The sequence below is a fragment of the Luteimonas qiangzhengi genome (assembly GCF_039548515.1).
In the GTDB taxonomy this organism is placed as follows: Bacteria; Pseudomonadota; Gammaproteobacteria; order Xanthomonadales; family Xanthomonadaceae; genus Luteimonas.
In genome coordinates this window covers 396,842-454,331 of the sequence record NZ_JBCLVE010000002.1, presented here as the reverse complement: position 1 = coordinate 454,331, position 57,490 = coordinate 396,842, and the positions used below count along the sequence as shown (strand labels likewise).

The following is a 57,490-nucleotide window of genomic DNA, read 5'->3' as shown; positions in this document are numbered from 1 at the left end:
CGCCTTCGACCGGGTCGTGGACCTGCTGGTGGTGGAGGATTTCTACCGCCGCGACCATCGGCTGATCTACCGGGCAATCCGTGAGCTGGCTGAGCGCGACCGGCCATTCGATGCCGTCACCCTTGGCGAGTGGTTCGATTCCCAGGGCCTGGCAGGGGAGGTGGCCGGCGGCGCCTATCTGGTGGAGCTGGCCAACACCACGGCCTCGGCCGCCAACATCAAGGCCTATGCGGAAATCGTCCGCGACAAGGCGGTGCTGCGGCAGCTGATCGAGGTGGGGACGGGGATCGTCAATGACGGCTTCCAGCCCGAAGGGCGGGAGAGTGATGAGATCCTGGCCAAGGCCGAGCAGCAGGTTTTCGCCATCGCCGAAGCCGGTGCGCGGGGCCGCGCGGACTTCACTCCGGTCAACCAGGCCATGGCCGAAGCCTTCGATATCCTGCAGACCCGTTTCGCCAGCGGCGAAGGAATCACCGGGCTGCCCACCGGCTACGATGAATTCGACGAGATGACCGCCGGTCTCCAGAACACCGACCTGCTGATCCTCGCGGCTCGCCCGGCCATGGGCAAGACCACCCTCGCGCTCAACATCGCCGAGTACGCGGCGCTGAAGACCAAGAAGGCGGTGGCGGTGTTCTCGATGGAGATGTCCGCCAGCCAGCTCGCCCTGCGTTTGATTTCATCCAACGGGCGGGTCAACGCGACGCGACTGCGGACCGGCCAGCTCGAGGACGAGGACTGGAGCCGGGTGACCAGCGCGATCCGCATGCTCAAGGAGTCGAAGATCTTCATCGACGACACCCCGGCGCTGTCGCCCGACGTGCTGCGTGCCAAGGCCCGCCGGCTCAAGCGCGAACACGACCTGGGCCTGATCGTGATCGACTACCTGCAGCTGATGGCGGTGCCCGGCAACAACGAGAATCGGGCCACCGAAATCTCCGAGATCTCGCGCTCGCTCAAAGCCCTGGCCAAGGAGCTGAACCTGCCGGTGATTGCCTTGTCCCAGCTCAACCGCGGACTGGAGTCGCGCACCGACAAGCGCCCGATCATGGCCGACCTGCGTGAGTCGGGCGCCATCGAGCAGGACGCGGACATCATCATCTTCATTTACCGCGATGAGTACTACAACAAGGAAAACTCGCCGGACAAGGGACTGGCCGAGATCATCATCGGCAAACAGCGAAACGGGCCCACCGGGTCATTCAAGCTCAAATTTTTCGGTGAATACACGCGCTTCGACAATCTGGCCCACGATTCGGTCGGCAGTTTCGAATCCTGAACGGGCGCGTACAGCAAGCTGAATGGGAGTGGACTGCGGCCGGGCCTGTCACCCGAAGAGCACGGGCGACTGGGTAGGATTCGCGCATCGGGTTGTACGTGTACCTGCGCCACGTGGGGTCACCGCATCCCGAGAACCACTTTCCCAAGGAGCAAAATAATGAGCAAACTCGCAACTGCAGGCCTGAGCGCGGCGCTGGCGGGAGCCCTGATGCTGGGCGGCTGTGCCACCTATACCGGCCAGACGACAGATCCCAACGATCCCAACCGTACCCGCACCGGCGCTCTCGTAGGCGCGGGCATTGGTGCAGTGGCCGGTCTGCTCAGCGGCTCTGATGCCACCGAGCGCCGCCAGCACGCCATGATCGGCGCCGGCGCAGGCGCGCTGGCCGGTGGTGCGGTAGGCGTCTACCAGGACCGCCAGGAAGCCGAGCTGCGCCGCCAGATGGCCGGTACCGGCGTGGATGTGCACCGCGATGGCGACAACATCACCCTGAACATGCCGGGCGCGATCACCTTCGGTTTCGACCGCGACGACGTGCAGGCGCAGTTCTATCCGGTGCTGAACAACCTGGCCGGCACGCTGCGCGAATATGACCAGACCATCATCGAAGTGGCCGGTCATACCGACAACGTCGGCGCCGCCGCCTACAACCAGCAGCTGTCCGAGCGTCGTGCCCAGTCAGTGGCCAACTACATGGCCGGGCAGGGCGTGAACCAGCAGCGGATGATCACTGTTGGTGCGGGCCTGACCCGACCGATCGCCGACAACAGCACCGAAGCCGGCCGCGCGCAGAACCGCCGCGTGGAAATCACCCTGGTTCCGATCCAGGGCTGATTCCCTGCTGTCACGCTGGTAAAACGACAAGGCTGCTGCGATGCAGCCCTGTCCATTTGTGGCGGACGCCGGGTCAATCCCCGGCGCTGAAACGAAAAAGGCCACCTTGAAGAAGGTGGCCTTTTCGCTGATTGCTCAGATGATTGGTGGGGTGGCGTCCCTACACATAGCGCCATAACCCATTGAATATGCGAGAGATAACGCAATTCGATTATCTCTGTTACCGCCAAACCTACCGTTCGTAGGTGCCGAAGCCCGCAAAAGACAGCGCCCCGCCAGGGGGAGCGGGGCGCTGGTGCAGTCACGCGGAGGACCCGACGCCTGCACTGCCGGTGTTTTTGTCGACACCGCCGGCTGGTCGAGGTGGCGAAGCGGAGCCACCACACGTGAGGTGCCTGCCCCACGCTCCGGCCGCCATCAGGCAGCCGGATGTTTCGGGAGATGTCACCTCCACAAAGTGGAAGTGACGACCGGTCAGGCTTCGACCGGAACCTTCACGATGCCGCGCCAATCGGTGAAGGCTGCGGTGACCACGTGGCGCACCTTCCAGGCTTTCACGTCGCGGTCGAATTCGTTCTGCTCTTCCACCTGCGGCACGCCGTTATCCGCCTGCAGGCCGGCCACCTCCAGTGTGTCGATCTGGTTCGGCGATGCGGCCACGTAGAAGGCGTCCGGCTCCAGCCGAGGCTCGACCACCAGCTGCAGGCCGCCAACCCAGCCGGCGGTCATGGCGGCATCGGCGCCGGTCGCCAGGCCGCGCGTGCTGGCCAGCAGCAGCTGCTCTGCCGCCATCTCCAGCTCCGCCGGCACGATGAGGAAGCGCGGCTGCAGGTTCAGCACGCCGCCGCCTTTGGCCTTCTGCCTGCGCAGCAGAGTGCGGGCCAGTGACAGCGATACCGCGTCGAGGCCGTCGACCTGCGCCGTCAGGTTCGCGTGGTCGGCATGGAACAGCGCCGCGCCGTCCTGCATGGTCGGGCCATCGCCATCATTGGCGGCAAACAGGCCATAGACCAGGTCCGCCTCCTTGCGCCGTGCCGCCGCCCCCATCGCCTGCGGGATGCGGACGAACGCGCCGAGGTCATCGTTTACCAGGGCTTCCCAGGTGAGTCGGATCTGTACCCCGTACTTGGCGACTGCAAACTGCGCGGCGTCTTCGTCGAGCGCGCCGTGCTTGTACTCGCCGCCCTCCGGGATGAACAGCAGGTCGGGTGCGGAACTCAGCAGGGCGCGCGTCTGGGACTTGAAGTCTTCGACCAGGCTGCGCCGGGTCCACAGCGAATGGCTCTGCGGATCCTCTTCGAAGCCCTGCCGCAGCGACTTGCCGAGCGCATTGCCGAGGATGGTCGGGAAGTCCGAGGTCGTCATTGCGGCGCGGATGGCGCCCACGCGGTCGAGCTGGCGGTAATCCTTGCCGGAACGGCGCAGGCATGCGCGCGCCAGCTCGCCGGTGTCCATGGTCATGAAGTCGCGCATCGCCGCGTGCGGCTTGGCGATCTGGACGCCGGCACGCGCCACCAGGGCGTCGGCAGCGGCGCCGATGAAGTCCGCGCCGCTCTGCGTGGGGTTGGCCAGCGCGCCAGCCGGAGCATTGAGGGGTTCGCGTCCGGCGGCGAGCACTTCCAGCGCCCGCTGTCCGAAGACCTCGAAGGAGGTGCCTTCATCGATGCACTGTTCGGCCAGGCGGGCCATCACCTGGTCACTGGGATTTGAGCGCACCGTGGCGCGGATCTGTTGCACGCGGTGGCGCTCGGCGGCGATGACTTCGGCACGCTGCGCGGCGGAGACTTGCGAAGCGGCGGACGGGGAAGGCGCGTTGTCAGGCATGAAAGTTTCTCCGGAAGCGAGCGCGCGCAGGCTTGCCGCGATGCGGGCTGGCGCGCGGTTGATGAAACGGGGGAGGGCGTCGCGAAGCGAGGCCGCAATCGGGAACTCGGCCGGCTCGTTGGCAGCGGTTTCGACCAGGTCTGCAAATCCGGCGTCGACTGCCTCTTCGGCAGTGAACCAGTGGTCTTCGCCGTCATCCAGCAAGGCCCGCATTTCTGCGACCGGACGGCCGGACTTGCTCGCATAGGCTTCCGCCATGGTCGCCGCCCACGCGTCGAGCTGTGTCGCGAACCCGCGCAGCTCAGCGGCGTTGCCGCCGGCCGATTGCGTCCAGGGCGCGTGGATCATCATCAGCGAGGCCGGCGGCATCCGCACCTCGTCACCGGCCATGGCGATCACGCTCGCGATGCTCGCGGCGATCCCGTCGACCGTCACGATCTTGCGCGCAGGATGCCGCCGCAGGCCGTTGTATATCGCCAGACCATCGGCCACCGAGCCGCCGCAGCTATTCAGGTGAACATTGATTTCCGAGACCTCATCTGGAAGCGAGGCCAGCTGTCGCGCGACTGCGGCGCCGGTGACCGATTCGACGGCGAATGAGTCCCCGATGTCGCCATAGATCAGCAGCTCAGCGGAAGCGTTGGGGCGCTGGCGCAGTTGCATCACAGGGGTGGATTGGTGTCGTGGCATGCAAACCCTCCTGGTTCGCCTCCACTGTCCGCATGATCCACTGCAATCGCTACTCGACCGATTGCACCTGCGCACCCAGGATGGTGAAGAGGCGGCGCCGCTTGGGGATAGCCATCACCAGGCGCGCCCGGTGTACCGCCCCGCGCAACGTGCCAGGCTCCGGATCAGCGCAGCTGTATCGGTGCCAGCACCGCTCTAGCGCGGCAGCTTCGCGCTCGATTGCTTCGACCTGGTTGGCAACGGACCCGCCGGCGATCTGGCCGGCACGCCGCAGCAGTTCATCACGGCGTGCTCGCTGATAGTCGGCATAGACCTGCGACACCAGTCGCGCTTCGACCCACTCCGCAAGGTCAAGCGGCAGCGGCCGCCCGGCTTGCGCATGGGCACGGAAGCGGCCGAGCTGGTCGGGGAAGGTGGCGCGCATCAATGCACCAAGGTATCCGCGGTGCCGGCCAGGCAACGATCCACCCAGGCGCGTACCTCCGGCGTGGCCGGGAGACTGTGACCGGAGGCGTTCAGCAAGGCGGCGAACATTGGGAAGTCGATCGGCGCGGATATCGACCACAACCGCTCCGCTACCACGTACAGAAATCCCGCGCGGGTCTCCGGGTCATACGACACCAGGGCGCCGCCATCGCTGGTCGCCACAGTGCGTTCCGGGTCGCGAAAAAATGTCGGGTCTGGCAGTCGGGGCAGACGGGCGTTAATCCTCTTCATCAAGGGTCTCCTGATCTGTATCACGCGAATCGTTTTGAGCTGGCTCCATGACATATCTGATGGCCATTGAAGAGAGCATGGTCCGAGCTTCGTCGGGGTGGACCGGCCCGAAATCGAACGCGTCGATGATCATGGCCACCAACCTATCGAGCCGCTTCGCCAGCTCTTCTTTCGGCACCGCATTCGCCGCTGCGGCCTCCAGCGACTGAATCCGCGCGCGTAATTCGGCATGCGTGGCAGTGGCCCCCTTCAATATGCGGGCTTGCATGCGGGCGGGGTCTACGTGGTCCAGGTATTGCCTGGTCGCTATCGCTGGATCCAACAGGCCGTCCGGCCCCAGCGTGACCCAACCCTTTTTGATCCACTTCGACACCGCCTGCCGGCTGACGCTGCACATGGTCGCGAACCGGGCAGGGGTTACCCGCATCTTCACCAGGTCTGCGGGGTCGAAGGGCAGGGTTGACGACTGCCCGGAGCCGTGGCCTGAACGTGTGGAGTCAGTGGCCATGTCAGCCTGGGAACCGGAACCGGAACCAAAGTTCAGGGCCACTATCTACACGGTCTTTGCGGCTCTGCCACCCGCATGTGCCACGACTCCAGGAGTACCTTGGCGGGGGTGGCGTATGGCTATGGGCCGGAATTTCCGTCATGTCCGTCATTTGCGTACAACTATCTGAAAGCATTGAGGAATCTTCGGAATCGTTTGCGACATTCACCGTCATCTTTGGGTCATGGATGACGCAGCGTGACGCAACGATGACGCAAGAGAATTCAGAGAATCCCTTGTCCTGCCTAGCTAAATGACGCAATGACGCAAATGACGATAAATTCTTAAAGGGTTTGTTTTTCATTGGTTGGTCTCGCTTTCCTGTTTCGCCGCCGCCTGGCGGAGTAAGCGAATCTCTCGCGCCGCTGAAGTCCGGTTGTACTCGCGGGCAATCCCTGCCGACCTAAGCGCCGGGCCCAGCCTGGTGAGAGTTGCGGACAGGGCGCGGGGCACCTTCGGCCACTGCCGGCTGCGTTGGTCGTTGGCGTCGGCGAGGTCGCGGAGACTGGCGAGCAACTCGCTTGCAGTGCCGCGCCATTCAGTGCGCGCCGCCATGAACTCCACAACCGCGCGGCCCACTGGCGAGCTGTCCAAGCCTTGCTGCAGGCCGGCATCCTGATTCGCACGGTAAGCCGCCAGGAAGTCGCTGGTCTTGAAGCCAAGGGTCGTCATGCCAGCCGCCGCCCATTGGGCGAAGTCCGCCATGCGTGGCATGGGGTCCAGCTTGACGTGCTCGTGCGTGGCCACGCAGGTACCCAGCGCCGAAAGGATTGCGCCAAAGATCGCCGGTGCATCGGCGTCGAAGTCGCGCAACAGCTTTGCCTCGGGCAACACGCGCTGCACGGGCTCCAGCTCTACATGGATGCCACGCTGCGCCAAGTCGGGCCGGGTGGCCAGCTCCTCGATACCGTTCATCACAACGGGGCGCTGCACTTCGACCAGTGTTTCGTCGAGGTTGGAGAACAAGGTGCGTTCGCTGATAGCGCCGCCGGTGGAGATTCGGCAGAGCGTGTCGCTCAGCTCCGGTGGGAGCCACGACAGGTTATCCAGGCACAGTAGCCAAGTATTGATGGCAGCAACCAGCACGTCCCGTGGTTCCTTCGGTGGCTGGCGAAGGGGCGCCGCGGATGGATCAATCAGGCGTTTCAGCAGGCGCGAGAACGTGGACTTACCGGTGCCTTGCTCGCCGGAGACCATCAGCAAGGGGTAGGGCCCTCGCGGCTTGAAAGCGCCAAGGATGAAAGCGGCTACAAGCACCCGGTCCGCAGGGGCGACGTTGGCGTACTTCCAGAGCCGGGCGAACCCTTCCGCCGGAGCGACCGTCTCATCCGGAAGCGGTAGCGGCTTCATGCGGTGCGCTCTCCGGAAGGCCACGTCGCCGCCTTGCTTTACTTCCCAGCCAAGCGCGTCCACATGGATCTCCGACCACTCCGGGTCGCCGCGGTCAATGACCAGTGCATCTTCGTCCTGAGCGGTCCGCAGCCACACCGTTCGCAGGTCGCCAGCAAAGCGCGCCTGAGCGGACAATGTGTCGATCGCGTCGACCATCGCGTTGCGGCTGCAGCCTTTCGCCGCGATGCCGTAATACTCCGCTGCCAAGTGTTCGCGGTATCCCTTTGACTCGACAGCGTGCACCTCCATGTGACCGCCATGCATCAGCTGCGCGTAAGTGTCGCCGCCTGGATCACGGAACAGCTTGTGTCGCCGGCCGATCTCCAGAAGGACATCTGCTTGCGGCCGCTTCCGGCCTTCGGCGTCATACAGACTGATTTGCAAGGCATCGTTTGCTGCTTCCTCCGGCACCGTTCCGCTGCCGTCGATGACCGTCATTTTTTTGCGCGCCGCTCGCTTGCGGGCGCTTTCCTTTGACGGTGCTTCACTCATCGGATTCATCCACCCGCTGCCAGCCGCCGCTCATCTCCATGGTGTGCAGCACCAGGTCTAGATGCTCCATGGAGGCAGTCGCCAGGCGCTGGGCCACCTCATCCTGCTCCTTGGCAGACCTAGTCCGGTTCTTGCACTCTCTCGCCGCGCGTTGATGCGCGCTCATCAGCAGCCGCATCGTGCCTCTCACGCCGAAAAGGTACTGATACCAAGCGGCGGTCATGGGCTTACCACGCATGTCGGCCAGCCTCAGTTCCTTACGGGGTCCGGTCATTGGTCGCTCTCCTGGCCGGAAGCCTGTTCGAGCAACGCCTCAACAAGGCTGCTCATCACCTCGACAGCGGTCATCAAGCCGTGCACCTGGTTCGCTTGCTGGCATGGGTCCAAATCATCGCCATTGCCTTCCGCAACAAGGCGGGCGGTCATGGCCACCTGACCCACGGATGAGTTCAGCGCATGGGCGTGGCGGATCATCTCGCCGCGGCTTTCAATGCCGGTGTCGAACTTGATGCCGATGCCGCGGTCATCAAAACAGATGCAATGAACTACCTCTTTTGCATTCATGCCGCAGCCCCTTCCGCGCAAAGCTGCTCGACGAGGCTCGCCAGCTTCTCCGCCAGCTCGCCAGCGCTGAGCTGTAGCCAACCAATGCGGTTGGCCAGCGCGAAGCGCTCATCTTCGTCGGTCGCCAGCGCCGCGCAGGCAATGGCATGGACGATCGAACTGATGACCGCAGCCGCCTTGCCACTGGCCCCGTATGCGGCCCCGGCTGTCCCGTCGGTAGGGCCCTTCTGGAAACGTTCATGGATGCTTGCGGCCAGGTCATTGGCCAAGCCGACCAGCTCGGATTCGCGGCTCTCAATCGTGCTGTCGCCAAACTCGTCCTGGATGATGCTGGTGAGGGCTGCGAGCTGCCTTGCTTCACGCAGGATGGCGGTAGTGGGAAGGGGGGATTGCTCAGTCATGGTGCGGTCTCCGTGGTGTTGGATGACCGCCGCCCCTGCATTGCGCAGAGGGTGGCGGACGACACGGGATTGGCGTACCGGCACAAGGCACCGGCGGGCCCGAAGGCCCTCCCGCATCGCCCGCCATGAACTGCGAACGTGCGTGTGCGCCCGCAATGCGGGCATGAAAAAAGCGCCTGCATCTTGGATGGGCGCTTGCGCGCCTTGTGATTCGGGACGCCAATCCCGGTTGCCGAAGTTGCGGCAACGCTTCGATATTGAGGCCATCGTGATAGGGGTGTCAAGCGCGGGGCGACGATGTGGCCGGCACATCGTTGGCAGCGCCGATGACGCGGTTGATGTGGTCTAGCACCAGCCGCTCGATCCATGCGACACGGTTCGGGCCAATGCGGACGGGAGCGGGAAACTTCCCCGCCCGAATCTCTGCGTAGATTCCGCTCGTGCTCTTGGGATAGACCCGTTTCAGCTCGCTCAGGTCTAACAGCCGGTCGCCCGATTTGAGCGGCGGCGGGGAAATATTCGTTTGCATCTACATGCACTCCGCGCAATGTGTCGTTGCGGATGCACTGTGTCGCTCGCGCCTTGCGCGAACAAAGGGGAACGACTTTTAGTCGTTACCCCTTGAACTTATGAGGTCCCTGTAGTAGCCGTCCGCCGTGTCGCGAGCGATGCCCTGGTGCCCGCTCGCTCCGTACGCCGCGACCATATCGAGCGCAATGCCTTCTGCTTTTGTCTTGCTCAGCGGGCTCGAGGACGGGGCGCAACTGGTGACCGCGGAACGGCAGTCGGCAGGAGGCACTCCCCAGAGGGCCGCAGCATGGTCTATGACTTCGTCAAAGTGCTTGCCTGTCGTGCCGGCGGTGAAACGATCCACCAAACTAGCCACCTCGTACGCCTTTTTCAGTGTGCTCCAGGCCTCGCCGTTATGCAGTTTGTAACGGCCAGCTCGACCTTCCCAGCCGAAGGCTTCATTAGGAGATTTGCCGATCGCGATGTCATCAAGGATGGCTGCTAACCACCACGCATAGCGCTCAAGATTCCCACCGTTCTCGCTGGCGTCGCGCATGATCAGGGCGCCAAACAGCCCCAGCCTCGCAATCATTTGCTTGTCACCGTCCAGCGCTTCAAGCGCGGAGCCCTCCGGCGTGTCACGCCGCTTGGAGCGGTAATCGTAGCGGCGCTCAAGGCTTGGAAGCTCCGGTTTTCCCTTCTTGCTCTTCGATCGTGACACCGCGCGCACCTCCGCGCCCTTCAAAGGAACGTCGCGGCAGCGGGGGAAGGTGCCCCGTGTTCGGCTGGCCGGCCTAGCCGCGACGTGTACGGTCAGGCGGTGCGCTTGAACTGCACCACCTTGGGATCCTCAGCGCGCAGACGGTCCAGGTAATCGGCCCATGCCTGCATCATCTTGCGGCGTTCTGCCAGGTGCGCGGTGCGGTTGTAGGCCCTGCCGTTGGGGTCGCGCACCGCGTGTGCGAGCTGGTGCTCGATGTAGTCGGGCCGGAAGTGCAACACCTCATCCAGCACGGTGCGCGCCATCGCGCGGAAGCCGTGGCCGGTCATCGTGTCAGTGTCGAATCCCATGCGCCGCAGCGCCGCGTTGATCGCGTTGTCGCTCATCGGCCGCTTCGGGCTGCGGCCGCCGGGGAACACGTACTGCCGGCGCCCGGTGAGCGGCTGCAGTTCGGACAGGATGGCCACCGCCTGGCGGGACAACGGCACCAGGTGCGGTTGCCGACTCTTCATGCGCTCCGCTGGAATGTTCCACTCCGCCGCCGCCAGGTCGATATGCTCCCACTCGGCATGCCGTAGCTCGCCAGGGCGGACAAACACCAGAGGCGCCAGGCGCAGCGCGCTGCGCGTCACCATGTTGCCGCTGTATCCGTCGATCGCCCGAAGCAAGCCGCCGATCTCCCGCGGATCCGTGATTGCCGCATGGTGCCGCTCAGGTGGCGAGGCGAGGGCGCCGCGCAGGTCCGCGACGGGGTTGCGCTCCGCCCGGCCGGTGGCGATCGCGTAGCGCATCACCTGGCCGCAGTTCTGCAGGATGCGATGGGCCGATTCAATGGCGCCGCGCTCTTCGATGCGGCGGGCGATGCGTAGAAAGTCCGGCGCGGTCAATTCGGCCACTGGCTGGCCGCCGATCCATGGGAAAACGTCCTTGTCCATCCAGGCGGTGACCTTGCTGCTGTAGGTAGGAACCCAGGTCTGCTTGTCCAGCCACTCCAAGGCGATGACCTCGAAGCTGTTGCCGGCACGCTCCATGCCTGCGGCTCTTTCGGCTTTCCGGTTTTCGGCAGGATCGACGCCCGCGGCGAGGAGCTTGCGGGCCGCTGCCAGGCGTTCGCGCGCGTCAGCGAGCCCGGTATCGGGGTAGGTCCCCAGGCTCAGCGTGTTGCGTTTGCCGGTGATCGGGCGGCGGTAATCCCAGCGCCACCACCTACCGCCGTTCGGGCGGAACAGCAGATATAAGCCGTTGCCGTCGGCCAGCTTGAAGGGCTTCGTCGGATCAACAGCTTCCTTTTTTAGCGGGTTCCATCCGGGCTTGGCTTTTCGGATGGTCGCGTCGGTCAGGCGCATGACGGTAGCTCCTAGCGGTAACAGGAACGAACTTTGGTCGGGTTACCGTCAAAGGTACCGTCAACAAGGGCAGGGTTCCACTGGAACCGACTGGAACCCGCTGGAACGGGTGCGAGGCGGAAGGCCCTGTATTTTCAGGCATTTAGAAACAAAAAAGCCCGCGTTTGCGGGCTTTTCTGATCTTCAAATGGTGGAGGTGGCGGGAATCGAACCCGCGTCCGAAGGTACTCCATCCCCGGTACTACATGCTTAGCTCGCCGTTGGATCTTGCCCCCTGACAGCACGACGTGCAAAGCGCATCAGGGAACCAGCCTGTCAGTTCAACCGCGGAAGACAGGCAACCTCCACGGCTGGTTCCTGTGATAATGACCCTACATCCACGAGCACAGGCACAAGTGGGTTCGGGGCTTACGCCTTAAGCGGCGAGAGCGTAGTTGTCGTCGTTGGCAACTAGAAGTTTGCTGCTGGATTTACGAGGAAAGCCGCCCCCTCGGCATGCACCAGGTGATTTCGCATCCCCCGTCGAAGCCAATGCACCCCCGGGAAAAACGTTCACGCTGACACCGCACAGTATAGGGGCAGCGGCCGGGTAAACAAGGTTCGGGCCAAAGCTGTGCAGCAGGGATTCACCAGCCGTACGTGGTATCAGGCGTCGCGGTTGTGGCGGCGCATGGCGCGCTGCTTCTCGCGGTTCCAGTCGCGGTCGCGCTCGGCGTCGCGCTTGTCGTGCTTCTGCTTGCCCAGTGCGAGGGCAAGCTCGGCTTTGACTTTATTGCCCTTCCAGTACAGGGCGGTCGGGACGAGCGTGTAGCCATCGCGCTCGACCTGGCCGATGAGCTGGTCGATCTCGCGCCGGTGCAGCAACAGCTTACGGGTGCGCATGGGATCGGCGACGGTGTGGCTGGATGCGGAAATCAACGGCGTGATCTGGGCGCCGAACAGGAACAGCTCGCCATTGCGGATCACCGCGTACGATTCGGTGATGTTGGCGCGTCCGGCGCGGATCGATTTCAGCTCCCAACCCTGCAGCGCGAGCCCGGCCTCGACGCGCTCCTGCAGATGGTAGTCGTGGCGTGCGCGCTTGTTGAGCGCAATGGTGCCACCACCTTTTGCCTTATCCTTGACTGCTTTCTTGCCCATGCGGCCAATTGTCTCCGATGCGGGCATGCAATGACATGCCTGTGATCGAATCAGCTCCGGAATCGTCCATGCCAAAGATCCAACGCAGCGCCCTGGTGGAACACTCCGCCACGCGGATGTTCACCCTGGTCAATGACGTTAAAGCCTATCCGCGCCGGTTTTCGTGGTGCGAGGATGCCCAGGTGATCGAGGATGGCGAGGGCCGCATGGTGGCCAAGCTGGAGCTGGGACTCGGCTCGTTCCGCACCTGGTTCACCACCGAAAACACGCTTGAGCGTCCACACCGGATCGACATGCAGCTGCGCGATGGTCCGTTCCGGAAGCTGCAGGGGCGCTGGCGCTTTCATGCGTTGGACGAGTCGGCCTGTCGGGTGGAATTGACGCTGGATTTCGAGCCGCAGTCGCGCCTGCTGCTGGCGCCGGTGACCTTCGGGCTGCAAAAGCTGGCGGACCGGATGGTGGATGACTTCATCCGCGTGGCCCGGGAAGCCGGGGATCAGGTTGGGGAGGGGGAGTGATCCAGGTGGAGGTGGTGCTGGCGCTGCCAAGGGAGTGCCGCTCGGTGCAGCTGGCGCTCGCGGTCGGCACTGCTGCAGAAGAAGCGGCTGCAGCGTCGGGCCTGTCATTGGAAGGGATCGACGGCTACGCGGTGTATGGCGAACGGGTGGCGGCGGATGCGCCCCTGCGCGACGGCGACCGGCTGGAGCTGCTGCGACCCCTGCAGCTCGATCCGAAGGAAGCGCGACGCCTGCGCGCAACCCGGGCCCGGGAGCGACAGGCGCGCCAAGGCGGGTTTGAATAGAGCGGGCCTGGATAGAGCTGCGGCCGCAGAACGGCGGCCGCGATAGCCGGCGGATCAGCGGCGGTTGCGCTCGCGCGGCAGGTTGTGGCCAAACGAGCGCCGCACTTCCTGCACCAGCTCGGCGTCACGCTCGGGGAAGTGTTCGCCTTCCCAACGCGCCACGGCGTTGTTCTCGAACCACACGGTCAGGTTCTTGATCTCGGCATTGCCACGTCGGCCGGTGCGCTGGCTGGCGGTGTAGTCCCAGCGATCCTGGTGGAACGGATCAGCGATGGAGGGCGTGCCCAGCAGCATCATGACCTGCTGCTTGCCCATGCCGGGCTGCAGCTGCTCAACCGCGGCTTCGTCCAGCAGGCTGCCCTGATAGATGGGTTGGCGGTAAGTGAGGCCACAGCCGGTGACAAGCAGGGCGGCGAGGATGGGAACAATGAGCTTTCGCATGCGGCAAGCGGGAAGTCTGGAATCCGCCGATGATACACTCACCCGGCCTGCTGCGACCTTGCCCTGCAGCAGGCATTCAGCGCGTGATCGGATCCGCGCACGACTGTTCTGGATGGAGGAATCGATGGAATCTCTGGAGCTGCGCAAGGCAGGGTTGAAGGTGACCCATCCGCGCATGCGAATCCTTCAGGTGCTTGAGCACAGCACCCCGCATCACCACCTCAACGCCGAAGAAATCTATCGCCAGCTGCTGGAGGATGGGGACGAGATCGGGTTGGCCACGGTGTACCGGGTGCTGACCCAGTTCGAAGCTGCCGGCCTGGTGCTCAAACACAATTTCGAAGGTGGGCACGCGGTCTACGAGCTTGACCGCGGTGGCCATCACCACCACATGGTGGACGTGGAGAGCGGGAAGATCATCGAGTTCGAGAACGAGGAGATCGAGCGCCTGAAGCACAAGATCGCCGAGGACCACGGCTACGTGCTCGAAGACCACTCGCTGGTCCTCTACGTGCGCCGCCGGAAATAAGCGCCGACGTCAGTCCACGTCGGCGAGCAGTCGCCTGGCGGCTGCACGGGCCTCGCGGCTTACTTCCACGCCGCCCAGCATCCTGGCCAGTTCCTCCTGGCGCAGCTTGTGGTTCAGCAAGCGCGCCTCGCTTGCGGTGCTGCCTTCGCTTTCCGACTTGCTGACCAGGTAGTGGGCATGGCCCTGGGCCGCCACCTGGGGCAGGTGGGTCACGCACAGGACCTGACGGCTGCGGCCAAGCGCGCGCAGCTTCTGGCCGACGATGCCGGCCACCGCGCCGCCAATGCCCGAATCCACTTCGTCGAAGACCATGGTCGGCACGGCATCCAGGCCCAGCGCCGCGACTTCGATCGCCAGTGAGATCCGCGACAGTTCGCCGCCCGAGGCCACCCGGCGCAGCGGCCGGGGCGGTTGACCGGCGTTGGCCGACACGAGGAATTCGACGCGTTCGGCGCCCTGCGGGTCCGGACGGTCGGTGGGCTGTGGCTCAAGCGCGATTTCAAAGCGTCCGCCGCCCATGCCCAGCTCGCTGATCAGGACGGTGGTATCGCGGGCCAGTGCTTTGGCCGCGTCCGCCCGGGCCTGGCCCAGCGTTGCAGCCGCCTTGCGCCAGCGATCCGCGGCGGCCTGGATTTCCTGGTCCAGCACCTGCAGCCGCTCATCGGCATGGTCCAGTGCGTCCAGCTCGGCAATCAATGCATCACGAGTGACGGCCAGGGCATCCGGGGTGACCCGGTGCTTGCGGGCCAGGTCGTGCAGGCGGGTCAGGCGCTGCTCGAGTTCCTGGTAGCCGTCCGGGTCTACGTCAAGATCGTCGCGCAGTATCTGCAGCTGGACGGCTGCTTCATCCAGCTGGATGGCAGCCGAGTCGAGCATCGCGTCCACTTCGGCCAGGCGGGGCTCGTGCTGTTGCACCCGGGCCAGTTCGGTGCGGGCCCGCTGCAGCTGGCCGGAGACGGCGTCATCGTCGCGGATTCGGCCAAGGGCGCTGTCGCAGGCTTCGATCAATTCGGATGCGTGGGCAAGCCGTCGATGGCTGGCCTGCAGGTCGTCGATGGCGTCCGCCTCCAGAGCCTCGGCCTGGAGTTCCTTGATCTGGTGGCGCAGCCAGTCCTGGCGCTCGGCCGGGTCACCGGCGCCCGAGAGCTGCTCGCGCTCCCGTTCAAGCGTTGACCACGCGCGTGCGGCCTGGGCCACTGCCTTCAAGGGTTCGGCATGGCGACCGTAGGCATCAAGCAGCGCCATCTGGCTGCCCCGGGAGAGCAGGGCCTGGTGTTCGTGCTGGCCGTGGATCTCGACCAGGTGCGAGGCCAGGTCAGCCAGCTGCGAAAGGGTTGCGGGGCGGCCGTTGATCCAGGCCCGCGATCCACCGTCCGCGCGCAGGGTGCGGCGCAGCTGGCAGACGCCACCATCGTCGAATTCGTGCGCCCTGAGCCAGGCATCCGCGCCCGGGGCATCGGCCAGCTCGAATCCGGCGCTCAGCTCCGCGCGTGCGGCGCCGTGGCGGACCATGCCGCTGTCCGCCCGCAGCCCGGACAGGAAGCCGAGTGCATCGACCAGGAGCGATTTGCCGGCGCCGGTTTCGCCGGAAATGACCGTCAGGCCGGGTCCGAATTCCATTTCGGTAGCGCTGGCAACGGCGAAGTCACGGATTGAGAGATGGGTCAGCATAGCGGCCTGATTGTGCAGTGCAGGGCGGCCCGCGGCCAAGCCCCGGGTGCGCACGGTCGCGACCGTATATCGTTGCAGCATGAGCCGTCGCAATGAATCCACCTCAGGACACGACCTGGATCCGCGCTCCCGGCAGCTGCTGCGCACTCTGATCGCGCGCCATATCCGCGATGGTGAGCCGGTGGGGTCGCAGACTCTTTCGCGGCACTCGGGGCTGGAAGTCAGCCCGGCCACGATCCGCAACATTCTGGCCGACCTGGAGGACGCCGGTTTCCTCAGCGCGCCGCACACCTCGGCCGGGCGCGTGCCCACGGCGCAGGGTTATCGGGTTTTCGTGGATTCGTTGTTGCAACTCAAGCCGCTGCCGGAAGCCGAGCAGGCCAGGCTGCGCAGCGGACTGGCCCCCGGCGCCGGAACGCAGACGCTGCTGGACAGCGCGTCGGAGCTGGTCTCCGCCATGACCCGCTTCGTGGGCGTGGTGAGTGTGCCGCGACGCGAGAAATTCGCCTTCCGCCACATCGATTTCGTTCCGGTGGACGCGCAGCGGGTGATGGCGGTCCTGGTCTTTGCCGATCATGAAGTGCAGAACCGCCTGATAAGGACCCGTCGCATCTGGGAGGCCGGTGAGCTGGAACGCGTGGCCAATTACCTCAATGCCAACTTCGCGGGGATGTCGTTGGTCGATATCCGCGCTGCGCTGGTGCGCGATATGCGCTCGGCCCGCAACGAGATGGAGGCGCTGCTGGCGCACACCGTCGAGCTGGCCGAACAGGCGCTCAGCGGCGACGACGAGGACATGGTGGTGACCGGGCAGAGCCATCTCATCGGGCTGCAGGACCTGTCCGATCTGGAGCGGCTGAGGGAGTTGTTCGAGGCGTTCTCAAGCAAACGCGAGATCCTGCAGCTGCTCGAACGCACCGCCAGGGCGCCCGGACTGGGCATCTTCATTGGCGAAGAAACCGGGCTGGCGCCGCTGGAAGGCATGTCGCTGGTGACCGCCAGCTACGGCGCCGGCGGGCAGGTGCTGGGCGTGCTGGGCGCGATCGGTCCCACCCGGATGGCCTATGACCGGGTGATCCCGGTGGTGCAGGCCACGGCTGGAGCGCTGGGGGCGGCGCTGGAAAGATCCCGCGGCGACTGATCGGGGCTTGAATCCCTCGCTGGCGGACCCCATTGCTCCGCCAGCGGCGGCAGAACGACCGCCACGGGACCAGAAATGAACCACGAATCCGAACAGGACAACGACTCCCGGCTTGGGCCGGGTGAGGACAGCCGGGTGCAGGACGAGGAGCAGACCGGCTCCTTGCAGGAGCAGATTGAGCTGCTGAAGGCCGAGCTGGAACAGCTGCAGGCCCAGACGCTGTTGGAGCGCGCCGACCTGGAAAACCAGCGCAAGCGCATGACGCGTGAGATCGAATCCGCCCGGCGCTTCGCCAACGAGCGCCTGCTGGCCGACATGCTGCAGGTGTTTGACAGCCTGGAGGCCGGGCTGGCCAGCGCCGGCGCGGAAGATCCGCTGCGCCCCGGGCTGGAGCTGACCCTGCGCCAGCTGATCAAGGTCACCGGCAGCTTCGGCCTGACCGAGGTGGCCCCGGCCCCCGGGGATGCGTTCAATCCGGAACACCACCAGGCCATGAGCGTGGCTGCGGTCGCAGGCGTGCCGCCCGGCGCGGTGGCGCAGCTGTTCCAGAAGGGCTACGTGCTCAACGAGCGCCTGCTGCGCCCGGCGATGGTGGTTGTGGCGCCGTCATAAGCCTTTTTGCGCGCAGGTTCATGCCTGCGAAAGCCGGCGCCGGACTTGAAGCCCGGCCAGCCGCCCCCAGATAAAGCGCATCGGCGGCCTTGCCGCCCCACTCCAGTTAAACATCAGGATCCAGAGGGAACATTCATGGCAAAGATCATCGGCATCGACCTGGGCACGACCAACTCGTGTGTGGCGATCATGGAAGGCGGCAAGGCCAAGGTCATCGAGAACAGCGAGGGCGATCGCACCACGCCTTCCATCGTCGCCTACACCAAAGACGGCGAAGTACTGGTGGGTGCCTCGGCCAAGCGCCAGGCGGTCACCAACCCGCATAACACCTTCTACGCGGTCAAGCGCCTGATCGGGCGCAAGTTCAAGGACGCCGAGGTGCAGAAGGACATCGGCCTGGTGCCCTACAAGATCGTCGAGCATGACAACGGCGATGCCTGGGTGCAGACCAGCGATGGCAAGAAGCTGTCGGCGCAGGAAGTCTCCGCGCGCACCCTGGAGAAGATGAAGAAGACCGCCGAGGATTACCTGGGCGAGAAGGTCACCGAGGCTGTGATTACCGTACCGGCCTACTTCAACGACTCGCAGCGCCAGGCAACCAAGGACGCCGGCCGCATCGCGGGCCTGGACGTCAAGCGCATCATCAACGAGCCGACCGCGGCCGCACTGGCCTACGGCCTGGACAAGGACGGCGGCGACCGCAAGATCGCCGTATACGACCTGGGCGGCGGCACCTTCGACGTGTCGATCATCGAGATCGCGGAGATCGACGGTGAGAAGCAGTTCGAAGTGCTGGCCACCAACGGCGACACCTTCCTGGGTGGTGAGGATTTCGACGCACGGATCATCGACTACCTGGTTGAAGAGTTCCAGAAGGACCAGGGCATCGACCTGCGCAAGGATCCGCTGGCCCTGCAGCGCCTGAAGGACGCCGCTGAGCGCGCCAAGATCGAGCTTTCGACCTCGCAGCAGACCGAAGTGAACCTGCCGTACGTCACCGCTGACGCTTCCGGTCCCAAGCACCTGAACATCAAGCTGACCCGGGCCAAGCTCGAGGCGCTGGTGGAAGACCTGGTGAAGAAGTCGATCGAGCCGTGCCGCGTGGCGCTCAATGATGCTGGCCTGCGGGCGAGCGAAATCAGCGAAGTGATCCTGGTCGGTGGCCAGACCCGCATGCCGAAGGTGCAGCAGGCCGTGGCCGAGTTCTTCGGCAAGGAACCGCGCAAGGACGTGAACCCGGACGAGGCCGTGGCCGTGGGTGCCGCGGTGCAGGGCGGCGTGCTGGCCGGCGACGTCAAGGACGTGCTGCTGCTGGATGTGACCCCGCTGAGCCTGGGCATCGAGACCCTGGGCGGCGTGTTCACCAAGATCATCGAGAAGAACACCACCGTGCCGACCAAGGCCTCGCAGACCTTCTCCACCGCCGAGGACAACCAGTCCGCGGTGACGGTGCACGTGCTGCAGGGTGAGCGCGAGCAGGCGGCCTACAACAAGTCGCTGGCCCGCTTCGACCTGAGCGGCATCGACGCCGCGCCGCGCGGCATGCCGCAGGTGGAGGTGTCGTTCGACATCGACGCCAACGGCATCGTCCACGTGACCGCCAAGGACAAGAAGACCGGCAAGGAGCAGAAGGTCGAGATCAAGGCCGGCTCGGGTCTGTCGGATGAGGAAATCCAGCGGATGGTCGAGGATGCCGAAGCGCATCGCGAGGACGACATCAAGTTCCAGGAGCTGGTGCAGGCCCGCAACCAGGCCGATGCGCTGGTGCACACCACCCGCACCGCGATCAAGGACAGCGGCGACAAGGTGCCTGGTGAGGTGATTGGCCAGGTGGAGTCGGCGATCGCCGAAGTTGAAACCGCGATGAAGGGTGATGACAAGGCCCAGATCGAAGGCAAGACCAAGGCGCTGGAGGAAGCTTCGCAGGCACTGTTCGCCGCGGCCGCCGCCGCCGGTCAGGCTGGAGAGGCGGGTGCTGAAGGGCAGGGCGGTGAGGCACCGGCTGACGACGTGGTCGACGCCGAGTTCACCGAAGTAAAGGACGACGTAAAGGACGAAGAGAAGAAGTAAGTCCCGCGCACCTTTACCCTGCGGCGGGAACCGTGGAGGCTGTGCTTCCCGGTTCCCGTTGCGCTTGTGGACCACGGAATACCTGGTTCGCCCGGCAACACGGACCTGATTGATGAGCAAACGCGACTATTACGAAGTCCTCGGCGTCTCCCGCAGCGCCACCGAGGACGAGTTGAAGAAGGCCTATCGCCGCAGTGCGATGAAAAATCACCCTGACCGAAACCCCGGCGATGCCGAGGCGGAAGCGCGGTTCAAGGAGTGCAAGGAGGCCTACGAGGTGCTGTCGGACGGCGGCAAGCGCCGCATGTACGACCAGCACGGGCATGCCGCGTTCGAGCATGGGATGGGAGGCGGCAACGCCGGACCGGGCTTCGGCGGCGGTGCCGACATGGGCGACATCTTCGGCGACATCTTCGGCGACATCTTTGGTGGTGGTCGTGGCCGGCCGCGGCGTGGCGCCGACATGGGCTACTTGATGGAGCTGGACCTGGAGGAAGCCGTTGCCGGCGTGGAGCGCAAGATCGAGCTCCAGACCCTGGCCGGGTGCGATGACTGCTCCGGCTCCGGCTCCGAGGACGGCAAGCAGGAAACCTGCACGACCTGTCACGGTCGCGGGCAGGTGCGCATGCAGCGCGGCATTTTCACCATGCAGCAGGCCTGTCCGCATTGCAGCGGGCGTGGCCAGGTGATCAGCAACCCCTGCGGCACCTGTCGCGGCGTAGGACGGGTGGAAGAAGAAAAGGTCCTGTCGGTGAAGATCCCGGCCGGCGTCGACACCGGTGACCGCATCCGCCTGGCCGGCGAAGGCGAGGCCGGTCCTGCGGGCTCTCCGCCGGGTGACCTGTATGTGGAAGTGCGGGTGCGTCCGCATGACATTTTCGAGCGCGATGGGGATGACCTGCACTGCGAGGTTCCCATCCGTTTTTCCCAGGCGGCGCTGGGCGCCACCGTGCGCGTACCGACTCTGGGCGGCGAGGCCGAAATCCGGATTCCCACCGAAACCCAGACCGGCAAGGTATTCCGCCTGCGCGGCAAGGGCGTGACCTCGGTGCGCAGCCGCAATCCCGGCGATCTGTTCTGCAAGGTAGTGGTGGAAACCCCGGTCAACCTGACCGCTGAACAGCGCGAGCTGCTGGACAAGTTCGAGGCCACTTTCGTGGGTGAGAGCGCACGCCGGCACTCGCCCAGGTCCAGCACCTTCGTTGACGGGGTCAAAGGGTTCTGGGACCGGATGACCAGCTGACCGCACGCTTGGTTCCGACGGTTAGACTCAGGGGCATGACCACTCCCGTTCGCCTGTTGATTCACGGTGCCTCCGGTCGCATGGGGCAGGCGCTCCTGCGGCTGTGCCAGGAGCAGGAGGGCTGCCAGGTGGTGGCCGCAGTCTCCACCCGGGTGCAGCAGCGGGTGGTGGACGGGGTGCCGTGGTTCAGAGCCGCCGAACTTGGCAATGTTCCGGACTTCGATGTCGCGGTTGATTTCAGCCTGCCGGCAGCCTTCGATGCGATCCTGGGGCTGTGCCGCAAGCGCGATCGGCCGCTGGTGTCGGGTACTACCGGCCTGTCCGGCGCCCAGCGTGACGCCATGGAGGAGGCCGCGGCCGGAATTCCCGTGCTGTGGGCATCCAACTTCAGCCTCGGGGTCGCGGTACTGCATGATCTGGTGGAGCGTGCCGCGAAGGTGCTGCCGGGCTGGGACTGCGACATCATCGAGGCCCATCACGTGCATAAACAGGACGCGCCGTCGGGTACGGCCCTGACCCTGGGTGCCGCAGCGGGTGAAGGGGGCGCACAGGCGCGCTATGCCTCGATCCGGGCCGGCGACGTGGTCGGTGAGCACAGCGTGCTGTTTACCGCTGCCGGCGAGCGGATTGAGCTGGTGCATCGGGCTACGAACCGGGACGTTTTCGCTCGCGGTGCGCTGCACGCGGCCCGCCGGGTGGCAGGAAAACCGCCGGGGATCCACCAGCTGCGCGACCTGCTGTAACCGCGGCTGCTGCCCGGGCGGCACTTCTGCGGCCCGGGTCCGGCCTCCATCGGGCCCTTTATCGGCCTCTTCCACTGGCGCAGGGTCTGACGCGCCGGTATCATTCCCGCTCGCCTGATTCCCTCACGCCCGGACACGAACCCAGTTCGTTTCCGCGGATTTCTGCAACCCGACGTAGGCGATTCCCTTGACAGTATCAGCAATCCTCGTGCTCGAAGACGGGACCGTCTTCAGGGGCATTTCGGCCGGCGCGCCCGGCCTGTCGGTGGGTGAAGTGGTGTTCAACACTTCCATGACCGGCTACCAGGAGATCCTCACCGATCCGTCGTACGCACGGCAGATCGTGACCCTGACCTATCCGCACGTGGGCAGCACCGGCTGCACAGATGAAGACGACGAAGCACCGCGCGCCTGGACCTCCGGTCTGGTGATGCGCGATGTGCCGCGCAGACCGAGCAGCTGGCGCAGCCGCAAGGCGCTGCCCGAATGGCTGGCCGAGCGCGGCGTGGTCGCCATCGCTGACGTGGACACGCGCAGGCTGACCCGCCTGCTGCGCGAACGCGGCGCCCAGAGCGGTGCCGTACTGGCGGTCGAAGGAACTATCGGGCAGGCAGACGTGGATCGCGCGATTGAAGCGGCACGCAAGTTTCCCGGTCTGGCCGGCATGGACCTGGCCAAGGAAGTCAGCACCAGCGAACAGTACGTCTGGACCGAGGGCACCCTGGACCTGGACAGCGGCGCCTGGAGCACGGCGGCGACGCGCCACCGCGTGGTGGCCTGGGATTTCGGCATCAAGCGCAACATCCTGCGGATGCTGGCCGAGCGTGGCTGCGAGGTGACGGTGGTTCCGGCCACGACTTCCGCCGCCGAAGTGCTGGCGATGAAGCCGGACGGCGTATTCCTGTCCAACGGCCCCGGTGATCCGGCACCCTGCGACTACGCGATTGAGGCCATCCGCACGTGCATTGAAAAGAAGGTGCCGGTGTTCGGCATCTGCCTGGGCCATCAGCTGCTTGCGCTGGCCGTCGGCGCCAGCACCGTGAAGATGACCAACGGCCATCACGGCGCCAACCACCCGGTCCAGGATCTGGCGAGCGGGCGGGTGATGATCACCTCGCAGAATCACGGGTTCGCAGTGGACGAGGCCAGCCTGCCCGCGAACGCGCGCGTGACCCACCGCTCGCTGTTCGACGGCACCAACCAGGGCATTGAATTGACTGACGCACCGGCATTTTCTTTCCAGGGCCATCCAGAAGCGTACCCGGGTCCGCACGACGTGGCGCCGCTGTTTGACCGCTTCATCGCGATGATGGGGGAGCGCTGAGATGCCTAAACGCACCGACATCAAGACCGTCCTGATCATTGGCGCAGGCCCGATCGTCATCGGCCAGGCCTGCGAGTTCGATTATTCCGGCGCGCAGGCCTGCAAGGCCCTGCGCGAGGAGGGGTACCGGGTTGTCCTGGTCAACTCCAACCCGGCCACGATCATGACCGACCCGGACACCGCCGACGCGGTGTATATCGAGCCGATCGACTGGCAGACCGTCGAGAAGATCATCGCCAAGGAGCGGCCCGACGCGCTGCTGCCGACCATGGGCGGGCAGACCGGGCTGAACTGTGCCCTGGACCTGGCCGACAACGGCGTGCTGGAAAAATACGGCGTGGAGCTGATCGGCGCCTCGCGCGATGCCATCCGCATGGCCGAGGACCGCGAGCTGTTCCGCGATGCAATGCGCGACATCGGGCTGGAGTGCCCCAAGGCGGAAGTGGCCCGCAGCTTTGAGCAGGCGGTGGAGATCCAGGCGACGGTCGGCTATCCGACCATTATCCGGCCCTCGTTCACCCTGGGCGGCAGCGGCGGCGGCATTGCCTACAACCGCGAAGAGTTCGAAGAGATCATCAAGCGCGGCCTGGAGCTGTCGCCCACCGGCGAGGTGCTGGTGGAAGAGTCGGTGCTGGGCTGGAAGGAGTTCGAGATGGAGGTGGTCCGCGACAGCGCGGACAACTGCATCATCGTGTGCTCGATCGAGAACCTGGACCCGATGGGCGTGCACACCGGTGACTCGATCACCGTGGCCCCAGCCCAGACCCTGACCGACAAGGAATACCAGCGCCTGCGCAACGCCTCGATTGCGGTGCTGCGCAAGATCGGCGTGGACACCGGCGGCTCCAACGTGCAGTTCGGCATCAATGCGGACAACGGTCGCGTGGTGGTGATCGAGATGAATCCGCGGGTGTCGCGCTCTTCGGCGCTGGCGTCCAAGGCCACCGGTTTCCCGATCGCCAAGATCGCGGCCAAGCTGGCGGTGGGCTTCACCCTGGACGAGCTGAAAAACGACATTACCGGCGGACGCACGCCGGCCTCGTTCGAGCCGGCGATCGACTACGTGGTCACCAAGATCCCGCGGTTTGCCTTCGAGAAATTCCCGCAGGCCAACTCGCGCCTGACCACCCAGATGAAGTCGGTGGGCGAGGTGATGGCCATTGGCCGCACGTTCCAGGAATCGCTGCAGAAGGCCTTGCGCGGCCTGGAGACCGGCAAGGTGGGGCTGGACCCCACCGATCTGGACCTGGACAGCCCGGATGGGCTGACAGCGCTGCGGCGCGAGGTGAAGGACGCCGGTCCGGAACGGATCTTCTATCTGGCCGACGCCTTCCGCAGCGGCATGAGTGTTGAACAGGTGCACGCGCTGTCGTGGGTGGATCCGTGGTTCCTGGACCAGATCGAGGAGCTGGTGTTCGCCGAGCAGGACGTGGCTTCGGCCGGTCTGGAAGGGCTGGACGGCGACCGCCTGCGCGCGCTCAAGCGCATGGGATTCTCCGATGCGCGTCTGGCCCAGCTGACCGGCAGTGACGAGCAGGCCGTACGTGCGCTGCGCCGCGCGTTTGACGTGCGCCCGGTGTACAAGCGGGTGGATTCGTGCGCCGGCGAGTTCGCCACCAGCACGGCCTACATGTATTCCACCTACGAGGAGGAGTGCGAGGCCAATCCCACCGACCGCGACAAGATCATGGTGCTGGGCGGTGGACCGAACCGGATCGGGCAGGGCATCGAGTTCGATTACTGCTGCGTGCATGCCGCGCTGGCGCTGCGCGAGGACGGGTTCGAGACCATCATGGTCAACTGCAACCCGGAAACCGTCTCCACCGACTACGACACCTCCGACCGGCTGTACTTCGAGCCGCTCACGCTTGAAGACGTGCTGGAGATCGTGGAAGTCGAGAAACCCAAGGGTGTGATCGTGCAGTACGGCGGGCAGACCCCGCTGAAGCTGGCACGTGCGCTTGAAGCGGCCGGCGTGCCGATCATCGGCACTTCGCCCGAGTCGATCGACCTGGCCGAAGACCGCGAGCGCTTCCAGAAGCTTGTGGACGAACAGGGCCTGAAACAACCGCCCAACCGCACCGCGCGCAGCCCGGAAGAGGCGCTGGTGCTGGCCCGCGAGATCGGCTATCCGCTGGTGGTGCGTCCGAGCTATGTACTCGGCGGCCGGGCGATGGAAGTGGTGCACGCCGACGAGGACCTGGAGCGCTACATGCGCGAGGCGGTGAAGGTGTCCAACGACTCACCGGTGCTGCTGGACCGCTTCCTCGACAACGCCGTGGAAGTGGATATCGACCTGATCGCCGACGCCGATGGCCAGGTGCTGATCGGCGGGGTGATGGAGCATATCGAGGAGGCCGGCGTGCACTCGGGCGATTCGTCCTGCTCGCTGCCCGCGTATTCGCTGTCCGATGACACCCAGGCCCGCCTGCGTGAGCAGGTGACCGCGATGGCGCGCGCGCTCAACGTGATCGGTCTGATGAACACCCAGTTTGCGGTGCAGTCCAATGCCGACGGCGAGGACCTGATTTTCCTGCTGGAAGTGAACCCGCGCGCCTCGCGTACGGTGCCGTTCGTGTCCAAGGCCACCGGCCTGCCGCTGGCCAAGATCGCGGCGCGCTGCATGGCCGGCCGCAGCCTGGCCGATCAGGGTATGACCCGCGAAGTGGTGCCGCACTACTACTCGGTGAAGGAGGCGATCTTCCCGTTCGCAAAGTTCCAGGGCGTCGATCCGATCCTCGGGCCGGAGATGCGCTCGACCGGTGAGGTGATGGGTGTGGGCCGCAGCTTCGGTGCCGCGTTTGCGCGGGCGCAGGAAGCCGCCAGCATCCGCACTCCACCTGCGGACGGCAAGGTGTTCCTCTCGGTGCGTGATCCGGACAAGTCGCGCTTGGTGCCGGTCGCCCGTGACCTGGCGGCTCGCGGCTACGCTCTGGTGGCCACTGCTGGCACGGCCAGCTGGCTGACCGAAAACGGCATCGCCTGCGAGCGGGTCAACAAGGTCATGGAAGGTCGTCCGCACATCGTCGACCTGATCAAAAACGGCGAAATCGCCTACATTGTGAACACCACCGAGGGCGCGCAGGCGATCGCCGACTCGTTCTCGATCCGGCGTGAGGCCCTGCAGCAGCGGGTGACCTATTCAACAACCATTGCCGGCGCCCGGGCCCTGTTGCATTCGCTGGAATTCCGCGGAACGGGGCCAGTCCTGGCGCTGCATGAACTGCATGAGGAACTGACACAGGCATGAGAGCACCACTGACCGTCCAGGGCGCACAGCGACTGCGCGCCGAGCTTGAAGAACTCAAGAGCGTCAAGCGTCCGGAGGTGATCAACGCGATCGCCGAGGCGCGAGCGCACGGCGATCTGAAGGAAAACGCCGAGTACCACGCTGCCCGCGAGGAGCAGGGCTTCGTCGAGGGCCGGATCAAGCAGCTGGAGGGCGAGCTGTCGCACGCCCAGATCATTGATGTGTCCACGCTGAAAGCCGGCTCGAAGGTGGTGTTCGGCGCCACCGTGGAGCTGGAAGACGTGGAGTCCGGCAAGGAAATGCGCTACCAGATCGTGGGTGATCTGGAAGCCGATATCAAACAGGGGCTGATCGCGATCTCATCGCCTGTGGCGCGTGCGCTGATCGGAAAGCTCGAGGGCGACGAGGTCAGCATCGACACCCCCGGCGGGACCATCGAGTACGAGATCGTCTCGGTCAGCTACTCCTGACGCCTGATGGCCAAGGTCACTTTCCTGCTGCCCGCCGCTGAGGCCTTTGGCGCACAGCGGCTGGGCCAGGATGGCGCAGCACACCTGGGTCGGGCGGATCGTCTGCCGCCCGTGGAGGCAGGCCGTCGCCCGCAGCTGCTGCGTCATTTCAAACTGTTGCCCCGGCACTGGCCGATCGCCGCGCTGAGCAGGCAGGCCGATGCAGGTGATGCAACAGGTGCGGCATGGCTGCGCGCGGACCCAGCCTGGGTCCGACCCGATATCAACGGTGCCCGGCTGCTGGCCTGTGGGCAGGACCTGCAGCTGTCTGCGGATGACACTGCTGCGCTTATCCAGGCCCTGCGGCCCGTATTCGGCGATGCCGGCTGTCCGATCGATGCACCGCATCCTGCGCGCTGGTACCTGCGACTTCCGGCTGGCACCAGCCTGCCGGAGTCGGTGCCGCCGGCCGAGGCGCTGGGCACCGATCTTGGTGACCACCTGCACGGTGAGGGCACTATTCCCAGACGTTGGCGCGCCCTGCTGAGCGAGGCGCAGATCATCCTGCACAACCATCCGCTCAACGCGGAGCGGGCCGCGCGCGGATTGTCGCCGGTCAACTCGCTGTGGTTCTGGGGCGGCGGTGTGCTGCCCGACCAGGTGGAAACAGGACACTCTGCGGTGCTGACCGCCGAAGAGGAGCTGCACGCACTGTCCCTGGCTGCAGACGCCCGGGTGGCGGAATTGCCACCGGCATTTGATCCGGATTCCCCAGCCGCGCTTGTGGACCTGCGGGCGCTGCGCGACCTGCGCCTGTTTGCCGAGGCCTGGCTGATGCCGGCGCTGGAAGCCATCGCCGGCGGGCGGCTGGCGGGGCTGACGCTGGATCTGGAAGACGGAACCGGTTATCGCTTCGGCCGTCGTCAGCGCATGCGTTTCTGGCGCCGCGCACGGCCATCGCTGGCGCAATGACGCCGCTTCGCAGTATCCGGCGCCGCAGCTATCAGACTGGCGGCAACTGGCCGGATCACATTCCACCGCTGCTGCGCCGGGTGTATGCGGCGCGCGGCATTTCGGATCCTGCGCTGGCTGCACCGCGCCTTGCCAACCTGCCGCCACCGGACGGGATGCTTGATATCCAGGTGGCCACCGGCCTGCTGGCCGATGCCATCGCCCACGACCGCCGCATCCTGGTGGTCGGGGATTTCGATGCCGACGGAGCAACCGCCTGCGCGGTCGCGGTGCGCGGACTGCGCATGCTGGGCGCGCGCAACGTGGTGCATGCGGTTCCCAACCGGCAGGTGCATGGCTACGGCCTTTCGCCGGCGCTGGTGGAGGAGGTGGCAGCACTGCAACCGGACCTGCTGATGACCGTGGACCACGGCATCGCCTGCCATGCGGGCATCGCAGCCGCCCGGCAGCGCGGCTGGCAGGTGGTGGTGACCGATCACCATCTGCCCGGCGAGCAGCTGCCCGATGCTCATGCCATCGTGAACCCGAACCGCAGCGGTGACGCTTTTCCCGCCAAGGCGTTGGCCGGGGTAGGGGTGGTGTTCTATGTGCTGCTGGCGCTGCGCGCACTGCTGCGCGGGCGTGGCGTGTTCGCCGATCAAGCCCCGGATCTCACCGTGTTGTTGGATCTGGTGGCAGTGGGCACCGTGGCCGACCTGGTGCCCTTGGAGCCCACCAACCGGACCCTGGTGGCGGCCGGGCTGCGGCGCCTGCGTGCGGGCCGCGGCAGCGCCGGATTGCAAGCGCTGATCGAGGTGTCCGGTCGTGATTCAAGCACCCTTAGCGCTGCCGATATCGGCTACGCGGTGGCGCCCCGGCTGAATGCCGCCGGCCGCCTGGATGACATGGCTCTGGGAATCGAATGCCTGCTGTGCGATGACCCGGGCCAGGCGCGCGTACTGGCTCGCACGCTGGATCAGATCAACGCCGAGCGTCGCAATGTGCAGGCGACGATGGTGGAGGAGGCGGAGGCTGCAGTGGCCCGCTGTTCCATCGCTGGGGATGGGATTGAATTGCCGGCGGCCTACTGCCTGTTTGATCCGCAGTGGCATCCGGGCGTGGTGGGTCTGGTGGCATCCAAGCTCAAGGAGCGCGTGCACCGGCCGGTCGTCGCGTTCGCCCCGGCGGAGCCGGGAAGCAGCATGCTCCGCGGCTCCGCCCGATCCATTCCTGGCTTTCACCTGCGCGACGCCCTGGCTGCCGTTGATGCCTCCCATCCCGGACTGATCGAGCGCTTTGGTGGGCATGCCATGGCCGCGGGCCTGAGTCTTCCGGCGGAGTGTCTGGAGCGGTTCGAACAGGCGTTCTGCGCGCAGGTCGCCGCGAGCATGGATAAAGCCCTGCTGCAGTCGCTGATCCACAGCGACGGCGAGCTGGAATCCGCGGAATTCGATCGCTATCACGCCGAAGCATTGCGCGATGGCGGCCCATGGGGCCAGGCGTTTCCGGAGCCGCTGTTTGATGGCGAGTTCGATCTTGTGGACTGGCAGCGCGTGGGCGAACGTCACCTGCGTATGCGTCTTGGAATTCCGGGTCGCCGCCAGCCGCTCAAGGCCATCCATTTCGGCGGATGGCGTGACCAGTCCCCGCCCTCGCGCGTGCGCCTGGCGTACCGCCTGGCCACCGACGACTGGCGCGACGCGCGGGATATCCAGTTGGTGGTCGAACATCTCGAACCGGCCTGATCAAACTGGCCTGATCAAACCGGCCTGATCAAACCGGCCTGAATCCCGACCAGCCATACGGCAGATGAAGCGTTTATGATCTGCCCGCGGCCACCGTGGCTGCAGCCGCAAGGGCGACAGGCCGGCGGAAGGATTCGACGAGGACATTCCATGAATTACGGAACACGATTGGCCCTGGGCGTGCTGATCGCCGCCGCCGTGGGCGGAAATCTGTACGCGGCGGAAGCCGAGCCGCTGCAGCACGGAGTCGACATGCGCGGAGAGATCACCACCTCCGCGAGCCTCAACCATTCCGACGGCTCGCGCAGCCGGCTCTATCAGATCGAGATCGGCGAGCGGGAGCTGGTGAGTTTCGACCTGAGCGGTCCGCTGCGGGCCCGGCTCTCGCTGTTTGACGGAGAGGAACTGGTGGCCCGCGCCGGGGATGGAAGCCAGCCGGCTTCACTTGCGCTGCGGGCGCCACGCAGCGCCGGGTACACGCTGGCGGTCAGCGGGGCCGATGCCGAGGCATTCGGTCCTTACACATTGCGTTCGCAGGTGCTGGCCGGGTGGGATGGGCAGCCGCTGCGCGCTGGCAGCGAGATCATGGATTGGGTGGATGGCACTGCCCGGATTCCGCTGCGCGTCGACCGCCAGGCGATGTATACGATCAGCCTGCGCTCGGACCAGTTCGACACCATGCTGGGGATTTCAGGCGAAGGCGTGGATACCCGCGATGACGACGGCGGGGAGGGCACCGACTCGCGCCTGGGCGTGATGCTGGCGCCGGGCACCTATACGCTGACGGTCAGCGGATGGGATGACAGCGGCAAGGGCCTGTATCGGCTGTCAGTGGACAGCCGCCCGATCCCAGCGGGCCTCAACCAGGGTGGCACGATCCGTGTGGGTGGCAATGCGCTGCAGGGGGCCTACCAGGGTTCGCCGCTGAGCTATCAGTTCACCCTGCGCAGCCGCCAGCTGGTGAGCATCGACATGCGCAGCACGGATATCGATCCGCTGCTGGTGCTGCGCGGTGCAGGCGTGGAGGATTACGACGACGACGGCGGCGAAGGCCTCGACGCCAGGCTGGTGCGGGTGCTGGAGCCCGGTGATTACACCATCGAGGCGTCGGCCGCGACTGGCGGTGCCGGGCTGTTCTCGCTGTCACTGGCGGCCGAGGCGGTTCCGGAAGGCACCGGAGGCGGTCCGTTGGCCATCGGACAGACGCTGGACCGGGTGCTGCTGCCGGACGCGAGCGACCGCTATACGGTGACGGTGGAGACGGCCGGTGAATACGTCATCGACATGGGGTCCGATCAGTTCGACAGCTGGCTGGAGTTGTTCGACGCCAGCGGCGATGAAATCGCCAGCGATGACGACGGCGGCGGCGCGCTGAATGCACGCATCCGCATGCACCTGGAGCCGGGCAGTCACGTGATCGAAGCGAGCTCGATCAGTGGCGGTGGCCGTTACCGGATTTCCATCAGCGCGCTCTGATGGGCGGCGGCCGGTACAGCCCCAATCCGCGGGCGACGGCCACGCTGCCCAGCAGCGCCACGGCGAATCCGGCCAGCCCGAAGAAGAACGCCATCAGATGGCGGTCCGGCCAGCCGCCGGCATCGTAGGCGGCGCTGAAAGCCCAGGTCACCCCGTACCCCAGCACGAAGGCAACCGTGACGCGCGCAGCCCGCCGGACGGCGCCGGTCTCGTCCCCCGGCCAGCCGGTACAGGTCAGTACGCCGATGCACAGCAGCGTTCCGGCGACCTCGCCGGCAATCGCCGGGTCGATCCACGGCGTCCACCAGGCCGCCAAACCCATGGCGCATGCGCCCGCGAAAGCCAGCCACCAGGCCGGTCGGGCGCGTGGCCAAGGGTGTTCAAGATGGCGCATCAGGGTTCTGGCCAGCAACACGCCCGCCAGACCCACCACCAGTCCACCGAGGACATCGGCCAGGAAGTGCCGGCCCAGGTACATCCGCGATACGCCCATCATCAATGGCCATAGCAGGGCCAGGACCCAGATCCACGTTTTCCGCGCACGGAAGAAAAATGCGAGCCCCAGCGCGATGGCGAATGCCGCGCTGGTATGTCCGCTGACGAAACCGTACTCGTTGCGCCCGCTGGCCCGTACTGTCTCGATCGCGCCTGGATCCGGCAGGCTCCAGAATGAGTCGGCGGCGCCGTCAGCAACCAGGTGCCGATCGGCGCGTCCCTTGTCGAGCACCCGGGCGTCCACTTCGCTTGGCCGAGGCAGGCCGAAACCCTGTTTGATGCAGTCGGTCGCAAAGGCCACCAGGATCAACGCCAGCAGCACGCCCATCCCGCCCCGCAGCTTGACGCCAAATACCAGCAGCAGGATTGCCGGCATGTAGAACCAGGTATTCCCCATCCAGCTCATGAAGCGCATGAGCGCATCGAAGCCGGGGAAGGTGATCATCTGCAGCCAGAGGTTTGGATCGGCTTCGAACATCGGGCGTCCTTGCGGTCAGGATGGAAACGGGGCGGTACGTCCGGGCGGCGGTTGGTGTGGCCGGAAAGGTAGCCCGAACAGCGGTCGGAGCAGCGTACTCCGGCGGATCAGGCTCTCGTGCAACAGCAGGCAGCCGGCGATGGTGCCCACTGTCACCAGCAGTGGCTCCAGCACAGGTCCCGGCCGCAGCGCCGGCAGCCAGAACGCCAATGCCACGATCAGGCTCTGGTGCAGGATGTACCACGGAAACACGGCTTCCTGCGCGCGTGGCAGCCAGCGGAATGGACGATCGAGCAGGGTGCGGCCCCAGCCAAAAATGGCCAGCAGGGCGGTCCAGGCGTAGGTGGCGCGGGCCATGCGCTCGATCATGGCCCAGTTCACCTGCAGTGCCCACGCGGGCAGGTCACCTGGGGGCAGGTACCGGCCTGCCGCGCGCAGGGACAGTTCCAGGCTGATCGAGGCCAGGGCCAAGGCAAGCATCAGGCCACGCATCGCCACCAGACCTGACCAGAATCGATCCTCACGTGCCACCAGCCAGCCTGCGGCGAAGAAGAACAGGTACTTCGCATGCGCATACCAGTCGCCCATCAGCGCATGGGTTTCAGGCCAGCGGGGCATCAGCCACCACAGGCAGACGAACAGCCAGCCCACCGGCAGCAACATCCAGAACGCGCGATGGCGCGCAAAAAGCCAGTGGCGGATGCGGCGTCCCGCACTTCCATCCAGGGCCGGGGTCAGCGCAAGCAGCAGCATGCTGTAGACCCACACGTAGGCCAGATACCAGAGGTGGTTCCAGGTGATCCCGTGGGCGCTGCCGGCCCAGCCGCCTTCCGGCCAAGGTTGCAGCTGCAGGTAGCGGGTCATGAAGGCTCCGAAGCCGGGCTCGATCGCACCATTCCCCAGCGCCTCACAGTAGGCCTGGATGGGCACGACAGCCAACATCCCGAATGCCAGTGGCAACAGCAGGCGCCAGCTTCGCGACAGGGCCAGGCGTGAATTGCCCCGTGAAGCCATGGCCAGCCCCAGTGCAATCCCGGAAATCATGAACAGCAGCGGCATCCGCCACCGGTTGACGGCAATCATGGGCCACTGCAGCCATTCTGTCTGATGGGCGCTTTTGACGTGGTAGCCCCACTCGGCCACGTACACCATCCCCACGTGGTAGAGGATCAACAGGGCAAAGGCGAACACCCGCAGGGTGTCGATATCGTGGCGGCGGGGCATGGGTTGTTCCGGCTGGAAAGGGGTGAGCATTGCCGTCACGCCAGACGATGACCATCCGGAAGTGGCGAAGCGACGCGGCCAGGGGACGGATCGTGGGGCTGGAGGGATGGGCTGCAGGGGGCACGCCCGTTGCGCCAATACAATTTGCCCATGCACGAATCTTCCAAGTCACCAGCCCATATGACCGCGGCCGACCGGGCCCGGAATTTCTGGAGTCGGCATCTTTCCTGGCGCCGTCCGCTGGAAATCGGGGTCTGGATCCTGGTATTCGCGGCCAGTGCGGCAGCCAACGCCGTCGTGGTCCTCATCGACGCCAACCGCAGTGGCGTGGCACTGGAGCCCTGGAAGGCGATGCTGTGGGAAGGAAGCAGTGCGCTGGCTGCGCTGTTGCTGGTGCCGCCGCTGCTGTGGCTGTGCGGGCGCTGGCCGCTGCATGCGGACACCTGGCTGAAGCGATTGCCCGGCTATGCCTTCGCCAGCGTGGCCTGGTCGCTGCTGCACGTTGCCGGCATGGTCGCGCTGCGTCACGGAGGCTATGCCCTGGCGGGTGACAGCTACAGCTTCGATTGGCGCCTGGGGCTGCCCTACGAATATCTGAAGGACGTACAGACCTTCGCCCTCATCGTATTCCTCGCCCACGGATACAGCTGGCTTTGGCGCAGGATCCAGGGCGAGGCGCGGCTGCTGGACCGGCCCGACCCCGGCATTCGGGAACCACGGGGAGCGTCTGCTGCCTTTCCCGAGCATTTCCTGGTGCGGACCCTGGGTCGGGAGTTCCTGATCGCCGCAAGCGACATCGAGTGGCTCCAGGCCTCGGGCAACTATGTGAACCTGCATGTGGCCGGGCGGGCATATCCGCTGCGTAGCACGCTGGTGGGCATCGAAGAAAAGCTGGATCCGGATTCCTTCGTGCGGATCCACCGCAGCTTCCTGGTCCGCCTGCGCCAGGTGGAATCGATCGAGCCGCTGGATACGGGCGATGCCCGCGTCCACCTGCGTGACGGCACAGTGCTCGCATGCAGCCGCAGCCATCGGGAGGTGGTCCGCGCCAGATTTGCCGCCGCAGCGGGAACCGGGCGGAAATTGCTAGACTAACCGGCTTTATAACTGCCGATATTCAGCATCATGGAACTCAATCCTGTCCGCCAGCGCATCGCCGACCTGCAGCGTCGGCTGGAAGCGCTCAGGGGGTATCTTTGACTACGATGCCAAGCGCGAGCGCCTGGAAGAAGTAGAGCGCGAGCTGGAAAATCCGGACGTCTGGAACGATCCGGAACGGGCCCAGGCGCTGGGCCGTGAGCGATCGATGCTGGACAAGACCGTGAACGGGATCCAGGGCCTGCTGGAAGGCCTGTCCGGCGCATCCGAGCTGCTCGACCTTGCCGATGCCGAAGACGATGAGGAAACCGCGGATGCGGTTGCCGAGGATATCGAGCGCTACGCCCCGGGCGTGGAGGAACTCGAGTTCCAGCGCATGTTCTCCGGAAAGATGGACAGCGCGGCGGCTTTTGTCGATATCCAGGCCGGTGCCGGCGGCACCGAGGCCCAGGACTGGGCCGAGATCCTGCTGCGCATGTACCTGCGCTGGGCCGAGGACCGCGGCTGGAAAACCGAGCTGATGGAAGTCAGCGGCGGAGACGTGGCGGGCATCAAGTCGGCCACTTTCCGCGTGGAAGGCGATTACGCCTACGGCTGGTTCAAGACCGAGACCGGCGTGCACCGGCTGGTGCGTAAATCGCCATTCGATTCCGATGCCCGCCGCCACACCAGTTTCACTTCGGTGTTCGTCTCGCCGGAAGTCGACGATGACATCGACATCCAGATCAACCCGGCTGATATCAAGCTGGATGTCTACCGCTCGTCGGGCGCGGGTGGCCAGCACGTGAACACCACCGAGTCTGCGGTGCGCCTGACCCACGTGCCCACCGGCACCGTGGCCGCCTGCCAGACCGAGCGCAGCCAGCACGCCAACCGCGACCGGGCCATGAAGATGCTTGCCGCCAGGTTGTACGAGCTGGAGCTGCAGAAGCGCAACGAGGAAAGGGATGCGGTGGAAGCCACCAAGTCCGATATCGGCTGGGGCAGCCAGATCCGCAACTACGTGCTCGACCAGTCGCGGATCAAGGATCTGCGCACCGGCATCGAGCGCAGCGACACCCAGAACGTGCTGGACGGCGATCTGGATGAATTCGTCGCCGCCGCGTTGAAGTCCGGCCTGGCCGTGGGTTCCAAACGCACCGACGCCCACTGATCCATTCCCCAGCCGTACGGATCCGCGCGGCTGGGACACTCCGCTTTTTGAGATCCGCTCCATGACTGACAAGACCCCCGAACCCCAGCCCACGCACGAAGACGAGAACCGGCTGATCGCCGAACGTCGGGCCAAACTGGCATCGCTGCGGGGGCAGGGCGGGGCGTTCCCGAACGACTTCCGCCGCAACGACTACACCGGAGACCTGCAGGCCGAATACGCGGACGCCGAAGCATGGAGCGGGGAGGCACTGGAACAGCAGGGCCGCCGCGTGGCGCTGGCCGGGCGGCTGATGGCCAAGCGGGTCATGGGCAAGGCGGCGTTCGCACAGATCCAGGACGTGAGCGGCCGGGTCCAACTGTTCCTGCAATCGGCGACGCTGGGCGAGCGTTATGACGCGTTCAAAGGCTGGGACGTGGGCGATATCGTCGCCGCGGAAGGCACGCTGATGCGCACCCGCACGGGCGAGCTGTCGGTGAAGGTCGATACGCTGCGCCTGCTGACCAAGTCGCTGCGGCCGCTGCCCGACAAGTGGCATGGCCTGGCCGATGTGGAGCAGCGCTACCGCCAGCGCTACGTGGACCTGATCGTCAACCCGGAAGCGCGTGACGTGTTCCTGAAGCGCTCGCGGATCATCGCCGCGATCCGCGCCTGGCTGGATGGGCGCGAGTTCCTGGAAGTGGAAACGCCGATGATGCATTACATCGCCGGCGGCGCCGCGGCGCGTCCGTTCGTGACCCATCACAACGCGCTGGACCTGGACCTGTACCTGCGGGTCGCACCCGAGCTGTATCTCAAGCGGCTGGTCGTGGGCGGCTTCGAACGGGTCTACGAGATCAACCGCAACTTCCGCAACGAGGGCGTATCGACCCGCCACAATCCGGAATTCACCATGCTGGAACTGTACGAGGCCTATGCCACGTACGAGGACATCATGGACCTGACCGAAGCGATGATCCGCGACGTCGCCAACAGCGTCATGGGCACGACAAGCTTTGCCTGGGATGGCCATGACATCGAAGTCGGGCAGGCTTTCCGGCGCTGGAAGCTGGAAGAGGCGGTGCGCGAGCTGAATCCGGCCATCAGTGAGGCGGAGTGCCGCGATCGCGATGCGCTTGCCGCCCATTGCGCGCGGCTGAAGGTGTCGGTGAAGCAGGACTGGGGCTGGGGCAAGCTGCTGCTGGAAATCTTCGAGGCAACCGTGGAAGAGGGTCTGGTGCAACCCACCTTCATCACCCATTACCCGGTGGAGGTCTCTCCGCTGGCACGCGAGTCGGATACCGAGCCCGGCATCACCGACCGCTTTGAGCTGTTCATCGGCGGCAAGGAAATGGCCAACGGCTTTTCCGAGCTCAACGATGCGGAAGAGCAGTCAGCCCGTTTCCGCGCCCAGGTCGAGGCGCGTGAAGGCGGCGACGTCGAAGCCATGCACTATGACGCCGACTACATCCGCGCACTGGAAGTCGGGCTGCCGCCCACCGGCGGCCTTGGGGTGGGGATCGACCGGCTGGTGATGCTGCTGACCGGCTCTTCGTCGATCCGGGATGTACTGCTATTCCCGTACATGCGACCCGAGGCAAGCGGGGCCGTTCGGGACTGACTGCTGGCGGGCTGTCCTGCCGCCAGGCGTCCGGGCTTGCTTGTTCCCCCAAGATGCGGCGACCATCCAGCGTCAATGGGGTAAGCCGGCCCCGTCCAACGGGATTGCCGATTTGAATATCGTCATCGTCGACGACCAGACTTCCGCGCGGACCATGCTGCGCCACATCATCGAAGACATCGGTCCCGAGCTGGAAGTGCTCGACTTCGGTGACCCCGAGGTCGCGCTGCAGTGGTGCCAGGAAAACCGTCCTGACCTGCTGCTGCTCGATTACCGCATGCCCGGCATCGACGGGCTGGAATTCGCGCGACGCTTCCGCCGTCCGCTGCTGCATCGCGATGTCCCCATCGTGCTGGTCACGGTGGTGGGTGACGAACCCGTACGCCAGGCAGCACTGGATGCCGGGGTGATCGATTTCCTGGTCAAGCCGGTGCGCCCGCGCGAGCTGCGCGCCCGCTGTCGCAACCTGCTGCAGCTGCGCCAGCATTCCGAATCGGTCAAGCAACGCGCCCTGTCCCTTGAGCAGCGCCTGCTGTCGAGCATGCGCGAAGTGGAAGAGCGCGAGCGCGAAACCATGACCCGGCTGGCGCGGGCGATCGCCTATCGCGATGCCGGAACCAGCGCCAACCTGGAGCGTGTCGCCCGGGTGGCCGGGCTGATCGCCGAGGCGCTCGGCATGTTCGAGGAAGAGGTGCGGATGATTGAGCTCGCCGCGCCTTTGCACGATATCGGCAAGATCGCGATTCCCGACGCGCTGCTGATGAAGCCCGGCCCGCTGGACGACGCGGAGACCGCACTGATGCGCAAGCATCCGCAGATCGGCTACGAACTTTTGAGCGGCAGCCAGAACCGCTTCATCCAGCTCAGCGCCACCATCGCCCTGTATCACCAGGAACGGTACGACGGCAGCGGATATCCGGAAGGACTGTGTGGCGACGCCATCCCGCTTGAAGCACGCATCGTCGCGGTAGCGGATGTGTTTGACGCGCTGATCTCCAAGCGGCCGTACAAGCGGGCCTGGAGCCTGGAGGAGGCGCTGGATTACATCGCGGAAAACAGCGGCACCATGTTTGATCCGAAGTGCGTCGACGCGCTCATGGGCATGCGGGACAGAATTCCGGAGCTATGTGTTTCTTCCAGTAACGGCACGGTGCCGGAACGGACGCCGGTGCTGTCGTGATGACGGGCTTGCAGGGGTGGGTGAAAAGCCGCCTGCACAATCGCCCGGATAGTGAACATCTCCAGGTACTTGTGCGGATCGCGATCACTTCGCTGTTCTGCCTGTACCTGGGGTGGCAGGTCAGCCGGGGGGGCAGCAGCATCGCGGTCTACCTGACGTGGTTGATCCTTCTGGCTGAGCTTGGCGTGGCGTTCATCCTGATGGCGATGATTTTTGCGCGCCCAGGAATTTCCCACCTGCGGCGCGCGGTGGGCATGGTTGCCGACTACGGTGCCATGGGTGGAGTGATGTACCTGCTCGGTGAGCCGGCTGCACCCCTGTATGCCGTGTACCTGTGGGTCACCATCGGCAATGGCCTGCGGTACGGGCCGCGCCATCTCTATGCGGCTACTGCGCTGGCAGCAGCATCTTTTGCCGCAGTCATCCTCGTGACTCCTTACTGGTTGGAGAATCCGTTTCTATCGTGGGGCCTGCTGATCGGTGTAGTGGCGGTTCCACTTTATTTTGCTTCCCTGTTGCGGGCATTGACCGCAGCGATCGAGGAAGCAAAAAGGGCCAACGAGGCGAAAAGCCGATTTCTTGCCAACATCAGCCATGAGTTCCGTACTCCGCTCAACGGCCTGGGTGGCATGTCGGAACTGCTCGCTACCACGCGCCTGGATTCCGAGCAGCGCGATTATCTCAATACGATCCAGGCATCGACCCGATCGCTGCTTGCGCTGGTCGAGGATGTCCTGGACATCTCGGCGATTGAAGCGGGCAAGCTCAAGTCGGCGTACGAGGACTTCCACCTGGGCGAGCTGATCGAAAATATCGGTTACATCCTCGAACCAGCCGCACGCGCCAAGCGCCTCGCCTACCAGGTCAACATCGCAGATACCGTTCCCCGGCGTCTGCAGGGTGATGCGTCCCAGCTGCGACAGATCCTTCTGAACCTGGTCAACAACGCCATCAAGTTCACCGATGCTGGATATGTCCGTATCGACATTGCCACGGTGGAGAATTCCGGCCGGGACAATATGCGGCTGAGCTTCGCCGTGTCCGACTCGGGTGCGGGCATTCCGGCGTCAGCGCGCGCCAAGATCTTCGAGGCCTTCGAGCAGGGGGATATGAGCCGGGCCCGACGTCATCAAGGCACTGGACTGGGAACCACTATCGCCAAGGGCCTGGCAGAAGCGATGGGCGGCACCATCGGGTTCGAGAGCAGGGAGAGCGTCGGCAGCAGATTCTGGGTGGAGCTGCCATTCGGGGTGTCGGTCCAGACGGAGCTGGAGGGGGGCGGTGTTCTCCGTGATCCGATGGAAAGCGAGAATGTGATCTCCTTTTCCGATCCCTTCGTGCGGCACAGGGTGCGGGTGTCACCCATGCGGGTTCTCATTGCCGATGACCACGCAGCAAATCGGATGGTATTGCAAAGCCTGCTGCAGAAGGCTGGACACGCCGTGGTCTCGGTGCATGACGGTGAGATGGCGTTGGAGGCGCTGGAAGCCGACACCTACGACGCGGCGATTGTCGATCTCCATATGCCGAACCTGACCGGGTTGGACATGCTGCGGCAGTTGAGGGTGATGGAGTCCGGAGCCAAGCAGCGCACTCCGGTGGTGATTTTCAGCGCAGATGTGACGCCCGACGCCATCCAGGCATGTGAGCAGGCGGGAGCCTACAGTTTCATCGCCAAACCGGTGAGCGCCTCCAGGTTGCTGGACACGCTTACAGCGATCTCCAGGGGCGAACCAGGCAAAACCTCAGTCTCCGATACCCGCTCGAACATCGCGGTCAACGACGAGGTGCTCGACCCCCAGGTGCTGGAGGAACTCAGTGCGTTGGGAATGGGCAAGGCGTTCGAAGCCAAATTTGTTGCGCAGTGCCTGGAGGACGCGAGCAGGTCACTCGAACTGTTTGGCAAGCATGCTGCTGCGGGCACCTGGGAACAGATGCGCGATCAGGCCCATGCGCTGAAAGGCGTGGCTGGAAACCTGGGCCTGGTCAAGCTCGTGGTTGCCAGTGGGGAGGTCATGCGACTGGCAGACTGGCAGATGAGCAAGGAATGGGAACAGCGGCTGCAATCATTGCAACAAAGCCTGGAGGAGGGGAGATCGGCCTTGGCTTTTCGCGGACATTTGCAGGCCGAAAGACAGGGAAGCGAAGGTGACAGCTGAGTGGTACGTATCCCTGGATCCACATCGCCAGCGACGACCCGGTTGATCCGGGCCGTCCGGAATGCAATCAGGCAGTGACGGCGCGTACGTTGTCCTGTCGACGATATTGCGCGCGAACCAGCCGTTCCATCGTACGCAGTGACTTGTCACCGAGCTGGAGTGCGGTGTCCACCCACACCTCGGTGATCCCCATCAGCTCTTCAATCGTGATTGGCTGCGACATCGCACGGACCCGATGCATGGCGGCCCGGGCGTGCGGGATGCGGCGGTTTGCCCGGATCACCTGTTCAACAGCCCTGACGCCTTCCCCCTGCGGAACCAGCACGTCCACAAGCCCCATCCGGTAAAGCTCATCGCTTCGGAAGACATTGCCTTCCAGCATGATTTTTTCGGCCAGATGGGGAGAAATACGCTTGCACAGGAAAGAATAAGCCCCCATGCCTGGAAACAGATCGAACAGGACCTCGGGTAGTCCCATCGTCACCCCTTCCTCGGCGACGATGGTGTGACAGCTCAACGCAGCCTCGAATCCGCCGCCCAATGCGTCACCCTGTACCAGCGCGATGCTGTGTACCCCCGCGTCAAGCCCGGCATGAAAGGAATGAACGCCACGCACGCATTGCCGTGCATACGAAAGCAGGGTGCTGCGGTCGCCATTGCGGATCGCTTCGCAGAACAGCTCCAGGTCTCCACCGAGATTGAACGCGTCGGCGTCTGAAGCCAGTACCACGTGAGCCAGCCCGTCATCGGTGGCGCGATCCTTGCGCAGCTTGTTGGCAAGTGCCTGCTGGTAGGACAGGATCTCGTCGACCAGTAGAGGCTTGAAGCAGGCGCGACCAGGATTGTCTGTCAGGTCTGCGTGCATGTGGCACCAGTACACGCCACGTTCGTCGTCTTCGTGCGTGCGCAGAGTGTTGTAACGCGGTGCTACATGCAGCGTCTCGACATTGTTCATTGATTTCCCCTGAGGATGATGAGGTGGTGGGGGCCGGCCAGTTGGGCGGCTGGCCAGCGTTCTCTATGCCCGCAAAACATTTGAACTGCAAGCAGCCCACAAGGTTCGACGGTCAATCCCACCACCCACTCAGGGGAGCATCGTCACTCCGCAGATTCGTCGCGCAGTTCCCGCCGCAGGATCTTGCCGACGTTGGTCTTGGGCAGCTCCTTGCGGAACTCGATGATGCGCGGCTGCTTGTAGCCGGTCAGGTTCTCGCGGGCGTGGGCCTTGATCTGATCGGCGGTCAGGCTCTCATCCTTCTTGACCACCACCAGCTTGACCACCTCACCGGATTTTTCATCCGGAACACCCACTGCGGCCACTTCAAGCACGCCTGGCATCATCGCCACCACGTCCTCGACTTCGTTGGGATACACGTTGAAACCGGAGACGAGGATCATGTCCTTCTTGCGATCGACAATATAGAAGAAGCCCTGCTCATCCATTCGCGCCATGTCGCCGGTGTGCAGCCACTCGTCCGCATCGATGGCCGTCGCGGTGTCCTCCGGTCGCTGCCAGTAGCCCTTCATCACCTGCGGGCCGCGGATGCACAGCTCGCCCACTTCACCCGTCGGCAGCATGTTGCCTTCGTCATCCTTGATGCAGGCGTCGGTGGAAGGAATGGGCAGGCCGATGGCGCCGTTGTATTCGGCCAGGTTCATCGGGTTGATGCAGGCGGCCGGTGAAGTCTCGGTCAGGCCGTAGGCTTCCACCAGGGTGACCCCGGTCGCCTTCTTCCAGCGCTCGGCCACCGAACGCTGCACCGCCATGCCCCCGCCGAGGGTGAGCTTGAGCGAGGAGAAATCCACCTCTTCAAAGCCCGGTGTATTAAGCAGCCCGTTGAACAGAGTGTTGACGCCGGTGATGGCGGTGAAGCGTACTTTTTTCAGCTCCTTGACGAAGCCGGGCATGTCGCGCGGATTGGTGATCAGCCAGTTGTGTCCACCAAGCTTCATGAACACCAGGCCGTTCGCCGTCAATGCAAAGATGTGATACAGCGGCAGGGCGGTGATGATCGTCTCGCGGCCGGGTTCCAGGCCGTCCGCGATCCACGCCGCCGCCTGTTCCATGTTGGCCACCATGTTGCGGTGGGTGAGCATGGCGCCCTTGGCCACCCCGGTGGTGCCGCCGGTGTACTGCAGGAAGGCGATGTCCTGCGGTGAGATCGAAACTTCCGGCAGCGTGTGTTTTCGACCGGCGGCCAGGGTGTCGCGGAAGCGCACTGCGCCGGGAAGGCTGTATTCGGGCACCATCTTTTTTACATGGCGCAGGACGAAGTTGACGATCGCGCCCTTGGGGAAGCCGAGCATGTCGCCCAGGCCCGTGGTGATCAGGTGCGGGACATCAACATCTTTCAGCGCCTTCTGCGCCGTATGGCCGAAGTTGTCGAGCACCACCAGCACGCTGACGCCGGCGTCTTGCAGCTGATGGCGCAGCTCGCGCGCGGTGTACATCGGGTTGACGTTGACCACGGCCAGACCCGCACGCAGCACGCCGAAGGTGGCGATGGGGTACTGCAGGCAGTTGGGCATCATGATGGCCACCCGGTCGCCCTTCCTGAGCTTCAGCTCGCCCAGCAGATAGGCCGCGAACTGCTTGCTCAGCGCATCGACCTCGGCATAGTTCAGGGTCACGCCCATGTTGGAGAAGGCCGGACGGTCGCGATATTTTTCAAGCGCGTCCTGCAGCACTTCCGGAACTGAAGCGAACGCGTCGGCGTTGATCTGCGCCGGCGTGCCTTGGGGATAGCTCGCCAACCAAGGTCGTTCGATGGTCATGTACTCCACTCCCTAGAATATGTTGCGCGTGTGCAATGTTGGCCGCGTGCGCTGTCACTGGATTGGAGCATAGCGCTGCGGAAGCTGGCAAGGCGGCTGGTCACGGCACGTCGACGCGCTACGCTGGGCACCTTGATAAGGAGTACAGGCACGATGCGAGGGGTGGATGGAACGCGGAGGACGACGCGGGGAGCGGCTTGGAGATGGCTGTTTGCCGGTGCTGTGTGCGCCCTGGCGTTGGCGTCAGGTTGTGCACGCACGGAGCCCGAGGAGGCGTTGCGCCAGGCCGTGGCGGAGGTGCAGCAGAGCATCGAAAGCCGCGATGCCGGCACGCTGCGGCGTCACCTGGCCGAAGACTTCATCGGCCCGGGCGGAATGGACCGGGATCAGGCGCGACGCACGGCTACGCTGTACATGATGCAGCACCAGTCAGTCGGGCTGACCATGGGGCCGCTGGAGATCCAGCTTCAGGAGCCGCACGCCACCGTGCGCTTCAGCGCGGCGCTGACCGGTGGGTCCGGTCGACTGCTTCCGGATCGGGCCAACATCTATCAGGTGGAGACCGGTTGGCGGATGGAGGGAAGGGACTGGAAGATCACCAGCGCCAAGTGGACGCGCGCCCTTTGATTCCACCGTCATCGTAGGAGCGCGCCATGCGCGCGAAGCCGCGTGAATTACGGCGCTGCCACGTGGCGTCGGACTCAGCGCACTGACCGACGCCCCACCGCGGGGCCAACCGTCACGCGGCTTCGCGCGCATGGCGCGCTCCTACAGTTTGAGTGCCCCGCGTGTTGCGGGGCACCGGGGCCGGTATCAGGCTGCCTTGCGTGACGCCAGGTCGCGCAGCACGTAGTGCAACAGACCGCCATGGCGGAAGTACTCGACTTCCTTCGGCGTCAGCAGCAGCACGTGCGCTTCAAAGCGCTTCTCGCTGCCATCTTCGCTGCGGGCGAGCACGGTGGCGGTACGGGCATTGCCATCGTCCAGGCCGGTGATATCGAAGGTCTCGGTGCCGTCCAGACCAAGGGTGCCGGCGTTTTCGCCTTCCTTGAACTGCAGCGGCAGCACGCCCATGCCCACCAGGTTGGAGCGGTGGATGCGCTCGAAGCTGGCCGCAATGACCGCCTTGACGCCCATCAGGTTGGTGCCCTTGGCGGCCCAGTCGCGCGAGGAGCCGGTTCCGTACTCTTCGCCTGCAATCACCACCAGCGGCACGCCTTCGGCCTTGTACTTCATGGCCGCGTCGTAGATCGACATCTTTTCCGGCTGGCCCTGATCGCTTCCGGGGGCGCCGAAGTACAGGGTGTTGCCACCTTCCTCACCGCCGAAGAACTGGTTCTTGATGCGGATGTTGGCGAAGGTGCCGCGCACCATCACATCATCGTTGCCGCGGCGTGATCCGTAGCTGTTGAAGTCCTGCGGCAGCACGCCCCTGGACTGCAGGAACCGGCCCGCAGGCGAGTCGGCCTTGATCGCACCGGCCGGCGAAATGTGGTCGGTGGTGATCGAGTCGCCGAACAGGCCCAGCACGCGTGCGCCGCGTACATCCTCGATGCTGCCGACTTCCATGGTCATGCCGTCGAAGTAGGGCGGGTTCTTGATGTAGGTGGACTCATCGCTCCATGGGTAGAGCTCGCTGTCGGGCGAATCCATGGAGTTCCAGCGATCATCGCCGGTGAACACATCCGCGTAGTTCTTCTTGAACAGCTCCGGCCCGACGGTGGCGGCAATCATGTCGCCGATTTCCTTGTTGCTCGGCCAGATATCTCGCAGGTACACATCGTTGCCGTCGCTGTCCTTGCCCAGCGGCTCGGTGGTCAGATCGATGTCCACGGTGCCGGCGATCGAGTAGGCGACCACCAGCGGCGGCGAGGCCAGATAGTTCATCTTCACTTCGGGGTGGATCCGGCCCTCGAAGTTGCGGTTGCCCGACAGCACCGAAGCCACCGCCAGGTCGTTCTCCGCGATGCCCTTGGACACCGCTTCCAGCAGCGGGCCAGAGTTGCCGATACAGGTGGTGCAGCCGTAGCCGACAAGATAGAAGCCCATCTTCTCCAGATCATCCATCAGCCCGGCTTTTTTCAGGTAGTCGGTGACCACCAGGGAGCCCGGCGCAAGCGAGGTCTTCACCCACGGTGCGGGCTTGAGTCCCTTGGCGGCCGCGTTGCGGGCCACCAGGCCGGCGCCAAGCATCACCGCCGGGTTGGAGGTGTTGGTGCACGAGGTGATTGCAGCGATTACCACCGAACCGTCCTGGATCTGGTGCTCACAGTCGTCCATGCAGATGGTGGAGACCGGTTTGACGGCCAGGCGATCGGCCTGCGGCTGGTCGCCACCGTCCTTCTCGAAGCGGCCAACCTGGCGGTCGCGTTCGGCCTCACGGCGCGCAACCAACGGACCCACGTTGTCGTGGAAGTTCTGCTGCATGTCGCCGAGCAGCACGCGGTCCTGCGGGCGGCGCGGGCCGGCCAGCGACGGCTGCACCGTCCCCATGTCCAGCTCAAGCACGGACGAGTACTGCGGTTCCGGCGCGCCGGGCTCGTGCCACATGCCCTGGGCCTTTGCGTAGGCCTCGACCAGGGCGATCTGCTCTTCGCTGCGCCCGGACAGGCGCAGGTAGCGGATAGCCTCCTTGTCGATGGGGAAGATCCCGCAGGTCGCGCCGTATTCGGGCGACATGTTGCCGATGGTGGCGCGGTCGGCCAGCGGCAGGTGCTGCAGGCCATCGCCGAAGAATTCAACGAACTTGCCCACCACGCCGTGCTTGCGCAGCATTTCGGTCACGGTGAGCACCAGGTCGGTGGCAGTGGTGCCCTCGGGCAGCTTGCCGGTGAGCTTGAAGCCGACCACCTGTGGGATCAGCATCGAAGACGGCTGGCCGAGCATGGCGGCCTCGGCCTCGATCCCGCCCACGCCCCAACCCAACACGCCGATGCCGTTGATCATGGTGGTGTGCGAGTCGGTACCGAACACGGTGTCAGGCAGCGCCCACAGCGCGCCATCGATCTCACGTTCGAACACCACCCGCGCCAGATGCTCCAGGTTCACCTGGTGCACGATGCCGGTGTTGGGCGGCACCACCTTGAAGTCCAGGAACGCGTTCTGGCCCCAGCGCAGGAAGCCATAGCGTTCCTTGTTGCGCTCGAACTCGATGCGGCCGTTGATATCCAGCGCCTCGGTGCGGCCGAACGCGTCGACCTGTACCGAGTGGTCGATCACCAGCTCGGAGGGAATCTGCGGATTGATCTGTTCGGGCTGGCCGCCCAGCTTTACCACCGCATCGCGCATTGCCGCCAGGTCCACCACGCAGGGCACGCCGGTGAAGTCCTGCAGCACCACGCGCGCGGGCATAAAGGCGATTTCGGTGTCCGGCTCGGCCTTGGGGTCCCAGCTGGCCACGGCTTCAATGTGCTTGGCCTGCACGCTCACGCCGTCCTCGTGGCGCAGCAGGTTCTCCAGCAGGATCTTCATGGAGAAGGGCAGGCGGGCGATGTCGAACCGTTCGCCGAGCTTGGGCAGGCTGGCATAGGTATAGGTCTTGCCGTTGACCTCGAAGGTACTGCGGGCGGCAAATGAATCGGTCATTGGAACCTCCTGTAGCTGGCGCGGTGGCGCGGCGATCTAAACGTGCAGTGTACGGATGTCCGGTTCAGTTTCGGTGACGGGGCGTGCGCGACATGGCGCGGGCTCACGGTATGGGGGCGCAAGTATGTATAAAAAGGTATGTATAATGGCCGCATGCAGTCACGCCTTGGAGGCGCCCATGGAAGCCACCGTTGCCGAACGCGGCCAGATCACCCTGCCAAAGGCGGTGCGTGATGCGCTGGGCCTGACCAAGGGCACGATCCTGAAGGTCGAGCTGGAAGGTGGCCGCATTGTCCTGCGCAAGGACGTCAGCAAGGCACTGCGCGAGGTGCGCGGCAAGTACAGGCTTGTCGACGGCATGACCCGCACCGATGACGCCATGCGCGCCATCCGCGGCCGGGCCCCGGGCGATCCGGTGGACCTGTGATTGCGCTCGATTCATCGGTCCTGATCGACATCCTGATCGGCGACGAAGCGTTTGCCGAAGCGTCGGAAGCCTCCGTGGCGGATGCGCTGGTCTCTGAGGACGTCGTGGTCTGCGAGGCGGTGGTCGCCGAGGTGCAGGCCATGCTCGACACCTCGGTCAGCCTGATGGACCTGCTGTCGCCTCTGGGCATCCGCTATCTGCCGCTGAGCGAGGCGGCGGCGATGCGGGCAGGGCACATGAACAAGCGTTACCGCACCCGCGGCGGCCGTCGCGACCGCGTGGCCGCCGATTTCCTGGTCGGCGCGCACGCCATGCTCCAGTGCAGCGCACTGATCACCCGCGACGACGGCTTTTTCCGCGACTACTTCAAGGGCCTGAAGATGATCGTTCCCGTTGCCAGATAACCCCGGTGGCGCCGGTGCCACCCGCGGGCACCGGCCCATCCGAACACCCGAACCATTTCACCAGACACAGTCAGAACGACCCGGAGTACCCCCACATGTTGCAAACCTATCGCCAACACGCCGCCGAACGCGAAGCGCTCGGTATCACCCCGCTGCCGCTCGATGCGCAGCAGACCGCAGACGTCATCGAACTGCTCAAGAATCCGCCCGCCGGCGAAGAGCAGTTCCTGTTGGATCTGATTACCCACCGCGTCCCCGCGGGCGTGGATGAAGCCGCCAAGGTCAAAGCCTCGTACCTGGCGGCGCTGGCCCTGGGCAGTGAGAAGAATGCGCTGATCAGCGCGGAGCGCGCCACCGAGCTGCTGGGCACCATGCTGGGCGGCTACAACGTGTCGCCGCTGATCGACCTGCTGGATGATGGCCAGCTGGCCCCGATCGCCGCCGACGGCCTGAAGAAGACCCTGCTGGTGTTCGACGCCTTCCACGACGTGGAAGAGAAGGCCAAGGCCGGCAATGCCAATGCCCAGGCCGTGATGCAGAGCTGGGCAGATGCCGAGTGGTTCACGTCGAAGCCGGAAGTGCCGGAGTCGATGACCATCACCGTGTTCAAGGTGCCCGGCGAGACCAACACCGACGACCTGTCGCCGGCACCGGATGCCACCACCCGCCCCGACATCCCCATGCACGCCCTGGCGATGCTGAAGAACCAGCGTCCGGACGCGCCGTTCGTGCCGGAGGAAGACGGCAAGCGTGGCCCGATCGGCGAGATCCTGAAGCTCAAGGAGAAGGGGCATCTGGTTGCCTACGTCGGCGACGTGGTGGGCACCGGTTCCAGCCGCAAGTCGGCCACCAACAGCGTGCTGTGGTGGACTGGCGATGACATTCCGTACGTGCCCAACAAGCGCGCCGGCGGCGTGTGCCTGGGCAGCAAGATTGCACCGATTTTCTACAACACCATGGAAGACGCCGGTGCGCTGCCGATCGAGCTGGACGTGTCGAAGATGGAGCACGGCGACGTCGTCGAGCTGCGCCCGTACGAGGGCAAGGCGCTCAAGGACGGCGAGGTGATCGCCGAGTTCGAGCTCAAGTCCGACGTGCTGTTTGATGAAGTGCGCGCCGGTGGCCGCATTCCGCTGATCATCGGCCGCGGCCTGACCGCGCGTGCGCGTGAGTCGCTGGGACTGCCGGCCGTCGAGCTGTTCCGCCAGTCGGCGGTGCCGGCCGATACGGGCAAGGGCTTTACCCTGGCGCAGAAGATGGTTGGCCGCGCCTGCGGCCTGGCCGAAGGGCAGGGCGTTCGCCCAGGCACCTACTGCGAGCCGAAGATGACCACCGTGGGCTCGCAGGACACCACCGGCCCGATGACCCGCGATGAGCTGAAGGACCTGGCCTGCCTGGGCTTTTCCTCGGACCTGGTCATGCAGTCCTTCTGCCACACCGCCGCCTACCCGAAGCCGGTGGACGTGAAGACCCACCACACCTTGCCGGAATTCATCTCCACCCGCGGCGGCGTCAGCCTGCGTGTCGGTGACGGCATCATTCACTCCTGGCTCAACCGCATGCTGCTGCCCGACACCGTCGGCACCGGCGGCGACAGCCACACCCGTTTCCCGATCGGCATTTCGTTCCCGGCAGGTTCCGGCCTGGTGGCCTTCGCCGCCGCCACCGGCGTCATGCCGCTGGATATGCCCGAGTCGGTGCTGGTGCGCTTCAAGGGCAAGATGCAGCCCGGCGTGACCCTGCGTGATCTGGTCCACGCGATCCCGCTGTACGCGATCAAGCAGGGCCTGCTGACCGTGGCCAAGCAGGGCAAGAAGAACATCTTCTCCGGCCGCATCCTCGAGATCGAGGGTCTGCCGGAGCTGAAGATCGAGCAGGCCTTCGAGCTGGCCGACGCCTCGGCCGAACGCTCCGCCGCCGCCTGCACCGTGCGCTTGGACAAGGAGCCGATCGTTGAATACCTCACCAGCAACATCACGCTGCTGAAGTGGATGATCGCCGAGGGCTATTCCGATGCCCGCACCCTGCAGCGCCGGATCGACAAGATGGAGCAGTGGCTGGCCGACCCGCAGCTGCTGGAACCGGACGCCGACGCCGAGTACGCGGCGGTGATCGAGATCGACCTCAGCGAAATCGTCGAGCCGATTGTGTGCTGCCCGAACGATCCGGACGATGCCAAAACCCTGTCCGACGTGGCCGGAAACGTCATCGACGAGGTGTTCATCGGCTCGTGCATGACCAACATCGGCCACTTCCGTGCCGCCGCGAAGCTGCTGGAAGGCAAGCGCGATATCCCGACCCGTCTGTGGGTGGCCCCGCCGACCAAGATGGACGCCGCCGAGCTGACCAAGGAAGGCCACTACGGCACCTTCGGTGCTGCCGGTGCGCGGCTGGAGATGCCGGGCTGCTCGCTGTGCATGGGTAACCAGGCCCAAGTGCGCGAGGGCGCCACGGTCATGTCCACCTCGACCCGCAACTTCCCCAACCGCCTCGGTCGCAACTCCAACGTGTACCTGGGCTCGGCGGAACTGGCGGCGATCTGCTCCCGCCTGGGCCGGATCCCGACCCGCGAGGAGTACCTGGTGGACGTCGGCGTGATTGACGGCCATGCCGACGAGATCTACCGGTACATGAACTTCGACCAGATCGAGGAGTACCAGGAGAAGTCGGAGGAAGCGATCGCCTGATCCAAAGTTTCAACGTAAGCGCAAAGAAGAACGCCCGGCATCGCCGGGCGTTTTTTCATCTGTAGGAGCGCGCCATGCGCGCGAAGCCGCGTGAATCCTGGCGCCGCGGGAAAGCTTCGGCCCTTGCGTTCTGTCCGACGCCCCGCGGCGCGGATCCATGTCACGCGGCTTCGCGCGCATGGCGCGCTCCTACAAGTATAGAGGCGCCCCGATCTGTCTGGGTCGGGGCGGCCGCATCACAGGATCAGACTTTCTTCTGCTTCGGAATGAAGATCGTCACCGAGATCAGGGCGGCGATCGCCATCAGTGCGTTGAACGCCAGACCCACCATGCCCGCTTCGCGGACGGCCAGGTTGTCCTGACGACCCGTGAACTCGACCACCGTGCCGACCACCTCCAACCCGGTGGTGGACAGCGCGGTGAACAGGGCGGCGGAGGCCGCGACGCCAAAGGCGGCACCCAGCGACGACGCCATCTTGTAGATGCCCGAGCCCGCGCCGGCCTGGTCACCCGGCAGGTTGGTCAGCGCAGCATCCGTGGACGGCGTGGCATAGAACGCCAGGCCCAGGCCGAACAGCGAATAGGCAACGATTGCCAGGATCGCGTACTGCCACTGCATGGTGTGGGTGGCCATGAGCAGAAGGATCGAAACCAGCACGATCAGACAGCCCCAGATCATGGGCTTGCGCGGCCCGAAACGCTGCAGGAGTTTCTCACCGACGCGGATGAAAGCGATGATGAAGATCGCGTAGCCGGCGGTCAGATAACCCGCGGTGGCTGCGGACATGCCGGCGGCGCCCTGCAGCACCCACAGCGAGACCGTCAGCGCGCCGGCGGTGCCGTTGATCAGGAAGTTGGAGATGGTCGCGCCGGTGAAGACGCCGTTGCTGAACAGCTTGAAATCCACCAGCGGGTAGGGCGCCTTCAGCTCGGCGTTGATGAACACCCCGAAGGCCACCAGGAAGATCGCAACCAGCGCCCAGGTGATCAGGTTGGCCCAGCCGATGCTGGAGCCTTGGGTCACCACGATCAGCAATGCCGCCAAGGCCACCGCCATGGAGATGATGCCTGCCCAGTCGGTCTTGCCCGGACGCCCGGCCAGCGGCGCGGACTCGGGAATCTGCCGCATCAGCGCGATCGAAGCCACAGAGACCAGCGCGCAGATGATGAAGATCGAGCGCCAGCCCAGGAAGGTGGAAGCCATGAAGCCGCCAAAAATCGCGGTCAGGCCCGACCCGCCCCAGGAGCCGATCGACCACATCGACACGGCCCGCTGGCGCTGCTTGCCGTCCCAGTACACCTTCAGCAGGGCCATGGTGCTGGGCATGATTGCGCCCGCCGCCAGGCCTTGCAGGATGCGACCCAGCAGGATCATCGGCGTGGCCAGGGCGCCCTCGATGGCGAAGGCAATCAGCAGCGAACCGACGATGTTGAGCACGTTGCCGAAGAAGACGACCTTGACCCGTCCGAAGCGGTCACCCAGCCCACCCAGCACCACGATGAACATGCCCGAGAACAGCGCCGACAGAGAAATGGCGATGTTCATCACCGGCATCGGCATGCCGACGTCGTCGGCCATCAGCGGGCCGATGTTCATCGTCGTCTGGGCGAACAGCCAGAAGGTGATGACGGCCAGCACGATGCCCAGCAGGGCTGAGTCATTGCCCTTGAAGCCGGTGCTGTTCACCGGCGCGGTATCGGCGGCGGCGCTCACTGCTTGTCTCCGATCAGCCACGGCGAAGTGGCAACCACGATGGCCTCCACGCCGCGGTCAAGCGTCGGCTGGATATCAGGAGCAAAGAATGGCGAATGATTGCCGGGCGCGTTCTCCCAGTCTTTGAACCCGCCCAGGCCCCAGTAGGTGTAGGGGCAGCCGAAGGCGTCGGGGATCACCGAGAAGTCCTCGGAGGCCGGCACCGGTGACATCTCCACCGAGTCGTCGCCGAAGTACGCATCGAATGCCGAGCGCACCTTCAGCGTGGGCGCCTCGTGGTTGGAGGTGAGCGGGTACTGGTCGTAGTAGCGGAATTCCGGTTCCCTCGGAGAGCGCGCGGCCTCGCATTCGGCGCGCACGATGCGTTCGATCGCTTCGTGCAGGTGCCTCTCCACGTCGCGGTTGAAGGCGCGGGTGTTGAGATGCAGCACCGCTGAATCGGGAATGATGTTGGACTTGGTGCCGGCATGGAAGCTGCCCACGGTGATCACCGCGGTCTCCCGTGGCGCCACTTCGCGCGAGACGACGGTCTGCAGGCGGCTCACGACTGCTGCGCCCAGCACGATCGGATCCACCCCCAGGTTCGGCATTGAACCGTGCGAGCCCTTGCCATAGAGATTGATCTCGATCGAGGCCGCGGCCGAAAACAGCGGGCCGCTGCGGATGCCGATGGCGCCACCGGGCAGGGAGCCCAACACGTGCTGACCCAGATAGACATCAGGCTTGGGAACCTTGTCGACGATCCCATCGGCGACCATCGCCTTGGCCCCGGCGGCGTTTTCCTCGCCGGGCTGGAACACCGCGATGAAGGTGCCGGACCACGCATTACGATTGGCGTGCAGCGCCCAGGTTGCGCCCAGCAGGCAGACGATGTGCATGTCATGGCCGCAGGTATGGGCAACCGGGGTTTCCTTGCCGGTGGTCTCATCCACCTGGGTCACGCCCTCGGCGGCATATTCCACGCCGGAGCGCTCGGCCATCGGCAGGGCGTCGATGTCGCCGCGCATGGCAACGATCGGACCGTCGCCGTTGCGCAGGGTCACCACCAGGCCGGTTTTGGCGATCCGCTGGATGTCCTCGATGCCGCGCGAGCGCAGCTCCTGCTCGATCCGGTCGGCGGTTTTGTATTCCTGCAGCGAGAGTTCGGGGTGGCGGTGGAAATGCCGGTAGAGCTCTTCGAGCGTTTCCCTGCTGGAATCGAGATCGGACAGGATGGTCTGGATCGACATGGTGTCTCCCGAATAGCGGCTGGATGGCGGGTCGCGCTGCACGCGACCAGTCCCACAATCCTAGCTACAAACGGGTGCCAGCAGGGTGACAGAACGCCCCCGCGCAGGCTCAGCCCAGGATCTCTTCCACCGCTGCCAGCAGCTGCTTGCGGCGCAGCAGCAGATCCAGGTAATTGCCGCCCATCTGGCGCCACAGCACCGCCGAGCGCACGGCCGCCAGCAGCACGGCGCGGATCTCGGAGACGATGTCGGCCTGGCCCAGGTAGTGCGGATTGCCCTGCACCATGACCCGCGGGCGCAGGTGGCTGACGGTGTCGGCGTACAGGGTGCCCAGGCTGCTAAGCACTTCGGGATGGGTAGGGCTGGTGTGGGCCGCTTCGATGTTGGCCGCGGCAATGCCACGCTGCACGCGCTGAACCATCTCGTGGTCGTTGACGAAGCGCCGTTCCAGCTGCATCACGGCCAAGGCCAGCTTGGGCAGCTGCTCGTCGTCGGGCAGGTTGTTGAAGTAGCCGTGCAGCAGGCGCAAGCCGGGGCGAAGGGAATCAGCGCCGCCATAAACTTCCTCGACCGAGCCGGCGTCCATGCGCAGCACGCTCTGCAGCGCGGTGCCAAGCACCGCGGCGTCGGCCTGGCCGGTCTCGGCGATCCGGCGCACCTGTTTGAGCGCCTGCGCAAGGCCTGCAAGGGCCAGTACCCGTTCCTGCATCATTCTGCTGCTGCACTCCGTGGTGCGGATCCAAGGCCGGCAATGGTACCTGCTGAGGAGGTGGGGCTGCGTTCCAGCGGCGCGTCGGTGGTCGCGATTACGGCTCCGCCCAGGCACACGTCGCCGTCATAGAGCACCAGCGACTGGCCTGGGGTAACGGCACGCTGCGAGCGATTGAAGCTGACTTCAAGGCACCCGTCATCGGCCACGCGCACCAGGCAGGCTTCGGGCGGCTGGCGGTAACGGGTCTGGGCCAGGCATTCGAATTCGGCCGCAGGCGCGGCGCCGGCAATCCAGTGGGCCGGCTCGGTCCAGGTGATCGTGGACATCAGCCAATGGCTGTCACCGCCCTGGTTCACGTACAGCACATTGCTGGCCACATCCTTACCCACCACGTACCACGGGGCCGGCGCAAAGCCGCGCACGCCGCCCAGGTTCAACCCGCCACGCTGGCCGAGGGTGAAATAGAACACGCCCGGGTGCTCACCGAGCACCTGGCCGGCCGGAGTGCGCATCTCGCCCGTTCGAGCCGGCAGGTACTGGCCCAGGAATTGGCGGAAGTCGCGCTCGCCGATAAAACAGATGCCGGTGGAATCCTTCTTCTCCGCCGTGGGCAAGCCGGCCTCGCGGGCGAGGGCGCGTACATCGGTCTTCACCAGCTCGCCCAGTGGGAACACGGTGGCCGCCAGCTGTTCCTGGCCCAGCTGGTGCAGGAAATAGCTCTGGTCCTTGCCAGGGTCCCGGGCGCGCAGGAGCCGCCATTGACCGTTGTGCTGGTCGATCCGGGCGTAGTGGCCGGTGGCGATCCGCTCGGCGCCCAGGTCGCGAGCCGCATCCAGGAAATGCTTGAACTTGATCTCGCGGTTGCAGAGCACATCCGGGTTGGGCGTGCGACCGGCGGCGTACTCGGCGAGGAAATGCTCGAATACGCCCTCCCAGTACTCTCCGGAAAAATCACGGAAGTGGATCGGGATGCCCAGCCTGCCGCTCACTGCGACCGCATCGCGGCGATCATCCTCGGCCCGGCAGTCGCCGCTGCCGTCGTCGGCCCAGTTCTGCATGAACAGCCCCGCCAGCGGCTCGCCGGCATCGCGCAGCAGCAGGGCGGCGACGGATGAATCGACGCCACCGGACATGCCGATGATGGTGCGGGGGGGAGCCATGGGATCAGACCGCGTCTGGCAGCTGGTTGAGCAGCGAGAGCGGGTAGCTGCGGCCGGCGAGGAAATCCGCAGCCGTTTGCCACACCAGCGGGCTGCGGTGGCGGCCCGCAGCCTCCTGCAGCTCGGCAGGAGTCAGCCATACGGCGCGCAGGATGCCCTCATCAAGCGGCCGGTCCGGATCGTGGCTGACCGGCTCGCCCACGAACGCAAACCGCAGATAGTGGCGGCCGCCGCTGCCGTCTGCGGCCACGGGCGCTTTCCATTGATAGGCGCCGACGAAGGCGGTTGGTCGCACCTTCCAGCCGGTTTCTTCCAGGGTCTCGCGCACGGCGGCGTCCACCAGGCTTTCGTCCGGCTCAAGGTGTCCTGCCGGCTGGTTGATCACCACTTGGCCGCCCACCCGCTCTTCCACACACAGCAGCCGACCCTGGTCCATGACCAGGGTGGCGACGGTGACGTCAGGCTGCCAGAACCGGCCTTCGCGGTAGGTCATATCAGGGCGTCCGGATCATCGAATACGCCATATTGTCCTTGTGCGGCCCCGCGGCGTCTACGTGGCGGATGCAACCGGCCCGTATAATCCACGCCATGACACGCAAGAACGAACATGAACGCGATCACGGCGTCGCGGTGCAGGCAGACCGGCCCGAGGTTGCCCGACCGCCGCTTTATTCGGTGATGCTGCTCAACGACGACTACACGCCCATGGATTTCGTGGTCGAGATCCTGGTCCGGTTCTTTGCCCTGGATGTCGAGCGCGCCACGCAGGTGATGCTGCACGTGCATACCCGCGGTCGTGGGGTCTGCGGCGTTTTCAGCCGCGAGGTGGCCGAATCCAAGGTCGCGCAGGTGAATGAATACTCAAGGATGAACCAGCACCCCTTGCTGTGCACGATGGAAAAAGCGTAAACCGGTAGGGCAGTGGAAATCCGGCGTCGCCGCCCCCATCCAAGGCAGCAGAAGCTATTTTCGGAGCACCCAGCCCCATGTTCAGCAAGGATCTCGAATACACCATCGGCCAGTGCTACAAGCACGCCCGACAGGCACGCGACGAGTACATGACGGTCGAGCACCTGCTCCTGTCATTGCTCGACAACCCGTCGGCGGAAGCTGTGCTCAAAGCCAGTGGTGCCGACTTCGAGCGCCTGCGTTCCGAACTGGAACAGGCGATCCTGACCACGGTTTCCAAGCTGCCCGGCGATGACGGGCGCGACACCCAGCCCACGCTCGGCTTCCAGCGCGTGCTGCAGCGGGCGGTCTATCACGTGCAGTCGTCCGGCAAGAAGGAAGTCACCGGCGCCAACGTGCTGGTGGCGATCTTCGGTGAGAAGGATTCGCACGCGGTGTACTACCTCAACCAGCAGGATGTCACCCGGCTGGACGTGGTGAATTACCTGTCGCACGGCATTGCCAAGGCTGGCGACGATGAGCCGGCGCCCACGGGTGACGAAGCCGAAGAGGGCAGCAGCAGCGAAGGCGGCGAGGCCAAGGGCGACGCCCTGAGCGAGTACGCCACCGATCTGAACCAGATGGCCCGCGAAGGCCGGATCGATCCGCTGGTGGGCCGTGCCGAGGAAATCGAGCGCACCATCCAGATCCTGTGCCGACGACGCAAGAACAACCCGCTGTACGTGGGCGAGGCCGGGGTGGGCAAGACCGCGATTGCAGAAGGCCTGGCCAAGCGCATCGTCGATGGCGAAGTGCCCGAGGTGCTGGCCGACGCCACCATCTATTCGCTCGACCTGGGCGCGCTGGTGGCCGGCACCAAGTACCGGGGTGATTTCGAGAAGCGCCTGAAGGCGGTGCTGACGGCGATCCGCAAGCACGACGGCGCGGTGCTGTTCATCGACGAGATCCACACCATCATCGGCGCCGGTTCGGCGTCGGGCGGCACCATGGATGCGTCCAACCTGATCAAGCCGGCGCTGGCTTCAGGCGAGCTGCGCTGCATCGGTTCGACCACGTTCCAGGAATATCGCGGCATCTTCGAGAAGGATCGGGCGCTTGCCCGGCGCTTCCAGAAGATCGACATCGTGGAGCCGACCACCAGCGAGGCTTACGAGATCCTGCGCGGGCTCAAGCCCAAATACGAGGCCCACCACGACGTCACCTACGCCGATGATGCGCTGCAGGCGGCCGTGGACCTGTCGGTCAAGCACATTGCCGATCGCCTGCTTCCCGACAAGGCCATCGATGTGATGGACGAGGCCGGCGCGCGCCAGCGCCTGCTGGCGGAGGATGTGCGCAAGCAGCTGATCGATGTGGAAGAGATGGAGACCATCGTCGCCAAGATGGCGCGCATTCCAGCCAAGCAGGTCACGGCATCCGACAAGGATGTGCTGGGCCATCTGGAGCGCAACCTGAAGATGGTGATCTTCGGCCAGGATCCGGCGATCGAGACGCTGGCTTCCGCGATCAAGCTGGCCCGCTCGGGCCTGGCGAATCCGGACAAGCCGATCGGCAACTTTCTGTTCGCCGGCCCCACCGGCGTGGGCAAGACCGA

The 57,490-nt window shown here is 65.1% G+C and carries 51 protein-coding genes and 1 other RNA gene (2 of these 52 cut by a window edge); 27 read left to right on the top strand and 25 right to left on the bottom strand.

What is annotated here, in order from left to right; all coding sequences use genetic code 11:
- Nucleotides 1-1,279: the 3' portion of a replicative DNA helicase gene (locus WCE59_RS02300; RefSeq protein WP_343257072.1), read on the top strand. 134 nt of this gene lie to the left of the window's left edge; the window shows 1,279 of its 1,413 coding nt (coding positions 135-1,413); its start codon lies off the left edge, out of view; the stop codon is at nt 1,277-1,279.
- 159 nt (nt 1,280-1,438) lie between these two features.
- Nucleotides 1,439-2,116 (top strand): OmpA family protein, encoded by a 678-nt coding sequence (locus WCE59_RS02295; RefSeq protein WP_343257071.1) that lies wholly within the window; start codon nt 1,439-1,441, stop codon nt 2,114-2,116.
- Between the two features lie 474 nt (nt 2,117-2,590).
- Here WCE59_RS02295 and WCE59_RS02290 read toward each other — a convergent pair whose 3' ends face one another.
- From WCE59_RS02290 to smpB, 13 genes are all read right to left on the bottom strand, one after another.
- Nucleotides 2,591-4,630, bottom strand: a complete 2,040-nt coding sequence (locus WCE59_RS02290) for a ClpP-like prohead protease/major capsid protein fusion protein (RefSeq protein ID WP_343257070.1) — start codon at nt 4,628-4,630, stop codon at nt 2,591-2,593.
- Nucleotides 4,631-4,679: 49 nt separating this feature from the next.
- Entirely contained in the window at nt 4,680-5,054 is a 375-nt protein-coding gene (locus tag WCE59_RS02285; protein WP_343257069.1) for a hypothetical protein, read from the bottom strand.
- The gene (locus WCE59_RS02280; RefSeq protein WP_343257068.1) at nt 5,054-5,347 is read right to left on the bottom strand and encodes a hypothetical protein; all 294 of its coding nucleotides are present in this window, start codon (nt 5,345-5,347) and stop codon (nt 5,054-5,056) included. Before WCE59_RS02280 ends, WCE59_RS02285 begins: the two co-directional genes overlap by 1 nt.
- Nucleotides 5,334-5,855 carry a hypothetical protein gene (locus WCE59_RS02275; RefSeq protein WP_343257067.1) on the bottom strand — a complete coding sequence of 174 codons (522 nt, stop codon included), beginning with the start codon at nt 5,853-5,855 and terminating at the stop codon, nt 5,334-5,336. The genes WCE59_RS02280 and WCE59_RS02275 overlap by 14 nt, the downstream gene beginning before the upstream one ends.
- A 339-nt stretch (nt 5,856-6,194) precedes the next feature.
- Nucleotides 6,195-7,778: a hypothetical protein gene (locus WCE59_RS02270; RefSeq protein ID WP_343257066.1), complete on the bottom strand. Its 1,584-nt coding sequence runs from the start codon at nt 7,776-7,778 to the stop codon at nt 6,195-6,197.
- Nucleotides 7,771-8,052 (bottom strand): hypothetical protein, encoded by a 282-nt coding sequence (locus WCE59_RS02265; protein ID WP_343257065.1) that lies wholly within the window; start codon nt 8,050-8,052, stop codon nt 7,771-7,773. The genes WCE59_RS02270 and WCE59_RS02265 overlap by 8 nt, the downstream gene beginning before the upstream one ends.
- Nucleotides 8,049-8,342, bottom strand: coding sequence for a hypothetical protein (locus WCE59_RS02260; RefSeq protein ID WP_343257064.1), 294 nt, complete (start codon nt 8,340-8,342; stop codon nt 8,049-8,051). The genes WCE59_RS02265 and WCE59_RS02260 overlap by 4 nt, the downstream gene beginning before the upstream one ends.
- Nucleotides 8,339-8,743 carry a hypothetical protein gene (locus WCE59_RS02255; protein WP_343257063.1) on the bottom strand — a complete coding sequence of 135 codons (405 nt, stop codon included), beginning with the start codon at nt 8,741-8,743 and terminating at the stop codon, nt 8,339-8,341. Before WCE59_RS02255 ends, WCE59_RS02260 begins: the two co-directional genes overlap by 4 nt.
- Before the next feature lie 280 nt (nt 8,744-9,023).
- Nucleotides 9,024-9,272 (bottom strand): helix-turn-helix transcriptional regulator, encoded by a 249-nt coding sequence (locus WCE59_RS02250; RefSeq protein WP_343257062.1) that lies wholly within the window; start codon nt 9,270-9,272, stop codon nt 9,024-9,026.
- A 78-nt stretch (nt 9,273-9,350) separates the two neighbouring features.
- Entirely contained in the window at nt 9,351-9,974 is a 624-nt protein-coding gene (locus tag WCE59_RS02245) for a hypothetical protein (protein ID WP_343257061.1), read from the bottom strand.
- A gap of 92 nt (nt 9,975-10,066) precedes the next feature.
- Nucleotides 10,067-11,320: a tyrosine-type recombinase/integrase gene (locus WCE59_RS02240; RefSeq protein ID WP_343257060.1), complete on the bottom strand. Its 1,254-nt coding sequence runs from the start codon at nt 11,318-11,320 to the stop codon at nt 10,067-10,069.
- Nucleotides 11,321-11,508: 188 nt separating this feature from the next.
- Nucleotides 11,509-11,861, bottom strand: a transfer-messenger RNA (tmRNA) gene (gene ssrA, locus WCE59_RS02235).
- Nucleotides 11,862-11,965: 104 nt separating this feature from the next.
- Entirely contained in the window at nt 11,966-12,460 is a 495-nt protein-coding gene (smpB, locus tag WCE59_RS02230) for an SsrA-binding protein SmpB (RefSeq protein ID WP_343257059.1), read from the bottom strand.
- Nucleotides 12,461-12,528: 68 nt separating this feature from the next.
- Here smpB and WCE59_RS02225 point away from each other — a divergent pair, with 68 nt between their 5' ends.
- Entirely contained in the window at nt 12,529-12,978 is a 450-nt protein-coding gene (locus WCE59_RS02225; RefSeq protein WP_343257058.1) for a type II toxin-antitoxin system RatA family toxin, read from the top strand.
- On the top strand, nt 12,978-13,262 hold the full coding sequence (locus WCE59_RS02220; protein ID WP_343257107.1) for an RnfH family protein: 285 nt from the start codon (nt 12,978-12,980) through the stop codon (nt 13,260-13,262). Before WCE59_RS02225 ends, WCE59_RS02220 begins: the two co-directional genes overlap by 1 nt.
- A gap of 54 nt (nt 13,263-13,316) precedes the next feature.
- Here the strand turns inward: WCE59_RS02220 and WCE59_RS02215 are convergent, their stop codons facing one another.
- Complete coding sequence (locus tag WCE59_RS02215) at nt 13,317-13,703, bottom strand: outer membrane protein assembly factor BamE (RefSeq protein WP_343257057.1); 387 nt, start codon at nt 13,701-13,703, stop codon at nt 13,317-13,319.
- Nucleotides 13,704-13,827: 124 nt separating this feature from the next.
- Here WCE59_RS02215 and fur point away from each other — a divergent pair, with 124 nt between their 5' ends.
- Nucleotides 13,828-14,232 carry a ferric iron uptake transcriptional regulator gene (gene fur, locus WCE59_RS02210; protein WP_343257056.1) on the top strand — a complete coding sequence of 135 codons (405 nt, stop codon included), beginning with the start codon at nt 13,828-13,830 and terminating at the stop codon, nt 14,230-14,232.
- 9 nt (nt 14,233-14,241) lie between these two features.
- On the opposite strand, the gene recN is transcribed toward fur, so the two are convergent.
- Entirely contained in the window at nt 14,242-15,903 is a 1,662-nt protein-coding gene (recN, locus tag WCE59_RS02205; RefSeq protein ID WP_343257055.1) for a DNA repair protein RecN, read from the bottom strand.
- 79 nt (nt 15,904-15,982) lie between these two features.
- Between recN and hrcA the strand changes: the two genes are divergently transcribed.
- The 11 genes from hrcA to WCE59_RS02150 all read left to right on the top strand — a co-directional run bounded on the left by hrcA (nt 15,983) and on the right by WCE59_RS02150 (nt 30,907).
- Nucleotides 15,983-17,044, top strand: coding sequence for a heat-inducible transcriptional repressor HrcA (gene hrcA / locus WCE59_RS02200; protein WP_343257054.1), 1,062 nt, complete (start codon nt 15,983-15,985; stop codon nt 17,042-17,044).
- 75 nt (nt 17,045-17,119) lie between these two features.
- On the top strand, nt 17,120-17,656 hold the full coding sequence (gene grpE / locus WCE59_RS02195; RefSeq protein ID WP_343257053.1) for a nucleotide exchange factor GrpE: 537 nt from the start codon (nt 17,120-17,122) through the stop codon (nt 17,654-17,656).
- 135 nt (nt 17,657-17,791) lie between these two features.
- Nucleotides 17,792-19,726, top strand: coding sequence for a molecular chaperone DnaK (gene dnaK, locus WCE59_RS02190; protein ID WP_343257052.1), 1,935 nt, complete (start codon nt 17,792-17,794; stop codon nt 19,724-19,726).
- Nucleotides 19,727-19,838: 112 nt separating this feature from the next.
- A complete protein-coding gene (dnaJ, locus tag WCE59_RS02185) occupies nt 19,839-20,969 on the top strand; it encodes a molecular chaperone DnaJ (protein ID WP_343257051.1) in 1,131 nt (376 codons plus the stop codon).
- Nucleotides 20,970-21,004: 35 nt separating this feature from the next.
- On the top strand, nt 21,005-21,712 hold the full coding sequence (dapB, locus tag WCE59_RS02180; protein WP_343257050.1) for a 4-hydroxy-tetrahydrodipicolinate reductase: 708 nt from the start codon (nt 21,005-21,007) through the stop codon (nt 21,710-21,712).
- A 187-nt stretch (nt 21,713-21,899) separates the two neighbouring features.
- A complete protein-coding gene (gene carA / locus WCE59_RS02175) occupies nt 21,900-23,036 on the top strand; it encodes a glutamine-hydrolyzing carbamoyl-phosphate synthase small subunit (RefSeq protein ID WP_343257049.1) in 1,137 nt (378 codons plus the stop codon).
- A 1-nt stretch (nt 23,037) separates the two neighbouring features.
- A complete protein-coding gene (carB, locus tag WCE59_RS02170; protein WP_343257048.1) occupies nt 23,038-26,286 on the top strand; it encodes a carbamoyl-phosphate synthase large subunit in 3,249 nt (1,082 codons plus the stop codon).
- Complete coding sequence (gene greA, locus WCE59_RS02165; RefSeq protein ID WP_343257047.1) at nt 26,283-26,756, top strand: transcription elongation factor GreA; 474 nt, start codon at nt 26,283-26,285, stop codon at nt 26,754-26,756. The genes carB and greA overlap by 4 nt, the downstream gene beginning before the upstream one ends.
- 6 nt (nt 26,757-26,762) lie before the next feature.
- Nucleotides 26,763-27,707, top strand: coding sequence for a phosphoglycerate mutase (locus WCE59_RS02160; RefSeq protein WP_343257046.1), 945 nt, complete (start codon nt 26,763-26,765; stop codon nt 27,705-27,707).
- Complete coding sequence (gene recJ / locus WCE59_RS02155; protein ID WP_343257045.1) at nt 27,704-29,431, top strand: single-stranded-DNA-specific exonuclease RecJ; 1,728 nt, start codon at nt 27,704-27,706, stop codon at nt 29,429-29,431. Before WCE59_RS02160 ends, recJ begins: the two co-directional genes overlap by 4 nt.
- A gap of 150 nt (nt 29,432-29,581) precedes the next feature.
- Nucleotides 29,582-30,907: a hypothetical protein gene (locus WCE59_RS02150; protein ID WP_343257044.1), complete on the top strand. Its 1,326-nt coding sequence runs from the start codon at nt 29,582-29,584 to the stop codon at nt 30,905-30,907.
- Here the strand turns inward: WCE59_RS02150 and WCE59_RS02145 are convergent.
- Nucleotides 30,894-31,880, bottom strand: a complete 987-nt coding sequence (locus WCE59_RS02145) for a phosphatase PAP2 family protein (protein WP_343257043.1) — start codon at nt 31,878-31,880, stop codon at nt 30,894-30,896. The genes WCE59_RS02150 and WCE59_RS02145 overlap by 14 nt on opposite strands.
- 15 nt (nt 31,881-31,895) lie before the next feature.
- On the bottom strand, nt 31,896-33,104 hold the full coding sequence (locus WCE59_RS02140; protein ID WP_343257042.1) for an acyltransferase: 1,209 nt from the start codon (nt 33,102-33,104) through the stop codon (nt 31,896-31,898).
- A 150-nt stretch (nt 33,105-33,254) separates the two neighbouring features.
- On the opposite strand from WCE59_RS02140, the gene WCE59_RS02135 reads away from it, so the two are divergent.
- From WCE59_RS02135 to WCE59_RS02115, 5 genes are all read left to right on the top strand, one after another.
- Nucleotides 33,255-34,199, top strand: coding sequence for a LytTR family DNA-binding domain-containing protein (locus WCE59_RS02135; RefSeq protein ID WP_343257041.1), 945 nt, complete (start codon nt 33,255-33,257; stop codon nt 34,197-34,199).
- Between the two features lie 30 nt (nt 34,200-34,229).
- Nucleotides 34,230-35,355, top strand: a protein-coding gene (gene prfB, locus WCE59_RS02130; protein ID WP_343257040.1) for a peptide chain release factor 2 whose coding sequence is annotated in 2 segments (ribosomal slippage) — nt 34,230-34,301 and nt 34,303-35,355 — 1,125 coding nt in all. Because the reading frame shifts where the segments join, the coding sequence is not laid out codon by codon here.
- Between the two features lie 61 nt (nt 35,356-35,416).
- Complete coding sequence (lysS, locus tag WCE59_RS02125) at nt 35,417-36,955, top strand: lysine--tRNA ligase (protein ID WP_343257039.1); 1,539 nt, start codon at nt 35,417-35,419, stop codon at nt 36,953-36,955.
- A 112-nt stretch (nt 36,956-37,067) separates the two neighbouring features.
- On the top strand, nt 37,068-38,135 hold the full coding sequence (locus WCE59_RS02120; RefSeq protein ID WP_449284078.1) for an HD domain-containing phosphohydrolase: 1,068 nt from the start codon (nt 37,068-37,070) through the stop codon (nt 38,133-38,135).
- The gene (locus WCE59_RS02115) at nt 38,135-40,294 is read left to right on the top strand and encodes an ATP-binding protein (protein ID WP_343257038.1); all 2,160 of its coding nucleotides are present in this window, start codon (nt 38,135-38,137) and stop codon (nt 40,292-40,294) included. The genes WCE59_RS02120 and WCE59_RS02115 overlap by 1 nt, the downstream gene beginning before the upstream one ends.
- 67 nt (nt 40,295-40,361) lie before the next feature.
- Here WCE59_RS02115 and WCE59_RS02110 read toward each other — a convergent pair whose 3' ends face one another.
- Nucleotides 40,362-41,249 (bottom strand): crotonase/enoyl-CoA hydratase family protein, encoded by an 888-nt coding sequence (locus tag WCE59_RS02110; protein WP_343257037.1) that lies wholly within the window; start codon nt 41,247-41,249, stop codon nt 40,362-40,364.
- Between the two features lie 143 nt (nt 41,250-41,392).
- Nucleotides 41,393-43,069: a long-chain fatty acid--CoA ligase gene (locus tag WCE59_RS02105; protein WP_343257036.1), complete on the bottom strand. Its 1,677-nt coding sequence runs from the start codon at nt 43,067-43,069 to the stop codon at nt 41,393-41,395.
- A 276-nt stretch (nt 43,070-43,345) separates the two neighbouring features.
- On the opposite strand from WCE59_RS02105, the gene WCE59_RS02100 reads away from it, so the two are divergent.
- On the top strand, nt 43,346-43,696 hold the full coding sequence (locus WCE59_RS02100) for a hypothetical protein (RefSeq protein WP_343257035.1): 351 nt from the start codon (nt 43,346-43,348) through the stop codon (nt 43,694-43,696).
- A 186-nt stretch (nt 43,697-43,882) separates the two neighbouring features.
- Here the strand turns inward: WCE59_RS02100 and acnA are convergent, their stop codons facing one another.
- Nucleotides 43,883-46,654 carry an aconitate hydratase AcnA gene (gene acnA, locus WCE59_RS02095; RefSeq protein WP_343257034.1) on the bottom strand — a complete coding sequence of 924 codons (2,772 nt, stop codon included), beginning with the start codon at nt 46,652-46,654 and terminating at the stop codon, nt 43,883-43,885.
- Between the two features lie 178 nt (nt 46,655-46,832).
- Here acnA and WCE59_RS02090 point away from each other — a divergent pair, with 178 nt between their 5' ends.
- The 3 genes from WCE59_RS02090 to acnB all read left to right on the top strand — a co-directional run bounded on the left by WCE59_RS02090 (nt 46,833) and on the right by acnB (nt 50,172).
- A complete protein-coding gene (locus WCE59_RS02090; protein ID WP_343257033.1) occupies nt 46,833-47,081 on the top strand; it encodes an AbrB/MazE/SpoVT family DNA-binding domain-containing protein in 249 nt (82 codons plus the stop codon).
- On the top strand, nt 47,078-47,485 hold the full coding sequence (locus WCE59_RS02085) for a type II toxin-antitoxin system VapC family toxin (RefSeq protein WP_343257032.1): 408 nt from the start codon (nt 47,078-47,080) through the stop codon (nt 47,483-47,485). Before WCE59_RS02090 ends, WCE59_RS02085 begins: the two co-directional genes overlap by 4 nt.
- A 95-nt stretch (nt 47,486-47,580) precedes the next feature.
- Complete coding sequence (gene acnB / locus WCE59_RS02080; RefSeq protein WP_343257031.1) at nt 47,581-50,172, top strand: bifunctional aconitate hydratase 2/2-methylisocitrate dehydratase; 2,592 nt, start codon at nt 47,581-47,583, stop codon at nt 50,170-50,172.
- Between the two features lie 244 nt (nt 50,173-50,416).
- Here the strand turns inward: acnB and WCE59_RS02075 are convergent, their stop codons facing one another.
- The 5 genes from WCE59_RS02075 to WCE59_RS02055 form a co-directional block, all read right to left on the bottom strand.
- Nucleotides 50,417-51,886, bottom strand: a complete 1,470-nt coding sequence (locus WCE59_RS02075) for an MFS transporter (protein ID WP_343257030.1) — start codon at nt 51,884-51,886, stop codon at nt 50,417-50,419.
- Nucleotides 51,883-53,115: an amidohydrolase gene (locus WCE59_RS02070; RefSeq protein ID WP_343257029.1), complete on the bottom strand. Its 1,233-nt coding sequence runs from the start codon at nt 53,113-53,115 to the stop codon at nt 51,883-51,885. The genes WCE59_RS02075 and WCE59_RS02070 overlap by 4 nt, the downstream gene beginning before the upstream one ends.
- 109 nt (nt 53,116-53,224) lie before the next feature.
- Nucleotides 53,225-53,824 carry a high frequency lysogenization protein HflD gene (hflD, locus tag WCE59_RS02065; RefSeq protein ID WP_343257105.1) on the bottom strand — a complete coding sequence of 200 codons (600 nt, stop codon included), beginning with the start codon at nt 53,822-53,824 and terminating at the stop codon, nt 53,225-53,227.
- Nucleotides 53,824-54,987 carry a tRNA 2-thiouridine(34) synthase MnmA gene (mnmA, locus tag WCE59_RS02060; RefSeq protein WP_343257028.1) on the bottom strand — a complete coding sequence of 388 codons (1,164 nt, stop codon included), beginning with the start codon at nt 54,985-54,987 and terminating at the stop codon, nt 53,824-53,826. The genes hflD and mnmA overlap by 1 nt, the downstream gene beginning before the upstream one ends.
- A 4-nt stretch (nt 54,988-54,991) precedes the next feature.
- Nucleotides 54,992-55,480, bottom strand: coding sequence for an NUDIX hydrolase (locus WCE59_RS02055; protein ID WP_343257027.1), 489 nt, complete (start codon nt 55,478-55,480; stop codon nt 54,992-54,994).
- A 95-nt stretch (nt 55,481-55,575) separates the two neighbouring features.
- On the opposite strand from WCE59_RS02055, the gene clpS reads away from it, so the two are divergent.
- Complete coding sequence (clpS, locus tag WCE59_RS02050; RefSeq protein ID WP_343257026.1) at nt 55,576-55,896, top strand: ATP-dependent Clp protease adapter ClpS; 321 nt, start codon at nt 55,576-55,578, stop codon at nt 55,894-55,896.
- Between the two features lie 77 nt (nt 55,897-55,973).
- Nucleotides 55,974-57,490: the 5' portion of an ATP-dependent Clp protease ATP-binding subunit ClpA gene (gene clpA / locus WCE59_RS02045; RefSeq protein ID WP_343257025.1), read on the top strand. Its footprint extends 766 nt past the window's final position; the window shows 1,517 of its 2,283 coding nt (coding positions 1-1,517); its start codon is at nt 55,974-55,976; the stop codon falls past the right edge of the window.

Bases quoted from the DNA above. Each gene is read 5' to 3' on its own strand.
- WCE59_RS02295 (WP_343257071.1), top strand. From the start codon at position 1,439: ATGAGCAAACTCGCAACTGCAGGCCTGAGCGCGGCGCTGGCGGGAGCC.
- WCE59_RS02290 (WP_343257070.1), bottom strand. From the start codon at position 4,630: ATGCCACGACACCAATCCACCCCTGTGATGCAACTGCGCCAGCGCCCC.
- WCE59_RS02285 (WP_343257069.1), bottom strand. From the start codon at position 5,054: ATGCGCGCCACCTTCCCCGACCAGCTCGGCCGCTTCCGTGCCCATGCG.
- WCE59_RS02280 (WP_343257068.1), bottom strand. From the start codon at position 5,347: ATGAAGAGGATTAACGCCCGTCTGCCCCGACTGCCAGACCCGACATTT.
- WCE59_RS02275 (WP_343257067.1), bottom strand. From the start codon at position 5,855: ATGGCCACTGACTCCACACGTTCAGGCCACGGCTCCGGGCAGTCGTCA.
- WCE59_RS02270 (WP_343257066.1), bottom strand. From the start codon at position 7,778: ATGAGTGAAGCACCGTCAAAGGAAAGCGCCCGCAAGCGAGCGGCGCGC.
- WCE59_RS02265 (WP_343257065.1), bottom strand. From the start codon at position 8,052: ATGACCGGACCCCGTAAGGAACTGAGGCTGGCCGACATGCGTGGTAAG.
- WCE59_RS02260 (WP_343257064.1), bottom strand. From the start codon at position 8,342: ATGAATGCAAAAGAGGTAGTTCATTGCATCTGTTTTGATGACCGCGGC.
- WCE59_RS02255 (WP_343257063.1), bottom strand. From the start codon at position 8,743: ATGACTGAGCAATCCCCCCTTCCCACTACCGCCATCCTGCGTGAAGCA.
- WCE59_RS02250 (WP_343257062.1), bottom strand. From the start codon at position 9,272: ATGCAAACGAATATTTCCCCGCCGCCGCTCAAATCGGGCGACCGGCTG.
- WCE59_RS02240 (WP_343257060.1), bottom strand. From the start codon at position 11,320: ATGCGCCTGACCGACGCGACCATCCGAAAAGCCAAGCCCGGATGGAAC.
- smpB (WP_343257059.1), bottom strand. From the start codon at position 12,460: ATGGGCAAGAAAGCAGTCAAGGATAAGGCAAAAGGTGGTGGCACCATT.
- WCE59_RS02225 (WP_343257058.1), top strand. From the start codon at position 12,529: ATGCCAAAGATCCAACGCAGCGCCCTGGTGGAACACTCCGCCACGCGG.
- WCE59_RS02215 (WP_343257057.1), bottom strand. From the start codon at position 13,703: ATGCGAAAGCTCATTGTTCCCATCCTCGCCGCCCTGCTTGTCACCGGC.
- fur (WP_343257056.1), top strand. From the start codon at position 13,828: ATGGAATCTCTGGAGCTGCGCAAGGCAGGGTTGAAGGTGACCCATCCG.
- recN (WP_343257055.1), bottom strand. From the start codon at position 15,903: ATGCTGACCCATCTCTCAATCCGTGACTTCGCCGTTGCCAGCGCTACC.
- hrcA (WP_343257054.1), top strand. From the start codon at position 15,983: ATGAGCCGTCGCAATGAATCCACCTCAGGACACGACCTGGATCCGCGC.
- grpE (WP_343257053.1), top strand. From the start codon at position 17,120: ATGAACCACGAATCCGAACAGGACAACGACTCCCGGCTTGGGCCGGGT.
- dnaK (WP_343257052.1), top strand. From the start codon at position 17,792: ATGGCAAAGATCATCGGCATCGACCTGGGCACGACCAACTCGTGTGTG.
- dnaJ (WP_343257051.1), top strand. From the start codon at position 19,839: ATGAGCAAACGCGACTATTACGAAGTCCTCGGCGTCTCCCGCAGCGCC.
- dapB (WP_343257050.1), top strand. From the start codon at position 21,005: ATGACCACTCCCGTTCGCCTGTTGATTCACGGTGCCTCCGGTCGCATG.
- carB (WP_343257048.1), top strand. From the start codon at position 23,038: ATGCCTAAACGCACCGACATCAAGACCGTCCTGATCATTGGCGCAGGC.
- greA (WP_343257047.1), top strand. From the start codon at position 26,283: ATGAGAGCACCACTGACCGTCCAGGGCGCACAGCGACTGCGCGCCGAG.
- WCE59_RS02160 (WP_343257046.1), top strand. From the start codon at position 26,763: ATGGCCAAGGTCACTTTCCTGCTGCCCGCCGCTGAGGCCTTTGGCGCA.
- recJ (WP_343257045.1), top strand. From the start codon at position 27,704: ATGACGCCGCTTCGCAGTATCCGGCGCCGCAGCTATCAGACTGGCGGC.
- WCE59_RS02150 (WP_343257044.1), top strand. From the start codon at position 29,582: ATGAATTACGGAACACGATTGGCCCTGGGCGTGCTGATCGCCGCCGCC.
- WCE59_RS02145 (WP_343257043.1), bottom strand. From the start codon at position 31,880: ATGTTCGAAGCCGATCCAAACCTCTGGCTGCAGATGATCACCTTCCCC.
- WCE59_RS02140 (WP_343257042.1), bottom strand. From the start codon at position 33,104: ATGCCCCGCCGCCACGATATCGACACCCTGCGGGTGTTCGCCTTTGCC.
- WCE59_RS02135 (WP_343257041.1), top strand. From the start codon at position 33,255: ATGCACGAATCTTCCAAGTCACCAGCCCATATGACCGCGGCCGACCGG.
- lysS (WP_343257039.1), top strand. From the start codon at position 35,417: ATGACTGACAAGACCCCCGAACCCCAGCCCACGCACGAAGACGAGAAC.
- WCE59_RS02115 (WP_343257038.1), top strand. From the start codon at position 38,135: ATGACGGGCTTGCAGGGGTGGGTGAAAAGCCGCCTGCACAATCGCCCG.
- WCE59_RS02110 (WP_343257037.1), bottom strand. From the start codon at position 41,249: ATGAACAATGTCGAGACGCTGCATGTAGCACCGCGTTACAACACTCTG.
- WCE59_RS02105 (WP_343257036.1), bottom strand. From the start codon at position 43,069: ATGACCATCGAACGACCTTGGTTGGCGAGCTATCCCCAAGGCACGCCG.
- acnA (WP_343257034.1), bottom strand. From the start codon at position 46,654: ATGACCGATTCATTTGCCGCCCGCAGTACCTTCGAGGTCAACGGCAAG.
- WCE59_RS02090 (WP_343257033.1), top strand. From the start codon at position 46,833: ATGGAAGCCACCGTTGCCGAACGCGGCCAGATCACCCTGCCAAAGGCG.
- acnB (WP_343257031.1), top strand. From the start codon at position 47,581: ATGTTGCAAACCTATCGCCAACACGCCGCCGAACGCGAAGCGCTCGGT.
- WCE59_RS02070 (WP_343257029.1), bottom strand. From the start codon at position 53,115: ATGTCGATCCAGACCATCCTGTCCGATCTCGATTCCAGCAGGGAAACG.
- hflD (WP_343257105.1), bottom strand. From the start codon at position 53,824: ATGCAGGAACGGGTACTGGCCCTTGCAGGCCTTGCGCAGGCGCTCAAA.
- mnmA (WP_343257028.1), bottom strand. From the start codon at position 54,987: ATGGCTCCCCCCCGCACCATCATCGGCATGTCCGGTGGCGTCGATTCA.
- WCE59_RS02055 (WP_343257027.1), bottom strand. From the start codon at position 55,480: ATGACCTACCGCGAAGGCCGGTTCTGGCAGCCTGACGTCACCGTCGCC.
- clpS (WP_343257026.1), top strand. From the start codon at position 55,576: ATGACACGCAAGAACGAACATGAACGCGATCACGGCGTCGCGGTGCAG.